At 66.5% G+C, this 44500-nt stretch carries 42 protein-coding genes, 1 tRNA gene and 1 pseudogene (1 of these 44 running past the window's edge); 24 read left to right on the top strand and 20 right to left on the bottom strand.

Going from position 1 to position 44500, the window contains the following annotated elements; genetic code table 11:
* Nucleotides 1–354 (bottom strand): Na+/H+ antiporter NhaA (locus tag AB0L65_RS55020; protein ID WP_364264343.1); only part of this gene is annotated, 354 nt, incomplete at its 3' end.
* A gap of 282 nt (nt 355–636) precedes the next feature.
* Between AB0L65_RS55020 and AB0L65_RS55015 the strand changes: the two genes are divergently transcribed.
* Entirely contained in the window at nt 637–1017 is a 381-nt protein-coding gene (locus tag AB0L65_RS55015; RefSeq protein ID WP_364264340.1) for a hypothetical protein, read from the top strand.
* 43 nt (nt 1018–1060) lie between these two features.
* Nucleotides 1061–1567 carry a hypothetical protein gene (locus tag AB0L65_RS55010; protein WP_364264337.1) on the top strand — a complete coding sequence of 169 codons (507 nt, stop codon included), beginning with the start codon at nt 1061–1063 and terminating at the stop codon, nt 1565–1567.
* Between the two features lie 164 nt (nt 1568–1731).
* Here the strand turns inward: AB0L65_RS55010 and AB0L65_RS55005 are convergent, their stop codons facing one another.
* Together AB0L65_RS55005 and AB0L65_RS55000 are read right to left on the bottom strand one after the other, a co-directional pair.
* Nucleotides 1732–2910, bottom strand: a complete 1179-nt coding sequence (locus AB0L65_RS55005; RefSeq protein WP_364264334.1) for a cytochrome P450 — start codon at nt 2908–2910, stop codon at nt 1732–1734.
* Nucleotides 2907–4193: a glycosyltransferase gene (locus tag AB0L65_RS55000; RefSeq protein WP_364264331.1), complete on the bottom strand. Its 1287-nt coding sequence runs from the start codon at nt 4191–4193 to the stop codon at nt 2907–2909. The genes AB0L65_RS55005 and AB0L65_RS55000 overlap by 4 nt, the downstream gene beginning before the upstream one ends.
* Nucleotides 4194–4347: 154 nt before the next feature.
* On the opposite strand from AB0L65_RS55000, the gene AB0L65_RS54995 reads away from it, so the two are divergent.
* The 3 genes from AB0L65_RS54995 (at nt 4348) to AB0L65_RS54985 (ending at nt 6780) form a co-directional block, all read left to right on the top strand.
* Nucleotides 4348–4809, top strand: coding sequence for a helix-turn-helix domain-containing protein (locus AB0L65_RS54995; protein ID WP_364264328.1), 462 nt, complete (start codon nt 4348–4350; stop codon nt 4807–4809).
* Nucleotides 4810–4988: 179 nt separating this feature from the next.
* Nucleotides 4989–6008, top strand: coding sequence for an ABC transporter ATP-binding protein (locus tag AB0L65_RS54990; RefSeq protein WP_364264325.1), 1020 nt, complete (start codon nt 4989–4991; stop codon nt 6006–6008).
* On the top strand, nt 6001–6780 hold the full coding sequence (locus AB0L65_RS54985; protein WP_364264322.1) for an ABC transporter permease: 780 nt from the start codon (nt 6001–6003) through the stop codon (nt 6778–6780). The genes AB0L65_RS54990 and AB0L65_RS54985 overlap by 8 nt, the downstream gene beginning before the upstream one ends.
* Before the next feature lie 43 nt (nt 6781–6823).
* Here the strand turns inward: AB0L65_RS54985 and AB0L65_RS54980 are convergent, their stop codons facing one another.
* A complete protein-coding gene (locus AB0L65_RS54980) occupies nt 6824–7015 on the bottom strand; it encodes a hypothetical protein (RefSeq protein ID WP_364264319.1) in 192 nt (63 codons plus the stop codon).
* Between the two features lie 352 nt (nt 7016–7367).
* On the opposite strand from AB0L65_RS54980, the gene AB0L65_RS54975 reads away from it, so the two are divergent.
* The 3 genes from AB0L65_RS54975 to AB0L65_RS54965 all read left to right on the top strand — a co-directional run bounded on the left by AB0L65_RS54975 (nt 7368) and on the right by AB0L65_RS54965 (nt 11172).
* Nucleotides 7368–7841, top strand: coding sequence for a hypothetical protein (locus AB0L65_RS54975; RefSeq protein WP_364264317.1), 474 nt, complete (start codon nt 7368–7370; stop codon nt 7839–7841).
* A 94-nt stretch (nt 7842–7935) separates the two neighbouring features.
* Nucleotides 7936–8346 (top strand): DUF6188 family protein, encoded by a 411-nt coding sequence (locus AB0L65_RS54970; RefSeq protein WP_364264314.1) that lies wholly within the window; start codon nt 7936–7938, stop codon nt 8344–8346.
* Between the two features lie 705 nt (nt 8347–9051).
* Nucleotides 9052–11172 carry an AIPR family protein gene (locus AB0L65_RS54965; protein ID WP_364264311.1) on the top strand — a complete coding sequence of 707 codons (2121 nt, stop codon included), beginning with the start codon at nt 9052–9054 and terminating at the stop codon, nt 11170–11172.
* A gap of 52 nt (nt 11173–11224) precedes the next feature.
* On the opposite strand, the gene AB0L65_RS54960 is transcribed toward AB0L65_RS54965, so the two are convergent.
* On the bottom strand, nt 11225–13993 hold the full coding sequence (locus tag AB0L65_RS54960) for an N-6 DNA methylase (RefSeq protein WP_364264308.1): 2769 nt from the start codon (nt 13991–13993) through the stop codon (nt 11225–11227).
* A gap of 409 nt (nt 13994–14402) precedes the next feature.
* Here AB0L65_RS54960 and AB0L65_RS54955 point away from each other — a divergent pair, with 409 nt between their 5' ends.
* The gene (locus tag AB0L65_RS54955; RefSeq protein ID WP_364264305.1) at nt 14403–14966 is read left to right on the top strand and encodes an NUDIX hydrolase; all 564 of its coding nucleotides are present in this window, start codon (nt 14403–14405) and stop codon (nt 14964–14966) included.
* Here AB0L65_RS54955 and AB0L65_RS54950 read toward each other — a convergent pair.
* Nucleotides 14944–16161 carry an XRE family transcriptional regulator gene (locus AB0L65_RS54950; RefSeq protein ID WP_364264302.1) on the bottom strand — a complete coding sequence of 406 codons (1218 nt, stop codon included), beginning with the start codon at nt 16159–16161 and terminating at the stop codon, nt 14944–14946. The genes AB0L65_RS54955 and AB0L65_RS54950 overlap by 23 nt on opposite strands.
* A 120-nt stretch (nt 16162–16281) precedes the next feature.
* On the opposite strand from AB0L65_RS54950, the gene AB0L65_RS54945 reads away from it, so the two are divergent.
* From AB0L65_RS54945 to AB0L65_RS54895, 11 genes are all read left to right on the top strand, one after another.
* Nucleotides 16282–16695, top strand: coding sequence for a hypothetical protein (locus tag AB0L65_RS54945; RefSeq protein WP_364264299.1), 414 nt, complete (start codon nt 16282–16284; stop codon nt 16693–16695).
* A 337-nt stretch (nt 16696–17032) separates the two neighbouring features.
* Nucleotides 17033–17506 carry a hypothetical protein gene (locus AB0L65_RS54940; protein ID WP_364264296.1) on the top strand — a complete coding sequence of 158 codons (474 nt, stop codon included), beginning with the start codon at nt 17033–17035 and terminating at the stop codon, nt 17504–17506.
* 74 nt (nt 17507–17580) lie between these two features.
* On the top strand, nt 17581–18297 hold the full coding sequence (locus AB0L65_RS54935) for a GntR family transcriptional regulator (RefSeq protein ID WP_364264293.1): 717 nt from the start codon (nt 17581–17583) through the stop codon (nt 18295–18297).
* 118 nt (nt 18298–18415) lie between these two features.
* On the top strand, nt 18416–18832 hold the full coding sequence (locus tag AB0L65_RS54930; protein ID WP_364264290.1) for a plasmid replication, integration and excision activator: 417 nt from the start codon (nt 18416–18418) through the stop codon (nt 18830–18832).
* A complete protein-coding gene (locus AB0L65_RS54925) occupies nt 18829–19146 on the top strand; it encodes a hypothetical protein (protein WP_364264287.1) in 318 nt (105 codons plus the stop codon). The genes AB0L65_RS54930 and AB0L65_RS54925 overlap by 4 nt, the downstream gene beginning before the upstream one ends.
* 87 nt (nt 19147–19233) lie before the next feature.
* On the top strand, nt 19234–20658 hold the full coding sequence (locus AB0L65_RS54920; protein WP_364264284.1) for an FtsK/SpoIIIE domain-containing protein: 1425 nt from the start codon (nt 19234–19236) through the stop codon (nt 20656–20658).
* Entirely contained in the window at nt 20658–20858 is a 201-nt protein-coding gene (locus AB0L65_RS54915; protein WP_364264281.1) for a hypothetical protein, read from the top strand. Before AB0L65_RS54920 ends, AB0L65_RS54915 begins: the two co-directional genes overlap by 1 nt.
* Entirely contained in the window at nt 20851–21003 is a 153-nt protein-coding gene (locus AB0L65_RS54910) for a hypothetical protein (RefSeq protein ID WP_364264278.1), read from the top strand. Before AB0L65_RS54915 ends, AB0L65_RS54910 begins: the two co-directional genes overlap by 8 nt.
* Nucleotides 21000–22616: a replication initiator gene (locus AB0L65_RS54905; RefSeq protein WP_364264276.1), complete on the top strand. Its 1617-nt coding sequence runs from the start codon at nt 21000–21002 to the stop codon at nt 22614–22616. The genes AB0L65_RS54910 and AB0L65_RS54905 overlap by 4 nt, the downstream gene beginning before the upstream one ends.
* The gene (locus AB0L65_RS54900) at nt 22613–22804 is read left to right on the top strand and encodes a helix-turn-helix domain-containing protein (RefSeq protein ID WP_364264273.1); all 192 of its coding nucleotides are present in this window, start codon (nt 22613–22615) and stop codon (nt 22802–22804) included. Before AB0L65_RS54905 ends, AB0L65_RS54900 begins: the two co-directional genes overlap by 4 nt.
* Nucleotides 22801–24165: a tyrosine-type recombinase/integrase gene (locus AB0L65_RS54895; RefSeq protein ID WP_364264270.1), complete on the top strand. Its 1365-nt coding sequence runs from the start codon at nt 22801–22803 to the stop codon at nt 24163–24165. Before AB0L65_RS54900 ends, AB0L65_RS54895 begins: the two co-directional genes overlap by 4 nt.
* 228 nt (nt 24166–24393) lie before the next feature.
* Here the strand turns inward: AB0L65_RS54895 and AB0L65_RS54890 are convergent.
* A tRNA-Tyr gene (locus tag AB0L65_RS54890) sits at nt 24394–24475 on the bottom strand.
* 259 nt (nt 24476–24734) lie between these two features.
* Here AB0L65_RS54890 and AB0L65_RS54885 point away from each other — a divergent pair.
* A complete protein-coding gene (locus AB0L65_RS54885) occupies nt 24735–25235 on the top strand; it encodes a YajQ family cyclic di-GMP-binding protein (protein WP_350733739.1) in 501 nt (166 codons plus the stop codon).
* A 385-nt stretch (nt 25236–25620) separates the two neighbouring features.
* Nucleotides 25621–26094: an NUDIX domain-containing protein gene (locus AB0L65_RS54880; RefSeq protein WP_355206734.1), complete on the top strand. Its 474-nt coding sequence runs from the start codon at nt 25621–25623 to the stop codon at nt 26092–26094.
* Here AB0L65_RS54880 and AB0L65_RS54875 read toward each other — a convergent pair.
* The 8 genes and pseudogenes from AB0L65_RS54875 to AB0L65_RS54840 all read right to left on the bottom strand — a co-directional run bounded on the left by AB0L65_RS54875 (nt 26069) and on the right by AB0L65_RS54840 (nt 36866).
* Nucleotides 26069–27553, bottom strand: a complete 1485-nt coding sequence (locus tag AB0L65_RS54875) for a hypothetical protein (protein ID WP_364264267.1) — start codon at nt 27551–27553, stop codon at nt 26069–26071. The genes AB0L65_RS54880 and AB0L65_RS54875 overlap by 26 nt on opposite strands.
* A 3-nt stretch (nt 27554–27556) precedes the next feature.
* Nucleotides 27557–28408: a zinc metalloprotease HtpX gene (gene htpX / locus AB0L65_RS54870; protein ID WP_364264265.1), complete on the bottom strand. Its 852-nt coding sequence runs from the start codon at nt 28406–28408 to the stop codon at nt 27557–27559.
* Between the two features lie 130 nt (nt 28409–28538).
* Nucleotides 28539–30125: an NADH-quinone oxidoreductase subunit N gene (locus AB0L65_RS54865; protein WP_364264262.1), complete on the bottom strand. Its 1587-nt coding sequence runs from the start codon at nt 30123–30125 to the stop codon at nt 28539–28541.
* Nucleotides 30122–31894 (bottom strand): NADH-quinone oxidoreductase subunit M, encoded by a 1773-nt coding sequence (locus tag AB0L65_RS54860; protein WP_364264349.1) that lies wholly within the window; start codon nt 31892–31894, stop codon nt 30122–30124. Before AB0L65_RS54860 ends, AB0L65_RS54865 begins: the two co-directional genes overlap by 4 nt.
* Nucleotides 31895–32030: 136 nt before the next feature.
* A complete protein-coding gene (locus AB0L65_RS54855; protein WP_364264259.1) occupies nt 32031–34127 on the bottom strand; it encodes an NADH-quinone oxidoreductase subunit L in 2097 nt (698 codons plus the stop codon).
* Between the two features lie 341 nt (nt 34128–34468).
* Nucleotides 34469–34768, bottom strand: a pseudogene (gene nuoK, locus AB0L65_RS54850) (NADH-quinone oxidoreductase subunit NuoK); the annotation flags it as partial.
* A complete protein-coding gene (locus AB0L65_RS54845) occupies nt 34768–35571 on the bottom strand; it encodes an NADH-quinone oxidoreductase subunit J (RefSeq protein WP_364264257.1) in 804 nt (267 codons plus the stop codon). The gene AB0L65_RS54845 and the pseudogene nuoK, both read right to left, overlap by 1 nt.
* Entirely contained in the window at nt 35568–36866 is a 1299-nt protein-coding gene (locus AB0L65_RS54840) for a 4Fe-4S binding protein (protein ID WP_364264346.1), read from the bottom strand. The genes AB0L65_RS54845 and AB0L65_RS54840 overlap by 4 nt, the downstream gene beginning before the upstream one ends.
* A gap of 313 nt (nt 36867–37179) precedes the next feature.
* On the opposite strand from AB0L65_RS54840, the gene AB0L65_RS54835 reads away from it, so the two are divergent.
* The gene (locus AB0L65_RS54835) at nt 37180–38562 is read left to right on the top strand and encodes a serine/threonine-protein kinase (protein WP_364264254.1); all 1383 of its coding nucleotides are present in this window, start codon (nt 37180–37182) and stop codon (nt 38560–38562) included.
* A 424-nt stretch (nt 38563–38986) separates the two neighbouring features.
* Here the strand turns inward: AB0L65_RS54835 and AB0L65_RS54830 are convergent, their stop codons facing one another.
* The 5 genes from AB0L65_RS54830 to ndhC all read right to left on the bottom strand — a co-directional run bounded on the left by AB0L65_RS54830 (nt 38987) and on the right by ndhC (nt 42965).
* Nucleotides 38987–39946: a hypothetical protein gene (locus AB0L65_RS54830; RefSeq protein WP_364264251.1), complete on the bottom strand. Its 960-nt coding sequence runs from the start codon at nt 39944–39946 to the stop codon at nt 38987–38989.
* A gap of 64 nt (nt 39947–40010) precedes the next feature.
* Nucleotides 40011–40952, bottom strand: a complete 942-nt coding sequence (gene nuoH, locus AB0L65_RS54825; protein ID WP_364264248.1) for an NADH-quinone oxidoreductase subunit NuoH — start codon at nt 40950–40952, stop codon at nt 40011–40013.
* On the bottom strand, nt 40945–41475 hold the full coding sequence (locus tag AB0L65_RS54820; RefSeq protein WP_364264245.1) for an NADH-quinone oxidoreductase subunit C: 531 nt from the start codon (nt 41473–41475) through the stop codon (nt 40945–40947). The genes nuoH and AB0L65_RS54820 overlap by 8 nt, the downstream gene beginning before the upstream one ends.
* 284 nt (nt 41476–41759) lie before the next feature.
* Nucleotides 41760–42227: an NADH-quinone oxidoreductase subunit B gene (locus AB0L65_RS54815; RefSeq protein ID WP_225965718.1), complete on the bottom strand. Its 468-nt coding sequence runs from the start codon at nt 42225–42227 to the stop codon at nt 41760–41762.
* A gap of 366 nt (nt 42228–42593) precedes the next feature.
* Complete coding sequence (gene ndhC, locus AB0L65_RS54810) at nt 42594–42965, bottom strand: NADH-quinone oxidoreductase subunit A (RefSeq protein ID WP_364264242.1); 372 nt, start codon at nt 42963–42965, stop codon at nt 42594–42596.
* A 176-nt stretch (nt 42966–43141) separates the two neighbouring features.
* Here ndhC and AB0L65_RS54805 point away from each other — a divergent pair, with 176 nt between their 5' ends.
* Nucleotides 43142–44500: the 5' portion of a polysaccharide deacetylase family protein gene (locus AB0L65_RS54805; protein ID WP_364264239.1), read on the top strand. 117 nt of this gene lie beyond the right edge of the window; only the first 1359 of its 1476 coding nucleotides appear in the window; the start codon lies at nt 43142–43144; the stop codon falls past the right edge of the window.

Raw genomic sequence — 44500 nt, 5'->3', positions numbered from 1 at the left:
GGCCGCGGCCACCGGCACCACGGCCAGGCGCAGGTCACGCAGATCGCCGGCGACGAACTCCCGTTTCAGCTCCAGACCGGCCACGAAGAAGAAGACGGCCAGCAGCCCGTCCGCGGCCCAGGTGGCCAGGTCGAGGTTCAGGTGCAGCGCGGCAGGGCCGGCCTCGATGGCCCGCAGGTCCTGGTAGGTCTGCGCCCACGGCGAGTTGGCCCAGATCAGCGCGGTGAGCGCGGCGGCCAGCAACAGCGCCCCGCCGATCGTTTCCTTCCGCAGGATGTCGGCGATGCGACGCGCTTCGGGCCAGGTGCTCCGGTTGAACAGGCGGGGAACGCGCGTAGCGCTGGTGCCGGGCATGGAACTCCGCTCTGGAGAAGGGATCGGGCCGCTCACTCGCCGACCAGACTTCCCGGCACACCTGTCAATAACGTATCAGGAAGCGTAAATAGCCACATAACGGATTCGGCTCCACCGGACCCGCTCCCATGACGCAGCACGCGAAGCCCACCACCGGACTCCCCCGCCAAGACGACCACTTTGAGCATTCGATCGATCCCGGAGTGTTATACCGTCGATGTGGGCGCGACCGCGGCGTTTCCGCTGGTCAGCTTGGTATGCCCCGTCGTGTGAGGCGATCTGATGGGAGGCGGTGGAGTGTTTCACCTCGTCGCTCTCCTCGCACTGGGGGTGGCTCTACTGGCCGTTGCGGGTGATCTCCTGGTGTCCGGGGCCGGGAGGCTGGCCGCACGGCTCGGTCTGCGGCCGATCGTGGTGGCCGCGCTGATCACAGGCATCGCCGCCTCCGTCTCAACGCTGATCGTGGTCTCGCTGGCCGGCCTCGGGGGGCATGAGGAGCTGGCGGCGGCGGGCCTGGCCGGCGCGAACATCGTCAACCTCACGGTGGTCCTCGGCGTTGGCGGACTCGTGGCCGAGCTGAGGATCAGCTCTGCGCTGCTGCCGCGTCAGGCGCTGTTGTCGACCGCGGCGGTCACGATCTTCGCGCTGACGTTGCTGGGCTGATGTGGGGGCGAGCGCTCCTCTGGTTGCAGCCCTGATCGGCGCGGTGGCGCTGCTGGTGGTCGTGGCCCGATCGAGTCCGCAAGACGTGATGGCGGCGCAGAGCACGCGTCACCTCACGACGGCCGGACCGGCGCGCCTGGTGGTGGAGCTGGCGCGAACGCTCGCCGACCTGGCCGGTGCGCTGTTACTCGTGAACAACACCTCCGAACTCGCCGCGCGTACGGGCGCGTCGCCGGAACGTGTGGGGCTCACACTGGTGGCCTGCGCAGCGGCACTACCGATGTTGATCCTGGCGATTCGGACTCAGCGGCGCGGCGACAGTGATCTGCTCGTGGGCGCCGTGCTGGTGGGCACCCTGGTCAACAGCCTCGCCGGTGGCGCCCTCGTCGCTCTCACCGCCGCGGGAGCGCCCTCCATCACCCCGACCGTCAACGTCGCCATGGTCGGCATCAGCGGATTCATCTGCGCGCTGCTCCCCATAGGGACGCCGCTGGCCCGCGGCTGGTCAGTGGTCCTGCTGGTGGTCTATGCCCTGGTGCTACTTATCTGAGCAGCGCGTCGTGGCGGCTGCGTCGGCGGCTGCGTCCCGGCGGTCGGGCCGGCCGTCGCGACGGTGACCTGCCGTGCTGCGGCCGGATCCGCCGAGATGCTTCGCTACCTCACTGCCGTCTACCTCCAGGCCGACCTGCGACTCCTGGGGTCGACCGACAATGCTCAGCTCGGCCGGACGCGCACCGGCAGGGCGGACAGCGCCCGTTGCAGGCCGGGCCGCCAGCCGATCTGGTCAGCGGGCACGGCCAATTCCAGCCCCGGCAAGCGGCGCAGGAGCGTGCTGAGGGCGATCTCGGTCTCGGCACGGGCCAGTGCGGCGCCCAGACAGTAATGGATGCCGTGGCCGAAACCGAGATGGGCGTTGTCCGCGCGATGCGGGTCGAGCCGGTGCGGACGGTCGAAGCGGCCCGGGTCGCGGTTGGCCGCCGCGTACACCATCTGCACGGCCTCACCCGCGCCGATGGTGACGCCGCCGAGTTCGACCGGTTCGAGCGCATAGCGCAGGACGGCGATCTCGGCGGGACCGCTGTAGCGCAGGAACTCCTCCACCGCACGGGCGATGTCATCGTCGCCGAGTGTCAGCGACCGCGTGAGGATCAGGTGGACGCTCTGACTGATGAGGCCGACCGTGGTCTCGTGACCGGCGATCAGGATACTGACGGACAACGCGATCAGCTCGTGCTCGCTGAGCCGGTCCCCATCGTCGTCCCGCACGGCGATGAGCGCCGACAGCAGGTCATCACCGCCCTGACCGGCCTTGCGGGCGATGAGCCGGGCCATGTACGCCACAAGCCCGCGTGCCCCGGCCGCGATCCGGGCCGGGTCCGGGGCGGTCAGGTCGCCGGCCCACGCCCGCCAGGTGTCGCGATCTCCCGCAGGCACGCCGAGCAGTTCGCAGATGACCTGGATCGGCAGTGGGTAGGCGAAGCACTCGACGAGGTCGAATTGCTCCGGCAGGCCGTCCAGCAGTTCCTCGGCGATCTGCTGGATACGCGGGCGCAGCCGCTCGATACGGCGGGCGGTGAACGCCCGCGACACCAGCCGCCGCAGCCGGGTGTGGTCCGGCGGGTCGTAGGCGCCGAGCGTGCGCAGCAGGTACGGGGCCACGTCGTCGGGCAGACCGGCGGTTGCGGCCAGGTCGAAGGTGGTCTGTTTGGCCGGGTCGCTGCTGAAGCGCGGGTCGGTCAGCACGATGAGGCTCTCGGCATGGCCGGTGACCAGCCACAGCGGTGTGCCGTCCAGGTAAACGCCGCGGCTGACCGGCCCCTCGGCCGCCAGCTTGGCCAAGAAAGCGTCCCGGTCGGTGGCGCCGGCCAGGTCGCGGAGGTGGTTCATGGTCATACCAGCGACTCCAGAATCGTGACGGCGCGAGTAGTCCCGGCCTCGGCCCGCACGCGCTGCCCGAACTCGGCGGCGGCCGCCGCCATCCGGGCGTCGGTGGCGGCCAGGCGGATGGCGGCGGCGAGAGTGTCCGGGGTGAGACGCCGCTGGGGCTGGGGTGGCACGGCCACGCCGGCCGCGTACGCGCGGGCCGCCCAGAACGGCTGATCGGCGACGAACGGGCAGATGACCTGCGGCCGTCCGGCGGCCAGCGCCGCACCGGTGGTGCCGCTGCCGCCGTGATGCACGATCGCGGCCATCCGCGGCAGCAGCCAGTCATGCGGGGCCTCATTGAGCAGGTGCACGGTGCCGGGCAGGTCGGTGGCCTGGATGCCGCCCCAGCCGGAAGCCAGCACCGCCCGCACCCCCGCCAATCGGATGGCCTGGGTGACGATTCGGCCCAGACGCTCGGGGTCGGTGCCCGCCATGCTGCCGAACCCGATGTACACCGGCGCCGGACCCGCGTCGAGGAAGGAGGCCAGTTCCGCCGCCGGCGTCCAGCCAGGTGGGGCGGGCAGGAACCAGAAGCCGGTGGTGTGCACCCACGCCGGATAGTCCAGGCCGGCTGCCGGACCGTGCGGCAGCAGATGGCGGCTGAAGCCGTGCAGGACGGTCGCCGGACGTCCGTCGGGGCGGCGCAGGATGTCGTGCCGCCCGCGCCGCCGCGGCAGGTCCAGCCGGTGTTTGCGCAGGTCGTCGGCAATGCCGCCGAACGAGCGCAACATCAGTTTGATCGGCAGGTAGGAGGCCCGATTCAGCGCCTTGGGCAGCGGCAGCGGCAACATCGGGTTGCGGAATGCGGCAGTGGGCACCCACACCGGTTGCAGCGCGGCGGGCACCGCGGGCACGCCGAGCCGTTCGGCCAAATGCTGGGCCGGGATGCCGGGCGCGTGCACGACCAGGTCGGCGCCCTGGCCCGCCCCGTCTACTGCTACGTCGGCCATGTCGGCGAAGACCTTGGCCATGAGCGGCTTGCTGCGGCGCATCACCTGCAGGGCGACCTGCTTGCCGCGCAGGCCGCGGTAGTTGCTCTCGATGGCCTGACGGATGTCCGGGTCGTCGATGAGCGTGTTCGGCCCGTCGTGCACCGGCGCGAAGGCGATGCCGTGCGGCTCGACCAGGCCCGCCATCGCCGCCGGAGCCGCCAGCACGGCTTCGTGACCGGCACGCTTCAGGGCCAAGGCGAGGGCGGCGTACGGCTGCACGTCACCACGGGTGCCATGGGTGAGGATGAGAACCTTCATCGGCGCTCCCTGCTCGGAGGACTGCTGCGCTCGCCGACCAGGCTTCCCGGCACACCGTCGACCCTGCGACGGGCCGAATACCAGCAATATAGCCAAACTTCTGAAATTTCTGAAGCCTCAATACATCAGCTATCCTGCCCATGGAGGTGGCCGGGTGAGCGATCAGGAACGATGGCAGGCAGCCGAACGGCTGGCGCTGGTGCTGACCGAAGGCGGCCTGCAACGCATGTCAGCGCGAGCCCTGGCGGTGTTCCTGTTCACCGACGCCGAGACCGTCACCATGGGCGACATCGCCGACCGGCTCGGCGTCAGCGCGGGATCGGTGTCCGGCGCGGTCAAGGCCCTGCTGTCGGTCGGCTTGATCGAACGCCTGCCCGCGCCCGGTAGCCGCCGCGAGCACTACCGGCTGCGCGACGACGCGTGGGCCACCCTGTTCTCCACCCAGAACACCGTCGTCAATGTCATGCTGCAGGCCGCCGAGACCGGCATCGCCACCACCGCCTCCGGCGACCCAGCCCACGCGCGGCTGACGCGGATGCGCGACTTCTACGAATTCCTGCTGGGTGAACTGCCCGGCCTGCTGCGCCGCTGGGAAGAGAAACACGCACCGCGCTGAGCACGCCTCACCACACCGGCGTCACCAGGCCCGCGCCCACGTGACCGGGACAGCAATGCCGGCGATGCCGAAGGCCCGGAGCGCACTATCCGGCACGGCTCGGTAGGGATAATCTGACGCCAGGTGAGCCGGGAAGCCTGGTCGGCATGTCCAGTCCGCATCGAGACAAGGATGTGCCCGTGCGCCCCCGAACCCCACCATCTGATGGCGCCACAGCTGAGCCCGCGCCCACGACCTGCGCGGCCGCGCCCGTCATCGACATCGCCCACCTGAGCAAGCGCTATCGCGACGTGACGGCCGTCGACGACGTCACCCTGCACGTGCGGGCGGGACAGATCTACGCCCTGCTGGGCCTCAACGGCGCCGGCAAGACGACCCTCATCCGCATGCTGCTCGGCATGATCGCCCCCACCGCCGGGTCCGTACGCGTCCTGGGCGCCGACGTCTCCGCGGGCGAGCGCACAGCCTGGGCGCAGGTGGGCTACCTGGTGGAGGCAGCCGCCGCCTACCCGGAGTTGACCGTACGGGAGAACCTGGAGGTGGTGCGCCGGCTGCGCCGCCTGCCCGGCACCGCCGACGACATCATCGAACGCCTGGCGCTGGCCCCCTACGCCGAGCGCCGGGCCCGTACCCTGTCGCTCGGCAACCTGCAGCGCCTGGCCCTGGCCAGGGCCCTCCTCCATGCCCCCGGCCTGCTCATCCTCGACGAACCCGTCAACGGCCTGGACCCCGCCGGCGTCGCCGAGATCCGCGCCCTGCTCGCCGACCTGGCCCACCAGCACGGCACCACCGTGTTCCTGTCCAGCCACCTGCTGGCCGAGGTGGCCCGCCTGGCCACCCGCATCGGCATCCTCCACCACGGCCGCCTCATCGGCGAACACGACGCCGACCAACTGGACCAGCACCGGCACCGCCACCTGCGCCTGACCACGCGCGACGACGCCACCGCTCAGGCGGTGCTGCGCGCGCACGGCTACCACCCCATATCCGCCGCGCCGGACGGGCTGCTGCTCACCGACAAGCGCGCCCTCTCACGCCCGGACCAGGTCGCCGCCGTGCTGGTGCATGGCGGGGTGCCGCCTACGGAGCTGCGGCTGGAGGAAGAAGACCTGGAGACCTACTTCCTGCGCACGATCGGACAGAACACACCCGCCGAACAGCCCGGCCAAGTCGCGGAGGAGGGGACCCAGGATGCGTGAGGCACTGTGGGCCGAACTGCTCAAGGTGCGGCGCAGCCGCCTGCCCTGGATCACCGCGCTGGCCTTCACCCTCGCTGCGCTGGTGTGCGGCATGTGCATGTTCATCCTGGCCGACCCCGCCCGTGCCCGAGCGCTGGGGCTACTCGGTGACAAAGCCCAACTGTCGGGCGCCAGCGCCGACTGGCCGAGCTACCTTGCCCTGCTCGCCCAGGCCGGCGCGGTGGGCGGAGGCGGCGTCTACGGGCTCATCGCCATCTGGCTGTTCGGCCGGGAGTTCAGCGACCACACCGCCACCGACCTGCTCGCCCTGCCTACCTCTCGCACCGCCATCGTGGCCGCCAAGTTCGCCGTCGTCGCCGTCTGGTCGCTGCTGCTGGCCGTCCTGCTGGCCGGGCTCGGCCTGCTCATCGGAGCCCTGCTCGGCCTGCCTTCCTGGTCGGTCCCCACCGCCGTTGTGGGTGTCGGGCGGATCCTGGCCGCAGCCGCGCTGGCCGCCCTAACCACCACGCCCCTGGCCCTGGCCGCCAGCATGGGCCGCGGATACCTGGCCGCCGTCGGCGCCCTGTTCGGCCTCGTGTTCTGCGCCCAGGTGATCGCCGCGCTCGGCTACGGAGCCTACTTCCCGTGGTCGGTGCCCGGCCTGTTCGCCGGCATCGCCGGAGAGAACCAAGACCCGCCGGACCTTATCGGTCTCCTGCTGGTTGCAGCCACCGGCTCGGCCGGGGGTATCACGACCGTCTTCTGGTGGAACCGCGCCGACCACACCCGATAACGCAGCCGCAGCGGCCTATAGCGAAATTCCCGCTACAGGCCGCCTACCAGGCGCTGGAAGACGCCAGCGGTGCACGCTGGCGGGTCGTTCGACGTATCGGGGTGGCGCCGCTCGCGAGGAAGGCGGGCAGGGCGATGCCGCGCTCGGCCAGGTGCGGGATCAGGTCGTTGACCCGATACATACCGTGCTGAGCCAAGACCTCGCGCGTCCACCACCGGTACGGCGTGAGGTTCACTCGGTGCTCCCTGTGAGTGCCGTCTGGGCGGTCATGATCCGCTGGCCTTGATCCTTTGGGAACGTATTGGGAACGATCAACCGTAGTCCGCCAGTGTCCGCCGTAGACAGCCGGACATAAAGCGAGAGGCCCGTCACCGCGTTTCCGCTGGTGACGGGCCTCTTCCCGCTGGTGTGGCAGGTGCAAGGTTCGAACTTGCGTAGGCTGAGCCGACGGTTTTACAGCTCGTGGCTGTTCTTCCGGCGACATGTCTTCTGACCTGGTGGGCAGCACGTTCGCGCCCCTCTCGCCGTCATGATCATTGCACGCATATTGCACGTCACGGCAGACCGCGAAGATCTACGCTAGGTCCGTGCCGCCATGTCTCGACGTCTACGTGTGGGTTCCGGAGCAGAGCCCCGAGGTCTTCGAGCGATTCATCGACAGCTACGTCGATGTGGACGAGCCTGGTGACGAGCGACTCCACGCTTTCACACGGGTTCATGTCCTGGGCATCGCGGACGACGCGGATGACAATGCCCTCGAAGAGTTGCGCTCCGAAGACGGGGATGACGCCTTCACGCTCTACCTCAGGGCTCGCGCCCACTACCAGGCCATGATCACGGTCACTCGTGACGGGGCGACCGTTCTCGGCCTCAGCGTGGACGCCCCCGGCGACCTACCGGAAACGCTCAGGCAGGCCGAACAACTCGTAGAACAGCTTCGACACGAGTTCTCTGCCCCGGCCGGACGTGCGGGGGTCGAACTGCCCCCGGCCGGCGACCGCTGCGAATGGCACGAAGAAGCACTCGTGCTGCTCCGCACGGGTGAGCTCGCCGCGCCTTGACAGACACCCACCGAACACGGCCACACGGCGGGCATGCGGAGCGTCAAGCGATCAAACAGTCGACGTGGTTGACGGCCACAGGAGGGCTTTACACATGGACCGGCCGAGAGATCTGGTCGAGTTGGAGGACCGATGGTTGCTGCCGTACCGCGGCATGCAGGTGATCCAGATCCGTGTGAGCTATCAACTGACGCTGCTATTGGACAGCGGAGCCCAAGTGGACGTGGAATCCGAAGCGGAGTTAAGCACACTGCGTGCGCCCGATCGAGTGAAGGCGCGCCTATTGCCTGAACAGCAGGATGTTGCACCGGCACTGGCTCTCTTCGGTGCGACGGTTCTCTCATCGGTCGCTTTCAAGTCCGGATCGCTGCGGCTGGTGTTCGATACCGGACTGCAACTGAAGGTGAAGCCCGACGCCCGCTATGAGGCGTGGAGTGCACAAGGCCCGGACGATGGCCTGCGCCTGGTTTGCCAACCAGGCGGTGGCATCGCAGTGTGGCAATAAGAAGGCACGGTGGCGATCAGTAGGCATGATCCTCAACGCGCCCGATGACCCGGCAGCCGGAGAGTGGGGCCAGCCTCAGCTCGGAGACCAACCTCAACCAGGTTGTCCGGTGAGCCGTGCTGAGGAACGAAGCGCGGATCGTCGATCGCCCCCAACCACGGACAAAGACCAGCCATGCTGTGGCGATCGTGAGGGCTGCATCTGTGCGGCGCCGCGGCAACCCCGGCGCGAAGGGTTCGGTCCGTGCGGCGGGCAGGCGCGCAGAGCCCGGCCCGGTGTCCCGCCGCCGTCCGGGACCGGCCCCCAGGCCGCACGCCCGGACGGCGGGCGGGCGGAGGGCCGGGGGTACGGCGGCGCGCCGCGCCGCCGCTTGATCCATACGAGAACAATTCGGCAACGCGAGGGCATAAGACGGGCCTACTAGTTTGCATCGGTCAACAGGAGGCCCCACGGCATCTTCGTCCGATGAGAGTTAATTCCGGATGCTTGAGATGCTGACCAACCCCGGGCGCGGCCACATCCCGGTAGCAACATGTATCGCTCCACGCGTATAATCACGACCTCCATCGCGATCACAATCGAAAGCGATCACTCCGATCAAGGCCAACGGGAAGACGGAAGGCGCGAATTGATTCCGCTCGTCACCCTACTGAGGACGACACTAACGCATCAGCTCTCGACAAAGCATCACAAAGGAGTAATAACATGACAAAACCGGCCACCATGCCCACTCCGGTGCGACAAGTACGTGAAGCTTTAACGCGAGAGTTCCAGGGCCTGATCGATCTCAGCGACCTTGCACGCAAGCCGGATGACCAAAAGGAACAACATTTCCTAACGCGAGCGCTTGCCGCTCTCGTGGTTCGCAGCCTTACAGGGTGCGACAATGTTGCTGCAGCTGGCATGGTGATTGACGACTTCGACGATCAGGGTATCGATGCGGTTGCCTTCATCGAAGGCATGCCTCGCCTGTGGCTCATTCAAGCGAAGTGGAGCGACAAGGGAGCCGCCCGATTCTCGAAAGCCGAGGCTTTGAAGCACGTCGACGGCCTGCGACTCATCGATCATCACCGGTTTGATCGCTTCAATCTGAAGTTTCAGCGACTCGTAGAGCCTATCAAGGCGATCCTTGATAATCCTCGCTTGAGGATCAAGTTAGTAGTGGCCCAAATGGCGGATCAGCAGCCGTCTCCAGAGTCTATAAAGCCATTTACCGATATGGCGGTAGAGTTCAACAGATACGATAGCGTGCTGGACCATACAGTTCTCACCACAAAGGACATCTGGCGTATCGTCCGAGACGATTTGGCGGAACCGCAAATCAGTCTAACAGTTCCAATGAGAGATTGGATTCACTACGCCGAGCCGTACGAGGCCTACCAAGGAACCGTTGCCGTTGCCGACATTGCAGAGTGGCACGAGGAACATGGCGTACAACTCTACCACAAGAACATACGCACTCCCCTGGGACTTACAAACGTAAACCTCGGTCTCGTGGAGACCCTAACGGGCAACCCTCAGGACTTCTGGTACTTCAATAACGGCATCACTGTGCTGTGCGACGAGGTAAACCGCACCCAATGGAGCCGGTCAACGATTGGCCCAATCAAGCTGGACCTCACCGGTGCAAGTGTCGTGAACGGCGCTCAAACGGTAGCCGAAATCCACCGCGCTATGAACAAAAATCCCACAGGGACAGAGCTTGCGTACGTTCAAGTCAAAGTAATATCCACAAAAGGGTGCCCCGAAGGCTTTGCCAACGAGATAACAAAAGCAACAAATACGCAAAACAGGGTAGAGTCCCGCGATTTCGTTGCGCTGGATCCCGTACAAGCTCGGATCAGAATCGATTTTGCGCTTTCTCTCGGTAAAACATACGTCGTAAAACGCGGCGAGATGGACCCCTCGCCCGCGGATGGGTGTTCTGTAGTTCACGCAGCCACAGCACTAGCCTGTGCCCATCACAACCCTGAACTCGCAGCGCGTGCCAAGCAGAACCAGGAGCTCCTTTGGGAGGATGACAGCCAGGGGGCATATCCCATGCTCTTTGGAGAACAGCCATCCGCAGATCAAATATGGCGTTCAGTACTTCTATGGCGCGCCGTTCGTTCCACCCTCCATGCTGGCCGATCCACTTGGGAAGGCAGAGCAGGAGCCATCGCAGAACGCGGCGACTACCTCATATCCCACCTGGTATTTCAGTTCGGGGGATCAGAAGGAATCGAAGATCCGGGATCCGACTGGGAAGAACTTCTTCCGCAAGTTCCTGACCTCACTCGCCGGGTTCTCACGTGGTTAATTTATCACGTTGACAAAGAATTTGGTACGAGCTCGCTGATCAGCAGCACGTTCACGAATCCAGAACGGTGCCGTGTACTTGCCACGCGGGTACTTGCAGATCTGAAGTCCGGAACAGAGGTGCCACAACTCGCTCCCGAATATCGTCCGAATACTGCGCCCAGTAAGCCACGCCAGCCGAATGCGGTCCCCACCCTGGTCGATGCCCGCCGGATCGCAGACGGAACTCCCCTAGTACTCATTTCGGGCAGTAAACCCGAACAAGCAGCAATAGGTGAGTGGCTGGAACAAGATCCGAGCCGGAGCCAAGCAACCTGGGTTAACAGCCGAGGCAAACCACTTCTATGGTCTGCCGATGGGCAGAAGTACTCGCCTAGTGGTCTTATCCAGCACCTACGGAAGCTCGCCGGCTGGGATGAATCCCCAGTAGCCGCCGAAGGAACCAAGCGTTGGGCGGTCCCCGGCGAAGGGACACTAGCCGATCTGGCCGCAGAGGTTTTGCGATCCCGCGATTCGGATGACAGTTAAAGGTCGGACCGCCCGCACATATCTTCGCCGAAATGTGCGGGCTCCATCTCTCCTACGACAAGCGCACGCTTTTACTCCAGACACCAGTCTCTTGTAGCTTGGCGCGGATGCCATCAAGGCGTTTAACAACTGCGGCGATTCGGCACTGCCGCTCCGAATCCGGATTGCCATTCTCGTCGACTGGCACCTCGATCGTTAGCTGTCTAACACGCTTGGTGTAAAGCTTTGCTTCGTAGAGATAGCCGCCTTGAGCAATTGTCTTGCCCAAAGCTACAGCGAGATAGCCAAGATCGATGTCGTGCGGCGGTAGCCCAGCAACCTCTACCCCTTGGGCCTCTGCCTCCAAACGCCATTCTTCCTCGGTCTTCTCAGACCATGGTTGGACTATGACGACGTCGTCAGTCATAACGCATCCGGCCTCCCGATTGAAGACCATCCCCACTGCGGATGCTCCAGTCGCCATTACGGTAACTGAAGGATAAGGCTCAGGAGGATACCCTCTTTCCTCCAGCCATTCTTCAGAAATCGACCCTTTTTGCGTCTCCGGTCGCGTGAAGACCGAATAGACTGGAATATCTCCAGGGTGTTCTCGCAGATCGACGTTTCGGATTCTTATACCCGAGCGAACTTGGAAACGCGAAACGTCAGCCAGATTGAACTGCTGAATACGATCGGCAGTGAGCGCCGCCAGTTCGTCCCGAGCCTGCTGCAACTCTATAATGATGTCTTGAAGCGTGGTGGTCGCGATGTCGACGAACTCTGCACGGTCGATCGTTTCTGCGCGTTCTCCTAGAGCGACATGCTCCTCATCAGTCCAGTGCCTAACCACATCCCATCGCTCATCGGGTGAAAATGCCTCAGCAGGAACTAGCTTGGCGAAGGCACATCCTTCGTACTCGGTCGGCCGAGTATTCGCCGTCGAGGGAGGGCTCTGGACATACCGAACGAAGAGCTCAGCCAATGTGGCGAGGCCGTTATCGTCAGGCGTGGGAACGCGTTCATAATCAAGACTCTCGCCAATACTTCGAGCTATTCCGCAGAAGACTGGCGGGCGCGATTGAGTGCGCGTCTTGCGCTTCTCTATCGCTAGAATATAGGTAGGCTGCGCGGTGTTGAAGAAAGCGTTCCGCGGCAGCTGAATGCTCGCTAGAATATTGCATTCTGCGAGAAGCCCACTCTTTATGCGCTGAGCGGTTCGATTCAGCAGGCCGAGGGGAACGATCACAAAGGCTCGGCCGCCGGGTTTTAGCGCGCCTGAGATATAGCGAAGGAACAGCGCTTCTACGCCGAGACCACCTCCGTCATAGTAGTCACTTAGCGTTGTCCCATTTCGCTCACCCTCAAAGTGCTCAATCTCTTTCCTATAGATCGAGGAACCTTGCGTCACGTAGGGAGGATTAGTGAGAATCACATCCACCGCATCTATAGGGGGATGTGCTAGGGAACCGAGCGTTTCGTTCTCGTTGAGCAGCAAGAACGTGTTCGCGAGCGCCTGGTTGAGCGCGCCAGTAGTCGTGTCAGGATTTCTTACCGACTCGGCTAGGTGCAGGAGCATGTTGGCTTTAGCCAATATGTTAGTTGAGACGTCTACGTCAGCTCCGACTAGCTTGACTCGCTGACGGACTTCACCATCTTTGAAGCTGATATTCCCAGGTAGCGCGTCCGGGAAAAGGAGCGGTTCGAGCAGAAACCCTCCCACGCCTGCGGCCGGATCCAACACGATGGATCCATCCGATAGAGCGTTGAGTCTCGCCATCTTCACCATCGACTTAACGATATTGCGCGGAGTGAAGAATTGCCCCAAACGCTGCTGCCTGGCCGAGCGGCGCAGAAATGTCTCGTACAGACGTAGCTTGAATTCTGGGTCAATATTGGTGAGGGCACCAAACTGCTGAAACTCTTGCAGAATCTCACAGAACGTTCGATTGTACGATGAGATGGTGGTGGTGGATGAGGACCGCAAGAACGCGAAGCCATTGATAATCGTTGTCTGAGATGTGATAGTCGCGAGACCGAGGAGTTCGGCTATAGTTTCATCCCGCACCACTAGGCGATCGGCGAAGATTTGCTTGATTCTCGGACGAATCACATTTACGTAGTACTCAATTTGGCTACTACCTTTGTTCTGTTTGAATTCATCCTGCCCCACCAAAAGGGCCTCGAACCTATAGTCGGTCGGCAGGACCGCTAGCGGCAAGTTGTCAGAAAGGAACTTAAGCATGAATATCTCGACGAATGTAAGGAGACAATCCTTCGGCTCAGCCTTCGTCGCATGCCAAATAATTTGCCAGACTGTTTCAGCAAGCGGTTTAGGATCCCGGACGACATCGGATTCACCTCGATACAAGTCCGACAGAACAGCCGGAGTGAAGTCGCGAGTTTCGTCGAGCTCCACGACCTCCCCTGCATTTGCGGATGCCAGTGCGTCTATATAACGAAAGCGTGCCCCGTCCGTGGTTATAGCGAGCCGAACGCCCATGGCCAAAGCTCCGACTATGGCTTGCTCCGCTGCACTGAGAGCATCGTTGCCCGCACGGAGCCGCTTCTTTGTCTTCCATTCGGCAACGGCGACAGGGACGACGCGTCCCGCGATCCGATGGACGTATACTGTATCCGGTTTACCCAAACTAGCATTTTTGGGCGGCTTGTAAACCTTGCATGGATATGCCACCGTGTTTGCGGGCGTGAAATCCATGCCTTGTTTCGCCAAGGTGGCCACCGTAGTGGATCCGAGATCTAGAACTTCGAAGTCGCCGAATCGCTTCCCTCGGATGCCGATCGTGGTTAGATAACCCTGTTTCGCCAACTCCTCTGTGCTCACCAGAGCCTCCTTCGTCTGCCGCAGTGGTATACCGCCCCACGTTAGGACGTCACCGCAGGAGGAAACTCTAGTACCGGGAACCTCCGGTAGCGGACGGACTTGGGATATGCAGGTCTGCCTGACATCCATGACACGCAGAACGCTGCCACTAGCCTTGGAATGTCGCTCTGTGCGACCAACGCCTAGAGGATCCTCGCCGCAAGTGATCAGTGATCTTCACTGAGCTCTTCAAGAGTGTGAAGGTTCGCAGGTAGTGCGCGAGCCACGCCCGTGAGGCAGGTGTGCAGGATCTCTTGATCGGATGAGCTGCGACGGTCTCTCACGTAGAGGGCTACAACTACGCGAGGCTTGATCTGCAGCTCAGCTCGAAGGCATGTACTGCAGGTGGGCAAGACGATAGCTTCGCGTTGTGGCTGATGACGCTGAGCTGACTCGCTGGCTTGTGCATGGAGAACGGCTCGTCTACGACAACCGGTGGGTTCGGCTGGGGCTGGCCGATGTGGAGATCCCGGGTGGGGAGCGGTTCGAGCATCATGTGGTGCATCTGGATCGAGCGGCGATCGCGGTGGTGCTGGATGAGCGGGACCGGGTGCTGCTGATGTGGCGGCATCGGTTCGTGTTCGATCGGTGGGGGTGGGAGCTTCCCGGCGGGCTGATCGAGGCGGGTGAGGATCCGATGGCGACCGCTATCCGGGAGGTTGAGGAGGAGACCGGGTATCGGCCGCAGAACGTTGAGCACCTGGTGAGCTATCAGCCGATGGCCGGCATGGTCGACTCCGAGCACATACTGTTCGTGGCGCGTGGGGCCGAGCTGGTGGGTAAGCCTGAGGGTGAGGTGGAGGCCGATCGGATCGAGTGGGTTCCGATGGCCGAGATTCCATCGATGATTGCCCGCGGGGACATCTGGACGTCCGGGACGTTGATCGGGTTGCTTCAGGCTCAGGTGTGGCTCAACGGCCGAGGGCGCGGTTGACGGCTTTCGACAGTTCGTCGATACGGCGGCGTTGGCGGCGGCTGCCGGTCATGGTGGCGAGTTGTTGGGCGCGGTGGATGTGGGGTTGGGCGGCTTCGGGGTCGCCTGCGGCCAGGAGGGCGTGGCCGAGGTCGCAGCGGACGCCGGATTCGGCTCTGTTGTAGGTGCCGTCCATGCCGGCCAGGGCTGAGCGGAGGTCGTCGGCGGTGTCGGGGTCGCCGAAGCGGACGAGGCAGTTGCCGCGCCAGCGGGCTACGTGGTGGGCGTTGATGGACAGGTAGGGCATGTCCGGATCGCCGTCGCCGTCGGGGAGTAGGGCGGTGGCTTGGTCGAGAGCTGCGCGGCAGGTGGTCTCGTCGCCGAGGATAGCGGCGGCATCTGCTTCAGCGGCTGAGAGCCAGGTGCGGAGGCGGGCTGGTACGTGGGCGCGGTGCTGCTCGTGGACGTGTTGGAGGAGTTCAGTAGCTTCGGCGGGGCGGCCGAGTTCCAGCAGGACGTACGCCTGCTCGCCGGAGACATAGGCCAACAGAGCCGCGTCGTCGGCCTCGTATGCGGCGGCCTTGGCACGCTCATAGTGTGTCCAGGCGTCGTTGAGAGCGAGGGTGTTGATGGCCTGCCATCCCGCGAGTGAGGCGGTTTCGGCGAGTAGGTGGGCGAGCTGGACGCGGATGCCGGGGCGTACGGCGTGGCGGTGGGCGCGTTCGATCTGGGCTATTTGGGCGTGCATCTTGTCGGCGATGGCGGGGCCGCCGAGTTTGCGGTCCAGGAGGCGCAGGTTGTTGGTGTCGGTGCGCAGGATCATGACCGTAGTCGGGTCGATCGCGGTTGCGGCGTCCAGGCGGCTGATCAGCTCGGTGGTCTGTTCCTCGTGTTCGTCGTCGTGGTCGCCCGTGGGGGAAGCGATGTCCAGCGGGGCCAAGCCGAGGAGCATACGGGCGTGATCGGGCAGGCGTAGGCCGGCGGCGATGCGTTCGATGACGGCGAGTTCTTTGACGGCTCCGTCGCCGTGGAGGATCTTGTTGACGCGTGGCTGACCGAGACCGGTGGCAGTGCCGATGCGGACCTGGCTGGCACCGTATTTGGTCGCGAGACCGAAGAGCCCGGCGATGTCGCGTTTGGTGAGCATTTCCCGGGTTTGTTCTTGATCCCAGACAGTAGCGGGTAGCTCAATTGGGTCGAACGCGCCATTCTGCATTGCTGACCTCCGGCTTTCTGTTGCCGGGATGATGCATTGCCGTGTGGCGGAGCCTATATGTCGGCGTGCTATACCAGCGTGGGATAGGTAAGAAAAGTATGGGCAATCATGCTGTCCGGCATGACAACGCCAGTCAGATGCACAGAATGCGACGGACGAGGCTGGAAGATCGTCACTCGGCGCGGCCATGTGACGGCAGCGGGGGTTGGCCTGGCGGCATCTGCCCGTGAAGAGTGCCTGTACTGCCCCACTCCGGCCGAGACGCCGCATGAGCGGTTTGAGTGGGAAGTTCGCGTCCCATCGGCGCAGGGTGAGGCGCTGGGGCCGTGCGGATCCAGCGCGTTCCAGGCCACCGCCATGGACGAGTTGCGTAAGGCGATGCGGGGCATGCCGCGCGACGTCTCGATCCGGGGTGGCATCGCGCTCATGGTCTACGACTTCGGCGCCGGCGATGACGGCTGGTCGAAGCGCGAGATTTTCCGTGCGTGCGTCGATCCGGCGGGATCTGTGCGGTTCGAGCGGGTGGTCAAATGAGCACGCCCGTTATGATCACGGTCGATCCCTGCTGGTCGGCCAACCTTCTCCAAGAGGCACTGCGGCGTGACGGAATCAAGACCGATGTCCATGATGGTTATGGACTGGCGCTGGTTTCGGTCTGGGTGGGTCTGGTCGTCTGGTGCGATGGCGGGCGCTTTTGGTGGCGTACCGGGTGGAATGCTGGTCGTCGGCGCGTCATTTATGCATGGCATCCGGCGAGCGATCCATGTCGGGCGGCCCGCCGTATCGTCATGCGGTACGAGGAATTGCGCACACAACAATGCGCTGCGGCGGGCCTACACCAGGCGCCCTCGGCGGAACCTCAATGAGCGCGATGTGGGAGCGCATCGGGAACCGCGCAACCATCGTGACCATGGAGCACAGCCCCGCCTCCACGCGTGCCCACGGATCTATGTTGATCGGACGGGAAGGGCTGGTGGTGGCGGTGCTACGCGACGGCAACGTCGCCCTCCTGAGGCTCGACGGCGAGTGGTACGACCTGCCGGAAGGTGTGCAGCGTTGGGCTGTGGCGTGGGATGACCTCGCTATTCATGATCCGGCGGGCGAATCTGAAGTTGCTGTCCAGGCGTACATGGCCGGTTTCTCAAAAGAGGGCCGCGTCCTGAAGCAGCACGCTGTTGTGCCTGGGACGAAGGTGGCCATTTGTTCTTCGCCGGTCCGCCCGCTGGCGTTCTGTGGTTGGTCGCTAACCTTCTCCCCCAACGTCCCCCAGGCGTGCGCGAAGTGCCTCGAACTCCTCGATGCCTCTGAACGGGAAGACAGTACAGTCACTATGCCCACACCCTGATGGGGCCTGACAAGCCGATCCTCAACCGGTACTGTGCTTATGCGGACGAGTGCAAGAGTGAACGGGCGGTTGAGATGAGCATGGACTTCGCCCCACCGAAATACGCCCAGGTGATGCGGGCCATTCAAGAGCGCATTGAGTCGGGCGAGTACGCCCCGGGTGACATGCTGCCGTCCGAGACACAGTTGGTGCGGGAGTTGGGCGTTGGCCGCACCACGGTGGTGCGCGCGCTTCAGACCTTGGCCATGCAGGGCTGGATCGAGCGCGAGCATGGGCGCGGATCCTTCGTGAAGGGCCGTCCAGAGAGTACGGCCGAGCGTGCGAGGCCCAGCCAGGCGACCACCGAACAGGGCGAGACTCTCGATGCCGTGGTGGAGGCAGGGCGCGTTCCGGCTCCCCGGCATGTGGCGCGTCTGCTGGGGGTTGCTGAGCAGACTCCGGTGATCATGCGCAAGCGGGTGGCTCGACAAGGCGACGTGGTGTCGGCGGTGGAGACGTTCTGGGTGCCGCTGGAGTACTCGCTGGAGACAGACCTGGACAAGCCCGAGCCGCTGCGGCACGGGATCCGGCAGCATCTCCAGGCGGTCAAGCATCTCCGCTTTGATCACATCACCGAGCGAGTGACCGCACGCAAGCCGACCACGGAGGAAGCCGAGCTGCTCGGCTCGTCCAACCCGGTGCTCGGCGTCCTGTCCACGGTCCACGACCCGGCCGGCGCGGTGCTGATGGTGGTCAGCGTGACGCTGCCGGGGAGCCTGCACGAGCTTGAGGATGTCTTCAAGGTGAGCTAACTCTTACCGCCGCGTTCGGCTTAACCACTTGTGCGGACGAGTTGTGTTCACCTACTCTCAACTTATGCGGACAAGTGGACGAGCGAACGAAGAGCGCGTCCTGGGCGAGAGGAACCCCATGGCACTCCAAGGCCCCATCCCGATCACCTTCGAGCAGGCGTTCCCGCACGGCTGCTTCCTGGTCGGCCAGGTCGAACAGGTCAAGAACTTCGAGGCATCCACCAACGGCAAGACCGTCTACGCCAAGGACAAGACCACCGGTGAGCCGATCTGGCAGGTCCCGGTCATGGACGGCGACACCACGCTCAAGGCCGGCCAGAAGACGGTCGCGGTCAAGATCTTGTCCGCGACGCCGCCCGTCGCGCCGCCTCCGATCTCTGGGCTGCCGATCGCGCCGGTCGAGTTCACCGGCATGACCGTCACCCCGTACGTCAACCCGGCCGGACGCCTGGCCTACTCCTACCGGGCCACCGGCATGCGCCCGGCCCGTCCCAAGCAGCAGGCGGCGCCCACCGGTAGGGAGACCGCGGCGTGAGCTCCGAGCCGTACACCTACGTCACGCTGACGATGCGCCCGGACTCCACCCCGCATCTGGGCATCTCGTTCCACACGCCCGGCCTGCGCGTCAGCTCCGGAATCCTGCTCAGCAACCCGCGCCCGTACCTGGAGCTCAGCTCCCGCGAGGCGAACGTGCACATCTCCACCACCGCGGCCGGACCAGTCACCGACGCCGACCTGTCCACCGCCCGCGAGATCTTCAACGCCGCCGCACGCTACCTGGCCGACTGCGAGCGCCTGCACACCGAACAGTCGGCCATCACCAAGGAAGCCGACACCACGGCGACCTGACCAGTAAGGCGGGGCCGCCAGAAGCTGCAACTTCCGGCGGCCCCTTCGGTTCTCCCCTGACTCCACATCACGAGAGGCACCAAGCTTATGTTCAGGCGGCTTCCTGGTGACGAGGCGCGCAACCTCGTCACCACGACTCCGGATACGGCTGTGGTGTTCCGCCCGGCCGTCGTCACCACCCCTGCCATCCTTACCCTGATCATCCTCGCCGGGCGCATTGTGGTCGGCCTCGTCCGGGCGACATGGCGACACCCCATCGCCATGCTCGCCGCCGCCACGCCCGGTGTGCTCACGCTGCTGTACGGCTGGCGCGCCGCCCTCCTGCTCAGCACACCAACTCCGGTCGGGCTGCTCGCCTGGGCGCTCACCAACCGGGACTCCTTCGCCCGGCTGGTCGGCTGGCGGCTGCTGGCCTGGTGGCGGCTGATCTGGGTGTACCGGCGGCACTGGCAACCCGTCATGATCGTCTCTGGACTGGGACGGCACATCCGGGGCCGCGACTACCTACCCCGCCTCGGCAAGATCACCTGCACCCCGTGGGCGGACCTGGTCAGCGTCCGCATGCTCAAAGGGCAGGCGGTCAAAGACTGGGCCGACCGCATCGATCACCTCGCTCAGGGCTTCGGCGCGACCTCTTGTCGGGTGGCGCTGTCACAGGCGGGCCGGATCACGCTGACGTTCCCGCGTACCGATCCGCTGGCCACGCCGCTGCCGGCCCTTCCCCTGCTCGCTGAGCCGAGCGTGGGTGCGGTCGAGGTCGGAAAGCAGGAAGACGGACAGCCGTGGCGGCTGAAGATGCACGGCACACACGTCCTGGTCGCCGGTGCCACCGGCGCGGGCAAGGGCTCGATCATCTGGTCCGTTATCCGCGGGCTCCTCCCCGCTGCGCGGGCGGGACTGGTCGAGCTGTGGGCGCTTGACCCCAAGTTGATGGAGCTGTCCTACGGCCGCGCTCTGTTCGGCCCTCGCTACGCCGCCACCCCAGAAAACTGTGCCGATCTACTCGATCGGGCGGTCAAGGTCATGCAGGAACGGGCGGCACGGTTCGCCGGCCTCCAGCGCTCCCACATCCCCACCCTCGATAACCCCTTCGTCCTGGTCGTCGTCGACGAGGTGGCGTTCCTGACCGCCTACCAGTCCGACAGAGAGCTGAGGCGCCGCATCTCCGCCGCGCTGGCCACGCTCACCACCCAAGGCCGCGCGGTCGGCGTAGGCGTGCTGGCGGCCCTCCAGGATCCCCGCAAAGAGGTCATGAACATCCGCAACCTGTTCCCCGACAAGATCGCCCTCCGCCTCGACGAGTCCGAACAGGTGGACATGGTCCTCGGCGACGGCGCACGTGACCGCGGCGCCCTGGCCGACCACATCTCCCCCGTCCCCGAACTGGGCGCGGGCGTCGGCTACGTCCGGCTCGAAACCAGCCCCAACCCGATCCGGGTCCGCGCCGCCTACGTCTCCGACACCGACATTCGCGCCATGGCCGACGCCTTCGCCCCCAGCGGTGATGCGTGATGCGAGTCTGCTTCCACGGCACCAGCGAAGAGATCGCACTGGTTGCAGGCCGCCCGATGCTGATCCTGCTGACCGCCCGGGACCTGCCCCGGCTGCGGGTCTTCGAGATCTTCAATCCACACGTGCTGCGCCACCCCTACCAGGAGCACTACCGGCTGTGCGCCGACCTGACCGAGACGGAGGTGAGCGACCTTGCGTGAGCTCGCCTACCTCCTGGAAGGGCTGCGCTGCTCGTGCTGCCTCGCCGAGAACACGCTGTGGATAGATCTGGCGGCAGGCGTCGTCGAGTGCCGCGAGTGCGGCCAAGGCGCACTCGTCCCCCTCGACACCGGGGAGGAGCTATGACCTACGACCGCTCCCTCCCCCGAGCCGAGCGCCAGCGGATGCCCCGGGCGCGCGATGTCGCCCGAGAGGTCGCCGAGCAACACGGCGTCTGCATCCGGCCCATCGCGCTCCAGCGGCTCGACACCCACACCGGCCAACGCGAGATCATCGACGTCCCGTGCGGCGCCACCTTGGACGCCGCATGCCCGCCATGCGCCAAGCGCAACCGACAACTCCGCATGGCCCAATGCCGAGAGGGCTGGCACCTCGACCACGAACCAACCATCACGCCGGACGAGCCCAACGATGAGCAACGCTGGCTGATCGAGTTCCGCTCGGACGTGCAGGCCAAGCGCGACCAGGCAGACCAAGCCGCCCAGGACACGACCGACCTGGACGCGATCATCACCGGCCTGGATGAAGAGATCAACACGGCGGGCATGCGCGGCAACGTGCTCGCGGGCGCCAGCGGCAAGCGGAACCGCTCGACCAGGCGGCGCCACGACGCCCCGGACCTGCCCCGGCGGAAGATGGCGAACACGACGCTGGGCCGCACGTTCACCAGCTCGGACGGCAAGGTCTACCGGCCTTCGCTGTTCGTCACGCTGACCCTGCCGTCCTACGGCAAGATCCGCGAAGGCGTGCCTGTCGATCCTGACACTTACGACTATGTCCGGGCGGCTCGGGACGCGCTGCACTTCTCCAAGCTGGTGGACCGCTTCGTGCAGAACCTGCGCCGCGTGGCCGGCTATGACGTGCAGTACTTCGCCACAGTCGAACCTCAAAAGCGGCACGCCCCACACCTGCATATGGCCGTCCGCGGCACCCTGCCTCGCACGGAGATCAAGCAGATCGCAGCAGCCACCTACCACCAGGTGTGGTGGCCCCCGGCCGATCGCGTCGTCTATGAGGGCGACCACCTGCCCGTGTGGGAGAACGGTGTCGGCTATCTCGATCCCGACACCGGCGAGGTACTGCCCACCTGGGACGAAGCACTCAACCAGCTCGACCAGGACGAGGAGGCCGAACCTCTGCACGTGGTTCGCTTCGGCGTCCAGGTGGACGTGAAAGGTGTCCTGGCCGGCACTCCCGACGCCGACCAGTGCATCCGGTACCTGTCGAAGTACCTGACCAAGTCCCTCGGCGGCGGCTGGAACCCGCACAACCGCGCTCAGCGCCAGCACGCCGAACGCATGCTGGAGGCCCTGCGACTCGAACCCTGCTCCCCCACGTGCGCCAACTGGCTGCGCTACGGCATCCAGCCCAAGGGCGCCAAGTCGGGCATGACGCCCGGCCAGTGTCGGGGCAAGGCGCACAAGCCCGATCACCTCGGCTACGCCGGACGCCGTGTGCTGGTCTCTCGCAAGTGGTCCAACAAGACCCTCGCCGAGCACAAGCAGGACCGCCGTACCTGGGTCCTGGAAGCCCTCGGCCGACCCAACGAGCCCACCGATCCACACCGCTACGTCTGGAAGCCTGTCCCGGCCGGAGACGCCAACGTGCCCCCGCTGGCCGTGCGCCTCCTCCGCGCCGTCGCCGAACGTGAACGCTGGCGCGCCCATATGGCCGAACTCCAGGCCAGAGCAGACGGCCAAGATCTTTCGGCAATCGTCCACCCGGGGAGGGCGGCATGAGCGTACGAGACGAAATCCTCACCGTTGCCCAGGTCCTCGACGAGCTCGGCGGAGTCTCCCGGCGGACCTTCTACCGGTGGCGGGAGATCGGCAAGGCCCCGGAGGGCTTCAAGCTGCCCAATGGCGAGCTCCGCATCTACCGGAGTGAGTTCACCGCGTGGCTTCAGAGCTTGAGGGAGGCTGCGTGAACACCTCCTATGACGTGAAGCTCTGGGCGATCTCGCGGAACGAGTCGAGCAAGACGCCGTCCTACGTTGTCCGCTGGAAGGTCGGCGGCCGGCAGAAGTCCAAGACGCTCAGAACCAAGGCGCTCGCCGAGAACCTGCTGTCCGACCTTCGTCAGGCGACCAAGAACGGTGAGCCGTTCGACATGGAGACGGGTCTCCCGCTGTCCATGCTCCAGGCCAAGAGCGCTCGAACGGTCCTCGACTTCGTCCGGGCCTACATCGAGATGAAGTGGCCGCACATGGCCGCCAAGAGCCGCGACAGCATCTCTGATGCGCTTGCCACGGTGCTCCCCGCGCTCGTCAAGGATCGGCCCGGCCAGCCCGACGCCGAGCTGCTCCGCACGGCCCTGCGCAAGTACACGCTCCTTCCCAAGGTCAAGAGGCCCGCCCCTCCTCCCGACATGGAGCGAGCGATTCGGTGGTTGGAAGGTGCCTCGCTCGACATGGCCGACCTGGGCGAGACGAAAACCGTACGGCTGGCGCTCGACGCAATAGCGCTACGACTCGACGGCAAGGCGGCCGGCGCGAACACTGTCCGCCGCAAGCGAGCCGTCCTGCACGCGGTCCTGGAGTACGCCGTGGAGCTGGAGGAGCTTTCGGCAAATCCGCTGCACCGGATCAAGTGGAAGCCGCCCAAGACCACCGAGACAGTGGATCCCCGCATCGTGGTCAACCCTCGACAGGCGCAAGAACTGCTGACCGCGGTGACCTACATAGGCAGGCGGGGACGCGGTAGGCGGCTCACGGCCTTGTTCGCGTGCATGTACTACGCCGCCCTCCGACCCGCAGAGGCCATCGCCCTACGCAAGGAGGACTGCGACCTTCCGGAGACGGGTTGGGGACGCCTCCTCATCGACGTCTCTCGGCCAGAGGTCAACACGCAATGGACGGACACCGGCGACGCCCACGAGGAACGCGGGCTCAAGCACCGCGGACGGGATGACGTCCGTCCCGTGCCCATCCCGCCGACGCTGGCCAAGATCCTTCGAGACCACATAGCCCAATTCGGACTGGGACCGGACGGCCGACTGTTCCAGAGCGAGCGTGGCGGCGTGGTCGCCTCGACGGCCTACACCGAGGTCTGGCAGGAGTCCCGGAAGCTCGCCTTCACGCCCGCCCAGGTCGCCTCTCCGCTCGCCAAGCGCCCCTACGACCTTCGTCACGCGGCAGTCTCCCTCTGGCTGAACGCCGGCGTCCCGGCCCCGGAGGTCGCCGAGCGGGCTGGTCACAGCGTTGACGTCCTTCTCCGGGTCTACGCCAAGTGCATCGACGGTCACCAGGAGATCGCCAACCGACGGATAGACGACGCACTGAGGGAATGACGTACCACTCGCAGGCCATCGGGTCCCGGATGATCTCCGGGGCCCGTTCGCGTTTCAGGGACACTCGACCTCCGGAAACCGCTGGCCGACCTGCGAAAACGGCTCCAAGATCATTGCGCGTATATTGCGTGACCACCGACAAACGGCCGCTCAGAGCCGCCTACGGCTGCATGTCCCCCGAAACGCAGAAGAGGCCCCGTAGGGCCTCTGAGCTGCGCTTACTGCGTGTGGCAGGTGCAAGGTTCGAACTTGCGTAGGCTGAGCCGACGGTTTTACAGACCGCTCCCTTTGGCCACTCGGGCAACCTGCCGTGCCATCCGCTCTCGCGGCGACAGATAGAAGGATAGCGGACTTCCGAGGTGTACGTGACAACGGTTGGGTGTGCGCCGGATCTCCGTTGGGCACCGCGCCGAAACGGGTGGAGGGGAGCCGGAATCCGGACGGTTCTCCGTACGGGGAGCGGTGTCCTGCGCGGCGGGCCGATGCTGGCTAGGCTCGTGCGCTGGGTCCGCGCGTTTTCGCGTACGCCGGGGAAGCAGGATCCGGGTAGTGCTTTCGCCGCTGAGAGGATGAGTGTTTTGGCCGATTCGTCTTTCGACATCGTGAGCAAGATCGACCGTCAGGAGGTCGACAACGCTCTGAACCAGACGGTCAAGGAGATCGGGCACCGCTTCGACTTCAAGGGTACGGGGGCCGCGATCAGCTGGTCAGGGCAGGACAACATCGAGATCAAGGCGAACAGCGAGGAGCGGGCGAATGCCGCTCTCGACGTGTTCAAGGAGAAGGTGGTCAAGCGGGGTCTCTCGCTGAAGATCCTCGACGCGGGTGAGCCCAAGCTGTCGGGCAAGGAGTACCGGATGCTGGTCAGCCTGAAGGAGGGCATCGACCAGGAGAACGCGAAGAAGATCTCCAAGCTGATTCGCGACGAGGGGCCGAAGGGGATCAAGGCGCAGATTCAGGGCGAGGAGCTTCGGGTCAGCTCGAAGAAGAAGGACGACCTTCAGGACGTCATCTCCCTTCTGAAGGGCAAGGATCTGGACATCGCCCTCCAGTTCGTGAACTACCGCTAGCGGAGGCCTACTTCAGGCCTTTGAGCTGGCATTTCAGCGTTCTGCAGGGCTCGGAGGGCACATCCGGGGCACACGGTCGAGCGCGCTGTCCACGAGGGCACGCGTCTTCTCCTGTGCCTCGGGCCCCCGCGCATGTACGTGTCCTCGGTGTGGGTGGCTGAGAGCCGAAGCCGCCGATATGTCTGCGACAGCTCAGGCTGAGCCCAGCATCCGCTTGATCTCTGACCTGCGTGGTATGGACATGAATGATCGACCTCACAGTGCTTCAGGTTGATCTGGTCCAATTCCAGGGTCCCAGCCCGATCGCGCCCTCAGTCAGATCGCTCTAGAGGATGGTGGGTGGCGGCGGGCGGTATGTCGGGGCTCGATCGTAAGCTCGGTAAACGTGACGAAGATCCCCCTGCGCCGCTTTACGGCGCGTGCCCTGCCCATTGATGATCAAGATCGGGTCCTCCTGCTCCACGGCTTCGATCCGGCCAGGCCCGATGAGCCGTTCTGGTTCACGATCGGCGGGGCGGCGGAGGATGGCGAGACGTTGCAGGAGGCGGCGGCGCGGGAGTTGTTCGAGGAGGTCGGGATCCGGGCGAATGCGGACGAGCTCAGCGGGCCGTACGGGAACAGCGTGATCGAGTTCAACTGGTCCGAGTACGCCGTCACGCAGGATCAGACGTTCTTCGCGATCTGGGTGGGGGCCGGTGCGGTCGTGTCGTTCGATCACATGGAGCAGACCGAGAAGGACACGACGACGGCCTATCGGTGGTGGAGTGCGGAGGAGCTCGAGAGCACGGAGGAGACCTTCTTCCCGACGGATCTCGCGTCCATCCTGCGCCAGGTCACTGAGGGCGGAGGATCCGCGTAGCGCCGGCGATCAGCGCCGTGGCCAGGATCCAGCCGGAGACGATCAGTCCGTACGCGAGCCACTGCGTCCACCCGCCCGGGTCGAACAGCTCTCGTTGCCCGAATGCGGGGATCGGGAGCAGGAGGTCGAAGGTGTAGGCGAAGGCGTTGAAATCGGGGCTCTCGGAGGGTTTGAGCGCCCTTGGGGGGTTGATGGCGAAGACGACCGTCCCGATCGCCAGCAGCAAGGCGAACCACATGCCCGCCAGCCAGGGGCGGTAGCCGTACCCGACCGCGACGTCGAGCAGCCGCCCCCACGCCCGGCTTCCGAGGCCCTGGGTCTGCCGGCGGGCTCGGAGTTTGGCGAGTTGGGTGCGCCGGGCGAGCGCGTCGTTGCCGTCGCTGAGGAACCAGGCGGCGAGTTGCTCGTACGGCTGCGGCCTGAACCCCTCCGGGTCCCGGGCCACCCAGTCGATTCGGCGGGTTACGCCGGAGCCGCGCAGGCGGTCGTAGGTCAGGCCGTTCAGACGTAGTTTCTCGGGCCAGGTGTCCGGATTGTCGTGCAGCGTGCCGACGGTGGTGTGCGCGAGGGTGACGACGCCTTCGATGGGCTTTGCGGGCTTCAGGTAGAGCTCGCGGAGCTCCATGTGGCTTGCGTGGAGCGCGTAGCTGGTGTCCGGGCTTCGGATGATCCCGTCGAGCGAGAGTGTCCCGTTGATTCGCGCTCCGCGTAATCGTACGCAGCCCAATGCCAGGAATCCGTCGGTGCAGCGCATGGTGTCCTCGACGACCATGTTGTCGGCGATGAGGGCCTGGTTACCGGGATTGCGGAGGGTTGCGCCGTCCAGGAAGAGTCCGCCGTTGAGGCGGGCGCCGACCAGGCCGATTGCTCCGGTGATGTCGGCGTTGCGCAGGTACGTGCCGGAGTCCACGACGACGGCGTTCGCGTAGAGCGCCCATCCCTGGTCGTCGTCGGCCGTCATCTTGGTCCCACCCAACCACAGCCCGCTCTCGAACTGGGCCCGGTTCAGGCGGACGGTGCCGGTGATGTTCGAGCCGGACAGGCTGAGGTGCCCGGCCACCCGCAGGCCGCCGCCGCTGAGGCCCGGGAGGCGGCAGTCTGTCAGGCGTACGGTGCGGGTGTTGGAGTCGGTGAAACGGATGGGTTCATCCAGATGGCAGCCGATCAGGCTGAGTTCGTACGGGATCGAGCCACCGATGATCGTGAGCCGGCCCGTGATCCGCGCGCCGCGCAGACGTACCGCCGGGACCGAGCCGGTGCCTGTGTCGCGGGCGCCGAGGAGCAACTGGGCGATCACTTCGGCTCTGATCGAGCGTTCGGGCCCCCATGTATGGCCGTCCGTGGGGGCGTTCGCGCCGGCCGTACGGAACGGACCGATCTTGAACGGGCCCAGCTCGACGGTCTGGCCGGTGGGGAACGCGTTCCAGAGCCTCCGCTCCGCCTTGGTTAATCGGCGCATGGGTCAGCGGCGGTAGCCGGCCATCCGCTCGAGGCGGGCGACCCGCTCGGACGTGGGCGGATGCGTGGAGAACAGCCGGCCGAAGCCCGAGCCGCTGAACGGGTTCGCGATCATCATGTGGGAGGCCGAGGTGAGGCGGCTGTTCTCGGGGAGCGGAAGCCTGCGGGCACCCATCTCGATCTTGCGGAGCGCCGAGGCCAGGGCGAGCGGGTCGCCCGTGAGCCTGGCACCCGATTCGTCGGCCTGGAACTCTCTCGTCCGGGATATCGCCATCTGCACCATCCCGGCCGCCACCGGTCCGAGCACCATCATCAGCAGCGCGCCCACGAAGCCCGGCCCCTCGTCATCGTCCGAGCCACCGAAGAACACGGCCACGTAACTGATCCAGGTGATCATCGTGGCCAGCGCGCCGGCTACGGAGGAGATGAGGATGTCCCGGTTGTACACGTGTGACAGCTCGTGCCCGATCACTCCGCGCAGCTCGGCCTCATCGAGCAGCTTGGTCAGGCCGTACGTCACGCACACCGCGGCCTTGCGAGGGCTTCTTCCGGTCGCGAACGCGTTCGGCTGCACCGTCGGCGAGATGTACAGGCGCGGCATCGGCTGGCGCGCCTCGGTGGAGAGCTCTCGCACGATCCGGTAGAGCGTGGGCTGCTCCACCTCGCTGACCGGCCTGGCGCGCATGGCCGACAGCGCGATGCGGTCGGAGAAGAAATAGGCGACTCCGTTGCTCGCCAGGGCGAGCACGAGCGCGATCTGCACACCGGCGCCGCCGCCCAACCACGCGCCCACCGCGACAATCAGCGACGACAGGCCGCCCAGCAGGATGGCCGTGCGCAGACCGTTGTGGTGCAAGGTTTCCCCCCTTCGTGGTCTGGGTTCACCTCCTCCAACGACCACGACCCGGTGCTTCGTTCCCCAGCCGCTCCCCGGCGTGCTCAGCTGCGGGCGGAGCGCGACTTTCTTCTTACCCACGGCCCGTCTCTCAACCGAAGGCGGACAGTGCGGTCATGTCCAGGACCAGTTGGGGGGCGATCGAGAACAGCACGGCCACTGCCAGGGCCAGGCCGATGGCCAGCCACGTCGTGGGCGTCGGGCGGTGCCGGACGAGGACCGGTGCCGTGGGAGGGGTGAAGAGGCGCGCGGTCCAGACGGCGTAGTAGTAGAGGCCGATCACGGTGTTGACGGCCATGATCAGGGCAAGCCAGCCCGAGCCGCCCTCCACGATCTCGCGGAAGACGAACACCTTGGCGAAGAGCCCGGCCAGGCCCGGTGGCAGGCCGGCCAGGCAGACCAGGCAGAACGCCAGCGCGAGCCCCGCAGCGGGGCGCCGGAACGCCAGGCCCCGGTAGTCGTCGAGTTCGTTGCGGGTGGCGGTCCTGGAGACGAGCAGTACCACCGCGAACGCGCCGAGGTTCATGGCGGCGTAGATGACCAGGTACGCCATGGAGGTGCCGACCGCGCCGACCCCGGTTCCGGCTGGGTATGTGCCGGTTCCCCCGGCGAGCCGCGGGGTGATGCCCTGGGCCGCCACCGCCAGCGGCGCCAGGATGTAGCCGGACTGCGCGACGGAGGACCAGGCCAGCAGGCGTACGGCGGAGCGTTGGCGCATGGCGAGCAGGTTGCCCGCGGTCATGGTCAGCGCGGCGATGATCCCGACAATGGGCGCCCAGGTGGCGGCCTGCCCGGACAGTCCGGCGACCAGTACGAGGATCAACCCGGCGAACCCGGCCGCCTTGGAGATCACCGAGAGCAGCGCGGCCACGGGGACCGGGGCGCCCTGATAGACGTCGGCCGCCCAGGAGTGGAACGGCACCGCGGCGATCTTGAAGGCGAACCCCGCCACGACGAGCACGACTCCGACCGAGACGACGGCAGGCAGACTCTGGGCCGTCGCGAGGGTCGTGGTTTCCGCCAACCCCGGCGCCGGGGCCTGACCGCTGAACACGGCCGCGAGGCGGGACAGGTAGACCGTGCCCGCGATGCCGTACAGCAGCGAGACGCCGAACAGCATGACGGCCGTCGACACCACCGAAACCACGAAGAGCTTCACGGCGGCCTCGGAGGCTCGGCCGTCGTAACGCTTCATGGCGGTGAGGGCGAAGACCGGGAGCGAGACCAGCTCGAGCGCCACCACGAGCATGATCAGGTCTCGGGAGGCGGGCAGGGTCACCGCGCCGACGAGGGTGCAAAGGAGGAGGAAGTACCACTCACCAACCGGGATGCCGCCGGCCGCCAGCTCGGTCATCGACATCAGCACGACCACCACGGCCGCGACCAGCACGATGCCCGCGAACACCAGCGTGAAGCCGTCCGCCACGAAGGAGCACAGCCTGCTGGGACCGGCGAGGTCAGCCGGGACGCAGAAGGTCGATCGCGGCGGGCCGCCTCTGATCGCCTGGGCGACGACGAAGGCCAGCGCGACCAGGACGCCTGCCAGCGTGACGATCCCCAGCACGGGCTTCGTACGGGGGCGGGCCGGGAGGAAGGCGTCCAGCAGCAGCACCAGACCGGCCACCAGGGCCAGCGCCAGCGGGGGCGCGATCACGAAGTAGTCGATCTGCTGGATCATGAGACGGCTCCCAGCAGGGTCTGCACGGCCGGTGTGGTGAGCGACAGGAGGAGGCCGGGCCAGAGCCCGAAGAGCAGGATCAGGGCCACCAGCGGTGTCCATGCCAGCAGCTCGTAACTCCTGATGTCATCTGGCGCCTGCTGCCGGAGCGCGCCGGTAACCCGCTGAGCGCCGCCCGGGAGGGTGCCGCCGCTCACGGCTCCGGCATCTTCCAGGTACGCGTCGTCACCGGACGGTGCGGCGTGGTCCGGAGGAACGCCGGGTTCGGCGGCGCTTGGAGGCTTGTTCTGGCCGGTGTAGGGCTCCGGTCTCGGGGGCGGCTCCAGGGTGGCCGTCGCCGAGCGTCTTGCCGTCGAGCCGAGAGGTACGACGGGACGCTCGTCCGGTGTGACGCCTTCCCGCTCGTCCAAGCGGGGGCGACCGTGGGTCACGCGGGACAACATGACCAGGAAGTACGCGGCCGTCAGGACCGCCCCCAGACCCCCGATCGCCATGTACGTCACGAACAGCGCGCGGGGCAGCCCGTTCGCCGGCTGGAAGGCCCCGAACAGCGCCAGCATCTCCCCCCAGAACCCGGCCAGCCCCGGCAGCCCCAGCGAGGCGATCGACGCGAACGTGAGCACCGAGCCCAGCCGCGGCAACGTCGCCAGCATGCCGCCGCCCAGGGAAGGCATGTCGGCGGTGTGGTAGCGATCCTTGATCGCCCCGGCCAGGAAGAACAGCAGGCCGGTGATGAGGCCGTGGGCGACGTTCGCGAAGAGGGCGCCGTTGATGCCGACCGGCGTCAGCGTGGCGAACCCCAGCAGGACGAAGCCCATGTGGCCGACGGACGAGTAGGCGATCATGCGTTTGAGGTCACGCTGGGCGAGGCAGGCCAGAGCGCCATAAATGATGCCCACCACGGCGAACGCACCGAGCCACGGAGCCACCGCCATCGCGCCCTCGGGGAGGATGGGGATGGCGATCCTGGCGAAGCCGTACGTGCCCATCTTCAGCAGCACCCCGGCGAGCAGCACCGAGCCGACGGTGGGAGCCTCGGTGTGGGCGTCGGGCAGCCAGGTGTGCAAAGGCCACATGGGGGTCTTCACCGCCAGGCCGATGCCGATCGCCACGAACGCCAGGATCTGCACAGACCTCGCCATGCCGGCACCGTGGGCCGCGCTCAGGGCCTCGATGTCGAGCGTGCCGGTCTGAGCCCATACGAGCAGCAGGCCGAGCAGCATCACGACCGAGCCGAGCAGCGTGTACAGGATGAACTTGACCGACGCCGCCCGGCGGCCCCCGCCGCCCCAGATGCCGATCAAGAAGTACATCGGGATGAGGACGATCTCGAAGAACACGAAGAAGAGCAGCAGGTCGAGAGCGAGGAATGTACCGATCATGCCCACTTCGAGCACCAGCAGCGTGAACACCAGTGCCCTCGGCCGCGCCCCCGCGAACCCCCTCCGCGCGGCGCCCCAGCACAGGTAGACGAAGCACAGGAACGTCAGCAGCGCCGTCAGCACGATCAGCGGCAGCGAGATCCCGTCGACGCCGAGGTGGAAGCGGAGTCCCAGCCCGGGGATCCACGCCCGGTCGACCTCGAACTGCGACCGCGCGCCCCGTGAGTAGTCGAACGTCGCGGCCATCAGCACGGCCAGTGCCAGCGTCAGGCCGGACAGGGTCAGTCCGTACGTGTGCAGCAGCGGACGGAGCCGGTGCGGCGCGAGGAGGAGCAGGAGGGCGCCGAGCAGCGGCACGGCCAGCAGCGCGACGGAGAGCCAGGGCATCATGCGAGCACCTCCGCCTCTGCGCCGAGGCGATACCGGGCCATCATGTGAACGCCACCGCCTCTGCCCCGAGGCGATACCAGGCCATCATGCGAGCACCACCGCCTCAGCAGCGAGGCGAGGCGATACCGGGCCGTCATGTGAACACCACCGCCCCCACCGCGATCAGCAGGACACCGGCCAGCACGCCGCTCACGTAGAGCTGGACATTGCCGTTCTGGGCCAGCCGCAGCAGCCCGGACAATCCGCGCGCCGACCTGCCGGACGCGCGCACCGCCCCGTCCACGACCACGTCGTCCGTCCGCACCACGAGCCTGGCCAGGGCCAGGACCGGGCGTGCGAACGGCGCGGCGTAGAGGCCGTCCACGTAGAACGCCCGCTCGCAGGGCCCGCGCAACGGCCCCAGCAGGCGGGCGGGGTCGGCGATGGGATCGATGCGCCAGAACGCGTACACCGTCCCGGCGCCGAGCGCGGCGAGCACGACGCTGACGGCGGCCACGCCGAGGTCCAGGTGCAGCTCCCCGGCGAAGCCCAGCAGCAGGGCGGGAACGGCGAGGACGACGACAGGAACGAGCATCGTGCGGGGGCCCTCGGTGACGTCCACGACGTGGGCCGTGCCCGGCTCCGGCTCGGGGAGCGCAACAGCCCGCGCCTGGCCGAAGAACGTGCGTAGCCAGGCTCTGGTGGCGTACGCGCCGGTGACGGCCACGGTCGCGAGCGCGCAGCCGTACAGGAGGAGCGCGGCCGCGTCCGTCAGGCCACCGGTGGACAGTGCGCGGTCCATGGCCAGCAGGATGCCGTCCTTGCTGAAGAAGCCGCTGGCCGGAGGGATGCCCATCAAGGCGGCGAAACCTATCGTCATCGTCACGAACGTCACCGGCAGTTCGCGCCGCAGGCCGCCCATCTGGGTCATCAGGTTGGAGCCGACGTGGTGGATCACCGCACCCGCGCACAGGAACAGCAGGGCCTTGAACGCGCCGTGAGTCAGCAGGTGGAAGATGGCCGCCGTGTCGGAGCCCGCGGCCAGACCGCCTGCCATGTACGCGAGCTGGCTGATCGTGGAGTAGGCGAGCACGCGTTTCAGGTCGTCCTGGGCCAACGCGGCCAGCGCGGAGCCCAGCATGCCCAGGGCCGCGACGACGGCCAGCACGTCGAGCGTGGGCCGGGCCGCGAGGAACACGGGGAACAGCCTGGCCACGATGAAGATCCCGGCGGCGACCATGGTGGCGGCGTGGATCAGGGCGCTGATCGGCGTGGGACCCGCCATGGCGTCAGGGAGCCACGTGTGCAGCGGGACCTGGGCGCTCTTGCCCGCCACACCGGCCAGCAGGAGCATCGTGGCGGTCACGAGCGTGGCCGCCGACATCTCCGGCACTTTGCCCAGCACGTCGCTGATGCGGAAACTGCCTGCCGCAAGACCGAGCACGAAGATGCCGAAGAGGAAGCCGACGTCGCCCAGGCGGGTGACGAGGAACGCCTTGACCGCCGCGCGGGAATTGCTCCGGTCTTCCCACCAGTGGCCGATGAGGAGGTATGAGCAGAGACCCATGATCTCCCAGCCCACGTAGAGGACCAGGAGGTCGCCCGCGTAGACCACCAGGAGCATGGCACTGGTGAACAGGCTGATGAACGCGCTGTAGGAGGGGTAGCGCGGGTCGTCCTTGAGGTAGCCGACGGAGTAGACCTGTACGGCCAGGGCGACGAGGGTGACCAGGACGCCGAGGATGCTCGACAGGTTGTCGGCCTGGAGGGTGAGCGTGATCGGGACGCCGCCGGTGACGATGGTGCCGTACGTCTGGCCTGTGGGTGGGGAGGTGGTCGCGCCGTGCAGGTAGGCGACGCCCGGGCCCCAGGCGAGCCAGCCCGCCAGGATCGCTGAGAGCGTGGTAGGGAGGATCGCGATCCAGGCTGCCCGGGTGTTGGCTCGCTGGGCCGCCGCTCTGGTTGCCGTAGCCGTCTCGGCTGTCCTGGCTTCGTGCTCGGGCGTTGTGGCCTCTATCGCGGAGGTCGCGGTTTCGAGGGCCGGGGTTGTGGCCTTTGGGGTGGATGTCGTGGCTTCGGAGGCGGGCGTCGTCGTCCCAAGGCTGCCGGCTGGGGCGCCTGGGCTGGGTGTCTTGGGCCCTCTTGTGCTGGAGGGGGCGCCGAGGCGCTGGTGGGGCCAGCGGGAGAGCAGGAGCCCTGCCGCGGCGGCGACGAAGGGCAGGAGCACGGCGATGAGCGGGAATGTCGTCACAGCGTGCCACCTCGCTTGGCGGGCTGCTCGTCCCCACGGCCGCCTTCGGTCTCCGCCTTCCCTGTCCGATCCGCCTCACCTGTCCCGTCTGAGGCTGCTTGGGGTGCCTGAGCCAGCTGGGTGTGGTGGTGCTCGTTGGGCTCGGCGGTGGCGGGTGGACGACCTTCGGTGGGCTCAACCGTGTTGGCGGGCGTGGCGGGATCGGATGCGGCGGGGTCAGGGGTGTGTTCCGGGGCAATGGCGTGGCCTCGTACCGATGTCGTTGCTGAGCGCGCGGCGTCGGCGGGCTCGGCGGGAGTGCCCGCGATCGCCGGCGCCTCTGTGGGCTCGTCGGTGGGTTCGGCGAGGTCGCGGAGGTGGTCGATGTCGACGGTACGGCGGTTGCGGTACAGCGCCAGCACGATCGCGAGGCCCAGGCCCACCTCGGCGGCCGCGATGACGATGACGAACAGGGTGAGGACCTGGCCGCTGTGGAGGCGGTCGGCCAGCCACACGTCGAACGCCACCAGGTTGAGATTGACGGCGTTGAGCATCAGCTCGACCGACATCAGCACGAGGATCGTGTTGCGGCGAACGAGCACGCCATAGACGCCGATGGAGAACAGGAGCGCGGAGACCACAGCCGGGTAGACGATGTGCACTAATGACCCCCGGTCTGGTCGGGCGGCAGATTACCCCCGGTCCGGTCGGGCACCGAGTTGCCCTGGGTGTCGGGGGGTGACGGGCTGGTCTCCGGCCGGGCTGGCGAGCTTTCCCCGCTCCGAGTGGATGGTGACCTATCCCCCGTATGCGCATCCTCCCCGGCTGAGTGACCTCCGACCCGCCGAGGTGCCGAGTCCTTTTCGGTCGGCGAGCTTGTGGCGCTCGTCTCGTCGGGTGGGGTGTTGCTCCCGGCATGAGCGGACGGCGCGCCGCCGGGGATGTCCGTACGGGACAGGACGATGGCGCCGATCAGGGCGGCGAGCAGGAGCACGGACAGCGCCTCGAACGGCAGCACCCAGGTGGCGAACACACTGGCGCCCAGCTCCTTCGCGGCTCCCTGACCTGGGATCAACGGTGTGTAGGCGGTGTGGAATCCGTCGATCACCACCGTGACGAGAATGGCCGCGGTCGCCACCGCCACCAGGGCTGCGACCGGGCGGTTGCCGCTGTCCAGGTCTGTGGAGCGGCCGATGGGGGCCCGGGTGAGCATGATGCCGAACAACAGCAGCACGACCACCGCGCCCACGTAGATCAGCACCTGGACCCAGGCCACGAACTCGGCGGTCAGCACCAGATAGCAGCCCGCCAGGGCACCGAAGGACACCACGAGCCAGAGGGCGGCGTGGACGAGTTGTTTGGTCGTGACGACAAGCAGCGCCGATCCAACCGCTACCGCGCCCAGCAGCAAGAAGACGATCTCTTGCCCGGTGGGTGACAGGTAGGAGGGCACCGCCTCGGTCACGACTCCTCCTCGGACTCCCTTGTCTTGTCAGGGCCGAGCCGCCCGGGCGGTCGGATGGACCGTGGATCGGCCATCCTGCGCCTGCGGGAGCTCGCGGCAGAAGTTTGCTCCTCCGGCTCGGGCTTCGGTTGCGGGACGCCCGAGGCTGTGGACAACTTTTCTGAGGACGGCTGCCCTGTGGATGAAGCCTGTCCCTGGGGCGGCTCCTTCGCGGAGGGACCAGTCTCGCCGTCTTCCGTGGGGGGCGAGGTAGTGGCCGCCGTTGGGGAAGGCGCGCTGGTCGCCGGGTTGTCGTCCTTCGTTGTGGGGGCTGCGGCCGTCTCGCCTTCTCCTGCGGGGCGAGATGTGGTCGTCTGGTCCTCTTCCGGAGGGAGGGCGGAGCGCGGCACGTCGGCATTCGACTCAGAGGCGTCGTCCTGAGCGCGGGATGGGAGGGCGCCTGGAGGACGGATCCCCCGTACGTTCTGGATGGGTCGGCGTGGGCGTCCGCTTGGCGTGCGTGACGGAGCGGTCGCAGGGCCTGATCCGGGCGCGCCCGCAGTGGGCTCCCCGTCCTGGGCGTCGGGCGTGGACGTCGTCGCTGAGGTGTCGGGGGCCGTGCCTGGGGTGCTGGATTCGGGAATCGTCCCGGATGCGCCGGTTCCGGGCATCGTCCTGGATGCGCCAGCTGCAGGCGTAGTTCCGGAAACATCGGCTTCTGACGTTGTTTCCGGGACGGTAGCTGCAGGCGTTGTTCCGGGGACGCCAGCTTCGGATGTTGTTCTGGGGAGCCCTGCTGCGCTGGTTGCGGGCTGTGGGCCTTTTGCTCCCGTTGCGGGCCTTGCGTCCAGCGCGTCGGGGGTGGGTGGTGTGTCGCTTGTTCCCGCTGCCGGCCGGGTCTTCGGCGTGCCTGGGGAGGGGCTGGCTGCCGTACCTCTGCGCTGGGGTGGTTCCGCTGTGCGTGCCGTACGGGCGGCGGGACGGCGGGGGGCGGCGGTGAGTTCCTTCGGAGGCTCGGCGCCCGGGTCGTGGGCCGGAGGCGGGGGGACGGTCTGGGTCCAGGCGGCCAGCTTGTCCTTCTCGTGGATGAGGTTGCGGATGTCGCCTTCCGCGTACTCGAACTCCGGAGACCAGAAGAGGGCGTCGAACGGGCATACCTCGATGCATATCCCGCAGTACATGCACAGGCTGAAGTCGATGGCGAAGCGGTCGAGGACGTTCCGCTGGCGGGGGCGGCCGCCCTCGGGGGCCGGGATCGTCTCCTTGTGGGAGTCGATGTAGATGCACCAGTCGGGGCACTCTCGGGCACAGAGCATGCAAGAGGTGCAGTTCTCCTCGACCAGGGCGATGACGCCGCGGCTGCGCGGCGGGAGGGCAGGCTTGACCTCGGGATACTGCTGCGTCACCGATTTGCGCAGCATGTGGCGAAGGGTGATGGACAGCCCCTTTGCCAGTCCGACTCCTGGTATCCGCCCCATGCTTCAATATCATGACGCAATTGGTCCCGCAGGCAAATGATTGGGGACAGGGTCCCCGGTTTTCCACAGCTGTCCACAGGTTGACCGGGAGTTATCCACAAGCTGTGTGCATGCCCGGTATGAACCGTGCCGGGGCGATAGTCTCTCGGCCATGCAGCAGAGCCATCAGGTCCGTCCCGGTGGCGGGGCGTGGGCGGCCGCCGTCGTCTGGGCCTGCCTGCCCCTGTTCACGTGCGGGCTGGCGACCCCGTTCACCATCGGGTTCGCCGCGTTCTGGCTGCGGAGCATCTGGCAGGTCTTCGCGGCGTCCGCCTATCTGGTCTGCATCGGGTCGTTCGTGATCTCGGCGCTGGCGTACGACACCTTCGAAGACATTCCGCAGCCGCTGTCCGTGCTGGTCTCGTTGGGGCTGTTCGTCAGCTGGCTCGGCGGGGCCATTCACTCGGGAATCCTGGTGCCGACCATGGTGCGGGCGCGGCTCCGGGGGCCGGTGCATCCGAAGCACACGAATCTGCACCAGAGGACGACCTCGCCCTCCCATCAGCATGGCCATCGGGAGCCCGGACCCTATCAGCGGCATCCCGGCCCTGCTGAGACGCACCGGCCGCGCCCCGCCTCGGCCGAGGCGCACCGGCCGCGTCCCGCCTCGGGCGAGACGTACCAGCGGCGTACCGACTCTGCCGACACCCATCCGCCACGTCCCGGACGTGGCGAGAACTACCGGCGGCGTACGACCGAGCCCGAGTCGCGCCCGCGGCGCCCCGGAGAGCCTGAGTGGATCGGGCACTATCGGGTGCTCCAGTCGCTCGGGCGCGGTGGGCAGGGGGCGGTTTACCTGGCCGCGGCGCCCAACGGGACGCGAGTGGCCGTGAAGGTGCTGCACGATCTCGTCGATGAGATGGCGCGGGCCAGGTTCGCGCGGGAGGTCGACGCGGCGCGGCGGGTGGCGACGTTTTCCACAGCCCGTGTGCTCGACGTGAACATCTCCGGGCAGCATGCCTACATTGTCAGCGAATACGTGGAGGGGCCCTCGCTGGAGCAGCTCGTCAAGAAACACGGTCCGCGTGATGAGGACAGTCTGACCAGGCTGGCGTTATCCACAGCCGGAGCGTTGGCGGCTATCCACAAGGCGGGGATCGTGCATCGTGATTTCAAGCCGAGCAATGTGCTGATCGGGAACGACGGGCCTCGGGTGATCGACTTCGGGATCGCCCGGGCACTGGATCAGGTGACGATGACGTCGGGGAAGATGGTCGGGACGCCGCCTTATATGTCGCCTGAGCAGCTGACCGGGGAGGCTGTGGGGCCGGCTTCCGACGTGTTCAGCTGGGCTGTGACGATCATGTTCGCGGCTACGGGGCGGCCTGCCTTCGGGGAGGACACCGTGCCTGCTGTGTTCAACCGGGTGCTCACGCTGCATCCGGACCTGTCGCCGCTGTCGCCTGCTTTACGGGGGGTTGTGGGGTCTTGTCTTAACAAGCGGCCTGAAGATCGGCCTTCGGCGTCTGATGTGATGTTGGCGATCGTGCACTGAGTTGTTGCCGCCCAGGCGGTCTCCGGCCTCCCGGTCTTGGGAGGGATGGGTTGCGGTGTGACGCGCTTGGCGCCTTGGGCGGACGTGCTGGGTGAGCAGTTGGGGTTCTCGGCGCCGTTGACCGCTGCCGCCTCTGGCCTGGGTGCGTTGGCGTCGTTGATCGCCCGGCGCGCCTTCGACATGGGCAGGCGCTGCTGGTCTGGGGGTGTTGGCGCTGTTGTTGACGTCGTTGATTGTGTGATGAGCGCTCAGGCTGGTTGGGCGCCGCCGAATCGGGCGGATCCTCAACCGGGCAGGCCGTTCAACCGGTTGGGCTCCGGGCGTGTTGTCAGTGTGGGTGGCTGAACGCGGGTGTCCGCCAACGGGAGTTGGTTCGGGTGCGTGGGTGGGTGCTGCTGTTCTTGTCGCGGCTGCTCCGGCGTTGTCAGGGGGTGGCTTCTTTGGTGGCTCTGGTGAGGTTGAGGTACTCCTCGCGTGAGATGCGGTGTACGGCGAGGGAGAGGTTGTGGCGTTTGGTGAAGGCGTGGGCGTGTTCGGGGAGCCAGCGGCCCGGGAGATGGTGGAGGGGGCTGCCGGTTACGTCGAGGATGAAGAGGCCGGTGAGGCTGTCGTACTGATAGAGGAGCAGGCTGAAGGCTTCGCGCGGGGATGCGCCGATTCGCCGGGTGGCCGTGACCTCCGTGCCATGGAAGATCTGGAGTGTGCCGGAGGAGTTTGCCTTGAGGTCCGGTCCGCGGCCCGCTGAGGGCAGGAGGGTGCCTCTACGCGCCCGCCAGCGGGCTAATCGTCCGAAGACGGGGCGTAACACCAGCAGTGCGGGGCTGAAGGCGACCATCAGCCATTTGGATTCAAACATTTCCAGGAGGAACCGGCCCATTGACGAGACAGCGCGCCAGGCGGCCCACATGCCCAGAGACGCGAGGTAGGCCATGAGGGCCAGGCCTGCGATTCCCGCACAAATGGCCACCGGTTTATGCCATTTGCGCGGGAATAACGGTCGGAGGCCGCGTAAGCGTTGCCAGCCGGGAGCGCGGCTTGCCAGGACGGCGCGTACGCGGGCCGGAGGGTAGGAGCGGGCGTCCAGCAATGGGATGCCTGCCCTGTGCGCGAAAAGCTCCAGGTCGGGCTTGTGCCACTCGCCCGGCAGGTCGAGCAGGACCAGGCCGTCCGCGTCCAGGGCCGCTATGCCTTGCACGGGTTGGAGCTTGCCGGTTTTGGTGGTGACCTGCTCGCAGTTGTAGTGGTAGAGGCTCGCAGGTGTCACGCGTACGGAATGGTCTGAAGCAACGTCGGTGACGACCAACGTTCGGTCGTGTGATGTCAGAATGGTTTCCGGGCGGAGTTCGCCCTTTGTCGCGCCTGAGATCGGGACGAGATGGTCCATAGTCATACCCCCCAAAGGCCCCCTGCCCAGGTACGACGAATAAAGCGAACCTAAAGTTTCGCCTCTAGAAGAGAACCTTGATGATGCCGGTCAGGGCCAGTTGGCCGAGGGCCAGGGGGACCAGGATGGCCCAGGCGAGCTTTTGCAGCTGGTCCTCGCGCAGCCGGGGGAACGTGACGCGCAGCCAGATCACCACGAACGACAGCGCGAAGACCTTGATCAGAGTCCACAGCCAGCCGGGGAGGAACGGGCCGTGCCAGCCGCCCAGGAACAGAACGGTGGTCAGGAACGACAGGACCACGATCCCGACGTACTCGGAGAGCATGAACAGCGCGAAGCGCATGCCTGTGTACTCGGTCATCGGGCCCATGATGATCTCGGACTCGGCGATCGGCATGTCGAACGGAGGGCGGCGCAGTTCGGCGAGCCCCGCCAGGAAGAAGACGACGCCGCCGACGGCCTGCCACGGCAGCCACCACCATTGCCACGCCTCGACGATGCCGGGGATCGACAGCGTGCCCGCGGCCATGGCGACGGAGGAGGCCGCCAGGACCAGCGGCAGCTCGTACGACATGAGCTGGGCGGCCGAACGCATCCCACCGAGCACCGAGTATTTGTTGGCCGAGGCCCACCCGGCCATGATCGAGCCGAGGACGCCGATGCCCATGACGGCGAGGACGAAGAAGAGGCCGAGGTCGAGATTCACGGCCACGCGGCCACGGTCGATGGGGATGGCGATCAGTACGACGAGGTAGGGGACGAGCGCAACGCCGGGGGCGATCATGAAAATGCGGCGGTCGGCCGCGGCCGGGATGATGTCCTCCTTCTGCGCGAACTTCACCCCGTCGGCGATGAGCTGCGCCCAGCCGTGGAAACGACCCGCGTACATGGGGCCCAGCCGCGACTGCATGTGAGCCATGACCTTGTGCTCGGTCTGGCCGACGATCAGCGGCAGAACCAGGAACACGATGAGGATGACGGCGAAGCTCAGCACCACTTCAAGCATCGGGCGGCCCCCAGTCGGCTGGAACTCCTGGCGGAAGTGTCTTGCGGCGGCTCGGTGCGCCATGTCCCGACTCGCCGGGCTCCTTGGCGCCGGGCCACGGCTTGGCCACGCGGGCGGCGAGGATGAAATCCTTGCGGAGCGGGTGGCCCTCGAACCCGTCGGGCAGGAGGAGGGGCACGAGGTAGGGGTGACCGTCGAAGATCACGCCGAACATCTCGTACGTCTCGCGCTCGTGCCAGTTCGCGCCCCGGTAGACGCCTACCGCGGTCGGGAGGTGGGGGTCTTCGCGGGGTACGCGGGTGCGGAGGAGCAGGCGTGCTCCGGCGGTCAGGTTGTAGACGTGGGCCACGACGAGGAAGGCCTCCGGCGGGTCGTCCACGCCGGTCAGCCAGTCGAAGAACGCGTAGCCGAGGTCGTCTCGGACGAACGTCAGGAGCTCGATCCAGTCGGCGGGGGCCACGTCGATCGTGGTGTCGCCGTAGGACTCGGAGATCTCGGCACGGTCCCCGAACTGGGCCTCCACCTGGGCGAGACTGCCAGGGAGGCCAGTGGTGTCGGGGGGGTGATGCGGCGTGGGCTGCTGGGTGCCGCCGTCCGTGGGTTGTGTGGATGGGCGGGGTTCGGGCCGCTCGGACGGCTGTACAGGTGGGCGGGTCCCGGGCTGCTCGGACGGGCGTGTTCCGGGCCCCTCGGACGGCTGCGTGGGTGGGCGGGGTTCGGGCCGCTCGGGTGGCTGCTGGTCGTGGGGGTTGGAGGCGTTCGAGGGGTCGGGGGTGTTGTCCGGTCGGTCCGGAGTTCCCTCGGTGGTCACGCGTCCTCCCCGTGGGAGCGGGACCACACGTACCGGTCGCTGAGCTTCTCGTCGGCGATCTTCTCCTGGAGCTTCATGATCCCGTACAGGAGAGCCTCAGGGCGAGGCGGGCAGCCGGGGACGTACACGTCGACGGGGATGATCTGGTCCACGCCGTTGGTCACGCAGTAGGAGTCCCAGTAGGGGCCGCCGGAGTTGGAGCAGGCGCCGAACGAGATCACGTATTTGGGGTCGGGCATCTGCTCGTAGAGGCGCTTGACGGCCGGGGCCATCTTGTCGGTGACCGTGCCGGAGACGATCATCAGGTCGGCCTGGCGCGGGCCGTTCGCGAACGGGATCACGCCGAACCTGATGAAGTCGTGCCTGCTCATCGAGGTCGCGATGAACTCGATGGCGCAGCAGGCCAGCCCGAAGTTGAACACCCACAGTGAGTAGCGCCGGCCCCAGTTGAGCACGAAGCGCATCGGCTTGGGCGCCAACCTGGAGATCGGGCCCACGGTGGGCATCGGGAGGTCTGTTGCTGCCATGTTGACCATTCTTGCGCGGATCGCAGGTCAGGCAAAGGAATCTTCGGTTGGGGGGTGGTTGGGGACTTCTTGGGATCGGTGAGCGGTGAGAGGGGGCGCGGGCGGGGTGGGGCTCCAGCAAGGCGCGGTCCGGGCAGGTGCGGGGCGGGCGCGGCGGGGCGGGGCGGGGTGAGCATGGCGCAGGCAGGAATTCAGGCGCAGGTGGGAACTCGGGCGGGGGCGGAGGCGCAGCTGGGGGTGGAGGCGAAGGCACAGTGTGGCGAAGGCGCGGGGCAGGTGAAAGAGCGGTGTGCAGGTGAAGGGTTAGGTCCAGGTGAGTACGCGTTTGCGCCAGGCGTACAGGATGCCGAGGGCGATGAAGCCCAGGAAGACGAACATCTCCACGAGCGTCGTCAGCCCATACCCAGGCGTATCGAAGATCGTGGCCCACGGGAACAGGAAGACGGCGTCCACCGCGAACACCACATACAGGTAAGTGAAGACGTAGTAGCGGACCTGCGACTGCGCCCACCCCTCCCCGACCGGGTCGACCCCGCACTCGTACGTGGTCAGTTTCTCCGGGGTCGGGCGGGTCGGGCGGAGGAGGCGATTGGCCATCAGGGCGCTGGCCACGATGGCGACGCCGATGGCGAGCAGTGCGGCCACGAGCACGTAGGACCCGAAGTAGCCCTCCATGAGTGAGATCGTAACCCGGAACTCCCATCACGAACCTGGTCAAAGTTCAGGAATCCGCCACAAACCCCGACCCAGAAGGCATCAGCGCCCGCCAGGTACCCGAGCCGGTCAAAGGCTCGGTGGTGATCACGTCAAGACGGGGTAAATAGTAAGATCAGCAACATACCCTGACATTCATGCACAAATTGCGATTCTTTTCCGGAATCGCTCTGCTGGCCCTCTCGGCGACCGCCTGCAATCTGGCAGCCGCCTCCCCCGAGAGGGACGTCGTGGTCCCGGCAGAGCCGACGATGATCGACTTTGTCGACCCGGCGGCCGTTGCCGGCCTGTCCACCAGGACGCTCACCGACGACCACTACACCGGCAGCCGATATGTGCACATCAGCTACCCCGAGTTCAAGAACGCCCCCGCGCTCAACCGCGCCCTGCGCGCCGAGGCCGAGCGGAGGTGGCGGGACTTCGGCGGGCGGACCAAAGGCCGCGCCGCCTCCTCGCGGCCCGAGCTGAACGTGGACTGGCAGCTCGCCGCCGCCTCCCCCCAGGCGATCGCGGTACGGCTGCGGACGGGCGAGTTCCAGGGCGCGGGCTGGGCCTACTCCACGCGTACGTACTGGTTCGACCGGCGCAGCGGCAAGGTGGCGGAGTCGGCCGGGCTGCTCGACGGCGAGCACGCCCTGCGGCAGCTCGCCCAGCTGGTGCGGGAGCAGTTCAAGGGGCGCGGGTCGCAGGTCGAGCGGGAAGAGGTCAACGCCGGAGGCGACCGGTTCGACTCGATGGCGTTCAACCGGGGCGGGGACCTGGTGGTCGAGTTCGACGACTGCCAGATCGGGCCGTGCTCGCTGGGGCGGCTGGCCGTGGCGATCCCGGCGGAGCGGGTACGTCCGCTGCTGTCCGAGTTCGGGCGGCGGGTGCAGGACAGCGTGCGGGAGGCGGCCAGGAGGGCGCCGATCCGGCGGCCCGAAACGGCGCCCACGGAGAGCCCGCAGGCCGCCAGCAACCGGGTGGGGACCGTGGACTGCGCCAAGGCCAAGTGCGTGGCGCTGACGTTCGACGACGGCCCCGGGCCTTATACCGCTAAATTGCTGGACATCTTGCGGAAAGATCGGGCGAGGGCGACGTTCTTCGTGGTCGGGTCCAACGCCGCCGCCCAGCCCGCGCTGGTCAAGAGGATGAGCGCCGAAGGGCACCTCGTCGGGAACCACACGTGGGACCACAAGGACCTCTCGAAACAGGCGACGAGCCGGATCACCGACTCGCTCGCGCGCACCGAGGACGCGGTCTCGACCGCCATCGGGCAGCGGCCGGCGCTCGCGCGCACGCCGTACGGGACCACGAGCCAGGCCGTGCGCGACGTCGCGGCCGAACTGGGGCTGGCCCTGGTCGACTGGGACATCGACGTCAAGGATCTGTTCGCAGATAAAGCGGGCGACATCGCGGACCTTGCCGTGCGCAAGGCGCATCCAGGTGCGATCATTCTCATGCACGACATCCACCGGGAAACGGTTGACGCGGTTCCGGACATCCTCAAACGGCTG

The organism is Nonomuraea sp. NPDC052116 (assembly GCF_040680035.1).
GTDB lineage: Bacteria > Actinomycetota > Actinomycetes > Streptosporangiales > Streptosporangiaceae > Nonomuraea > Nonomuraea angiospora_A.
Note: the sequence above shows the minus strand (reverse complement) of the source record. Positions and strands in the feature narration are given on the sequence as shown.

Excerpts from the sequence above, each read along its gene's own strand:
- AB0L65_RS55015 (WP_364264340.1), top strand. The coding sequence starts at position 637 with ATGGGAGGCGGTGGAGTGTTTCACCTCGTCGCTCTCCTCGCACTGGGG.
- AB0L65_RS55005 (WP_364264334.1), bottom strand. The coding sequence starts at position 2,910 with ATGACCATGAACCACCTCCGCGACCTGGCCGGCGCCACCGACCGGGAC.
- AB0L65_RS55000 (WP_364264331.1), bottom strand. The coding sequence starts at position 4,193 with ATGAAGGTTCTCATCCTCACCCATGGCACCCGTGGTGACGTGCAGCCG.
- AB0L65_RS54985 (WP_364264322.1), top strand. The coding sequence starts at position 6,001 with ATGCGTGAGGCACTGTGGGCCGAACTGCTCAAGGTGCGGCGCAGCCGC.
- AB0L65_RS54970 (WP_364264314.1), top strand. The coding sequence starts at position 7,936 with ATGGACCGGCCGAGAGATCTGGTCGAGTTGGAGGACCGATGGTTGCTG.
- AB0L65_RS54965 (WP_364264311.1), top strand. The coding sequence starts at position 9,052 with ATGACAAAACCGGCCACCATGCCCACTCCGGTGCGACAAGTACGTGAA.
- AB0L65_RS54950 (WP_364264302.1), bottom strand. The coding sequence starts at position 16,161 with ATGCAGAATGGCGCGTTCGACCCAATTGAGCTACCCGCTACTGTCTGG.
- AB0L65_RS54945 (WP_364264299.1), top strand. The coding sequence starts at position 16,282 with ATGACAACGCCAGTCAGATGCACAGAATGCGACGGACGAGGCTGGAAG.
- AB0L65_RS54940 (WP_364264296.1), top strand. The coding sequence starts at position 17,033 with ATGTGGGAGCGCATCGGGAACCGCGCAACCATCGTGACCATGGAGCAC.
- AB0L65_RS54935 (WP_364264293.1), top strand. The coding sequence starts at position 17,581 with ATGAGCATGGACTTCGCCCCACCGAAATACGCCCAGGTGATGCGGGCC.
- AB0L65_RS54930 (WP_364264290.1), top strand. The coding sequence starts at position 18,416 with ATGGCACTCCAAGGCCCCATCCCGATCACCTTCGAGCAGGCGTTCCCG.
- AB0L65_RS54920 (WP_364264284.1), top strand. The coding sequence starts at position 19,234 with ATGTTCAGGCGGCTTCCTGGTGACGAGGCGCGCAACCTCGTCACCACG.
- AB0L65_RS54915 (WP_364264281.1), top strand. The coding sequence starts at position 20,658 with ATGCGAGTCTGCTTCCACGGCACCAGCGAAGAGATCGCACTGGTTGCA.
- AB0L65_RS54905 (WP_364264276.1), top strand. The coding sequence starts at position 21,000 with ATGACCTACGACCGCTCCCTCCCCCGAGCCGAGCGCCAGCGGATGCCC.
- AB0L65_RS54900 (WP_364264273.1), top strand. The coding sequence starts at position 22,613 with ATGAGCGTACGAGACGAAATCCTCACCGTTGCCCAGGTCCTCGACGAG.
- AB0L65_RS54885 (WP_350733739.1), top strand. The coding sequence starts at position 24,735 with ATGAGTGTTTTGGCCGATTCGTCTTTCGACATCGTGAGCAAGATCGAC.
- AB0L65_RS54875 (WP_364264267.1), bottom strand. The coding sequence starts at position 27,553 with ATGCGCCGATTAACCAAGGCGGAGCGGAGGCTCTGGAACGCGTTCCCC.
- AB0L65_RS54865 (WP_364264262.1), bottom strand. The coding sequence starts at position 30,125 with ATGATCCAGCAGATCGACTACTTCGTGATCGCGCCCCCGCTGGCGCTG.
- AB0L65_RS54860 (WP_364264349.1), bottom strand. The coding sequence starts at position 31,894 with ATGCCCTGGCTCTCCGTCGCGCTGCTGGCCGTGCCGCTGCTCGGCGCC.
- AB0L65_RS54840 (WP_364264346.1), bottom strand. The coding sequence starts at position 36,866 with ATGCTCTGTGCCCGAGAGTGCCCCGACTGGTGCATCTACATCGACTCC.
- AB0L65_RS54835 (WP_364264254.1), top strand. The coding sequence starts at position 37,180 with ATGCAGCAGAGCCATCAGGTCCGTCCCGGTGGCGGGGCGTGGGCGGCC.
- AB0L65_RS54830 (WP_364264251.1), bottom strand. The coding sequence starts at position 39,946 with ATGGACCATCTCGTCCCGATCTCAGGCGCGACAAAGGGCGAACTCCGC.
- nuoH (WP_364264248.1), bottom strand. The coding sequence starts at position 40,952 with ATGCTTGAAGTGGTGCTGAGCTTCGCCGTCATCCTCATCGTGTTCCTG.
- AB0L65_RS54815 (WP_225965718.1), bottom strand. The coding sequence starts at position 42,227 with ATGCGCTTCGTGCTCAACTGGGGCCGGCGCTACTCACTGTGGGTGTTC.
- ndhC (WP_364264242.1), bottom strand. The coding sequence starts at position 42,965 with ATGGAGGGCTACTTCGGGTCCTACGTGCTCGTGGCCGCACTGCTCGCC.